Origin of the sequence: Rhizobium phaseoli (genome assembly GCF_010668805.1) — a bacterium.
GTDB classification, from domain to species: domain Bacteria; phylum Pseudomonadota; class Alphaproteobacteria; order Rhizobiales; family Rhizobiaceae; genus Rhizobium; species Rhizobium phaseoli_A.
Map to the genome: position 1 here is coordinate 1 of NZ_WUFT01000015.1, position 57671 is coordinate 57671.

The 57671-nt window shown below is 61.2% G+C and carries 50 protein-coding genes and 3 pseudogenes (1 of these 53 running past the window's edge); 25 read left to right on the forward strand and 28 right to left on the reverse strand.

Annotated features, from left to right (window positions below; translation table 11 throughout):
* The 9 genes and pseudogenes from GR197_RS22115 to dnaG all read right to left on the reverse strand — a co-directional run.
* Positions 1-325 (reverse strand): annotated as a pseudogene (locus GR197_RS22115) (DUF930 domain-containing protein); the annotation flags it as partial.
* Positions 326-361: 36 nt separating this feature from the next.
* Positions 362-1096, reverse strand: coding sequence for a DUF930 domain-containing protein (locus tag GR197_RS22120; RefSeq protein ID WP_164013432.1), 735 nt, complete (start codon positions 1094-1096; stop codon positions 362-364).
* A gap of 178 nt (positions 1097-1274) precedes the next feature.
* Positions 1275-1568, reverse strand: coding sequence for a GYD domain-containing protein (locus tag GR197_RS22125; RefSeq protein WP_064839863.1), 294 nt, complete (start codon positions 1566-1568; stop codon positions 1275-1277).
* Positions 1569-1888: 320 nt separating this feature from the next.
* Positions 1889-3946 (reverse strand): RNA polymerase sigma factor RpoD, encoded by a 2058-nt coding sequence (gene rpoD / locus GR197_RS22130; RefSeq protein ID WP_164013434.1) that lies wholly within the window; start codon positions 3944-3946, stop codon positions 1889-1891.
* Positions 3947-4412: 466 nt separating this feature from the next.
* The gene (locus tag GR197_RS22135) at positions 4413-4760 is read right to left on the reverse strand and encodes a GFA family protein (RefSeq protein ID WP_164013436.1); all 348 of its coding nucleotides are present in this window, start codon (positions 4758-4760) and stop codon (positions 4413-4415) included.
* Positions 4761-4769: 9 nt separating this feature from the next.
* A complete protein-coding gene (tdh, locus tag GR197_RS22140) occupies positions 4770-5807 on the reverse strand; it encodes an L-threonine 3-dehydrogenase (protein WP_164013438.1) in 1038 nt (345 codons plus the stop codon).
* A 177-nt stretch (positions 5808-5984) separates the two neighbouring features.
* Positions 5985-7172 (reverse strand): glycine C-acetyltransferase, encoded by a 1188-nt coding sequence (locus tag GR197_RS22145; RefSeq protein WP_164013440.1) that lies wholly within the window; start codon positions 7170-7172, stop codon positions 5985-5987.
* Between the two features lie 105 nt (positions 7173-7277).
* Positions 7278-9143 (reverse strand): DNA helicase RecQ, encoded by a 1866-nt coding sequence (recQ, locus tag GR197_RS22150; protein WP_164013442.1) that lies wholly within the window; start codon positions 9141-9143, stop codon positions 7278-7280.
* Complete coding sequence (dnaG, locus tag GR197_RS22155; protein ID WP_164013444.1) at positions 9143-11149, reverse strand: DNA primase; 2007 nt, start codon at positions 11147-11149, stop codon at positions 9143-9145. Before dnaG ends, recQ begins: the two co-directional genes overlap by 1 nt.
* A gap of 670 nt (positions 11150-11819) precedes the next feature.
* Here dnaG and GR197_RS22160 point away from each other — a divergent pair.
* Positions 11820-12707, forward strand: a complete 888-nt coding sequence (locus GR197_RS22160; protein WP_164013446.1) for a hypothetical protein — start codon at positions 11820-11822, stop codon at positions 12705-12707.
* Between the two features lie 6 nt (positions 12708-12713).
* Here GR197_RS22160 and GR197_RS22165 read toward each other — a convergent pair whose 3' ends face one another.
* Positions 12714-13166, reverse strand: coding sequence for a GatB/YqeY domain-containing protein (locus tag GR197_RS22165; RefSeq protein ID WP_164013447.1), 453 nt, complete (start codon positions 13164-13166; stop codon positions 12714-12716).
* 273 nt (positions 13167-13439) lie between these two features.
* On the opposite strand from GR197_RS22165, the gene carA reads away from it, so the two are divergent.
* Together carA and GR197_RS22175 are read left to right on the forward strand one after the other, a co-directional pair.
* Positions 13440-14645 (forward strand): glutamine-hydrolyzing carbamoyl-phosphate synthase small subunit, encoded by a 1206-nt coding sequence (gene carA / locus GR197_RS22170; RefSeq protein ID WP_164013717.1) that lies wholly within the window; start codon positions 13440-13442, stop codon positions 14643-14645.
* Between the two features lie 283 nt (positions 14646-14928).
* Positions 14929-15249, forward strand: coding sequence for an antibiotic biosynthesis monooxygenase family protein (locus tag GR197_RS22175; RefSeq protein WP_164013449.1), 321 nt, complete (start codon positions 14929-14931; stop codon positions 15247-15249).
* A gap of 17 nt (positions 15250-15266) precedes the next feature.
* On the opposite strand, the gene GR197_RS22180 is transcribed toward GR197_RS22175, so the two are convergent.
* Positions 15267-16670 carry an MATE family efflux transporter gene (locus GR197_RS22180; protein ID WP_164013451.1) on the reverse strand — a complete coding sequence of 468 codons (1404 nt, stop codon included), beginning with the start codon at positions 16668-16670 and terminating at the stop codon, positions 15267-15269.
* Between the two features lie 142 nt (positions 16671-16812).
* Complete coding sequence (locus GR197_RS22185; RefSeq protein WP_164013453.1) at positions 16813-18057, reverse strand: TCR/Tet family MFS transporter; 1245 nt, start codon at positions 18055-18057, stop codon at positions 16813-16815.
* Positions 18058-18393: 336 nt separating this feature from the next.
* On the opposite strand from GR197_RS22185, the gene GR197_RS22190 reads away from it, so the two are divergent.
* Entirely contained in the window at positions 18394-19380 is a 987-nt protein-coding gene (locus GR197_RS22190) for an aldo/keto reductase (RefSeq protein ID WP_164013455.1), read from the forward strand.
* A 52-nt stretch (positions 19381-19432) separates the two neighbouring features.
* On the opposite strand, the gene ypfJ is transcribed toward GR197_RS22190, so the two are convergent.
* Complete coding sequence (gene ypfJ, locus GR197_RS22195; protein ID WP_164013457.1) at positions 19433-20353, reverse strand: KPN_02809 family neutral zinc metallopeptidase; 921 nt, start codon at positions 20351-20353, stop codon at positions 19433-19435.
* Between the two features lie 284 nt (positions 20354-20637).
* Here ypfJ and carB point away from each other — a divergent pair, with 284 nt between their 5' ends.
* Positions 20638-24126: a carbamoyl-phosphate synthase large subunit gene (gene carB, locus GR197_RS22200; protein ID WP_164013469.1), complete on the forward strand. Its 3489-nt coding sequence runs from the start codon at positions 20638-20640 to the stop codon at positions 24124-24126.
* A 98-nt stretch (positions 24127-24224) separates the two neighbouring features.
* Here carB and GR197_RS22205 read toward each other — a convergent pair whose 3' ends face one another.
* Both GR197_RS22205 and GR197_RS22210 read right to left on the reverse strand, forming a co-directional pair.
* On the reverse strand, positions 24225-25679 hold the full coding sequence (locus GR197_RS22205) for a UdgX family uracil-DNA binding protein (RefSeq protein WP_164013471.1): 1455 nt from the start codon (positions 25677-25679) through the stop codon (positions 24225-24227).
* Positions 25679-26911, reverse strand: a complete 1233-nt coding sequence (locus tag GR197_RS22210) for a putative DNA modification/repair radical SAM protein (protein WP_164013473.1) — start codon at positions 26909-26911, stop codon at positions 25679-25681. The genes GR197_RS22205 and GR197_RS22210 overlap by 1 nt, the downstream gene beginning before the upstream one ends.
* A 253-nt stretch (positions 26912-27164) precedes the next feature.
* Between GR197_RS22210 and greA the strand changes: the two genes are divergently transcribed.
* Both greA and GR197_RS22220 read left to right on the forward strand, forming a co-directional pair.
* A complete protein-coding gene (greA, locus tag GR197_RS22215; RefSeq protein ID WP_164013475.1) occupies positions 27165-27641 on the forward strand; it encodes a transcription elongation factor GreA in 477 nt (158 codons plus the stop codon).
* 27 nt (positions 27642-27668) lie between these two features.
* The gene (locus tag GR197_RS22220) at positions 27669-28724 is read left to right on the forward strand and encodes a glycosyltransferase (protein ID WP_164013477.1); all 1056 of its coding nucleotides are present in this window, start codon (positions 27669-27671) and stop codon (positions 28722-28724) included.
* 222 nt (positions 28725-28946) lie between these two features.
* Here the strand turns inward: GR197_RS22220 and GR197_RS22225 are convergent, their stop codons facing one another.
* On the reverse strand, positions 28947-30281 hold the full coding sequence (locus tag GR197_RS22225; protein ID WP_164013479.1) for a dicarboxylate/amino acid:cation symporter: 1335 nt from the start codon (positions 30279-30281) through the stop codon (positions 28947-28949).
* Between the two features lie 222 nt (positions 30282-30503).
* Between GR197_RS22225 and GR197_RS22230 the strand changes: the two genes are divergently transcribed.
* Positions 30504-32378 carry an ATP-binding protein gene (locus GR197_RS22230; RefSeq protein WP_164013481.1) on the forward strand — a complete coding sequence of 625 codons (1875 nt, stop codon included), beginning with the start codon at positions 30504-30506 and terminating at the stop codon, positions 32376-32378.
* A 4-nt stretch (positions 32379-32382) separates the two neighbouring features.
* Complete coding sequence (locus GR197_RS22235) at positions 32383-33729, forward strand: sigma-54-dependent transcriptional regulator (protein WP_164013483.1); 1347 nt, start codon at positions 32383-32385, stop codon at positions 33727-33729.
* Positions 33730-33735: 6 nt separating this feature from the next.
* On the opposite strand, the gene GR197_RS22240 is transcribed toward GR197_RS22235, so the two are convergent.
* Positions 33736-34203: an Lrp/AsnC family transcriptional regulator gene (locus tag GR197_RS22240; protein WP_164013485.1), complete on the reverse strand. Its 468-nt coding sequence runs from the start codon at positions 34201-34203 to the stop codon at positions 33736-33738.
* Between the two features lie 231 nt (positions 34204-34434).
* On the opposite strand from GR197_RS22240, the gene trxB reads away from it, so the two are divergent.
* The 6 genes from trxB (at position 34435) to GR197_RS22270 (ending at position 40479) form a co-directional block, all read left to right on the forward strand.
* Positions 34435-35409, forward strand: coding sequence for a thioredoxin-disulfide reductase (gene trxB / locus GR197_RS22245; protein ID WP_164013487.1), 975 nt, complete (start codon positions 34435-34437; stop codon positions 35407-35409).
* 22 nt (positions 35410-35431) lie between these two features.
* Positions 35432-36328: a LysR family transcriptional regulator VtlR gene (locus GR197_RS22250; RefSeq protein ID WP_003593139.1), complete on the forward strand. Its 897-nt coding sequence runs from the start codon at positions 35432-35434 to the stop codon at positions 36326-36328.
* 664 nt (positions 36329-36992) lie between these two features.
* Positions 36993-37286, forward strand: a complete 294-nt coding sequence (locus GR197_RS22255) for an ArsR/SmtB family transcription factor (RefSeq protein ID WP_164013490.1) — start codon at positions 36993-36995, stop codon at positions 37284-37286.
* Between the two features lies 1 nt (position 37287).
* Complete coding sequence (locus tag GR197_RS22260; protein WP_164013492.1) at positions 37288-38454, forward strand: MFS transporter; 1167 nt, start codon at positions 37288-37290, stop codon at positions 38452-38454.
* A 25-nt stretch (positions 38455-38479) separates the two neighbouring features.
* Positions 38480-39604 carry an alkene reductase gene (locus GR197_RS22265; protein WP_164013494.1) on the forward strand — a complete coding sequence of 375 codons (1125 nt, stop codon included), beginning with the start codon at positions 38480-38482 and terminating at the stop codon, positions 39602-39604.
* A 74-nt stretch (positions 39605-39678) separates the two neighbouring features.
* A complete protein-coding gene (locus GR197_RS22270; RefSeq protein WP_164013496.1) occupies positions 39679-40479 on the forward strand; it encodes an aminoglycoside phosphotransferase family protein in 801 nt (266 codons plus the stop codon).
* On the opposite strand, the gene GR197_RS22275 is transcribed toward GR197_RS22270, so the two are convergent.
* The gene (locus GR197_RS22275; protein WP_164013498.1) at positions 40476-41498 is read right to left on the reverse strand and encodes an NAD(P)H-binding protein; all 1023 of its coding nucleotides are present in this window, start codon (positions 41496-41498) and stop codon (positions 40476-40478) included. The genes GR197_RS22270 and GR197_RS22275 overlap by 4 nt on opposite strands.
* A 94-nt stretch (positions 41499-41592) precedes the next feature.
* Between GR197_RS22275 and GR197_RS22280 the strand changes: the two genes are divergently transcribed.
* Together GR197_RS22280 and GR197_RS22285 are read left to right on the forward strand one after the other, a co-directional pair.
* Positions 41593-42492 (forward strand): LysR family transcriptional regulator, encoded by a 900-nt coding sequence (locus GR197_RS22280; protein WP_164013500.1) that lies wholly within the window; start codon positions 41593-41595, stop codon positions 42490-42492.
* Between the two features lie 208 nt (positions 42493-42700).
* Entirely contained in the window at positions 42701-43216 is a 516-nt protein-coding gene (locus tag GR197_RS22285; protein ID WP_164013502.1) for a GrpB family protein, read from the forward strand.
* Positions 43217-43219: 3 nt separating this feature from the next.
* Here the strand turns inward: GR197_RS22285 and GR197_RS22290 are convergent, their stop codons facing one another.
* Entirely contained in the window at positions 43220-43501 is a 282-nt protein-coding gene (locus GR197_RS22290) for a DUF2188 domain-containing protein (RefSeq protein WP_164013504.1), read from the reverse strand.
* A 230-nt stretch (positions 43502-43731) separates the two neighbouring features.
* Between GR197_RS22290 and GR197_RS22295 the strand changes: the two genes are divergently transcribed.
* A complete protein-coding gene (locus GR197_RS22295; RefSeq protein ID WP_164013506.1) occupies positions 43732-44829 on the forward strand; it encodes a calcium:proton antiporter in 1098 nt (365 codons plus the stop codon).
* A gap of 74 nt (positions 44830-44903) precedes the next feature.
* Here GR197_RS22295 and GR197_RS22300 read toward each other — a convergent pair whose 3' ends face one another.
* From GR197_RS22300 to GR197_RS22320, 5 genes are all read right to left on the reverse strand, one after another.
* Positions 44904-45773 carry a 3-deoxy-manno-octulosonate cytidylyltransferase gene (locus tag GR197_RS22300; protein WP_164013508.1) on the reverse strand — a complete coding sequence of 290 codons (870 nt, stop codon included), beginning with the start codon at positions 45771-45773 and terminating at the stop codon, positions 44904-44906.
* A 35-nt stretch (positions 45774-45808) separates the two neighbouring features.
* Positions 45809-46714 carry a glycosyltransferase gene (locus tag GR197_RS22305; RefSeq protein ID WP_164013510.1) on the reverse strand — a complete coding sequence of 302 codons (906 nt, stop codon included), beginning with the start codon at positions 46712-46714 and terminating at the stop codon, positions 45809-45811.
* Between the two features lie 182 nt (positions 46715-46896).
* The gene (locus GR197_RS22310; RefSeq protein ID WP_164013719.1) at positions 46897-47283 is read right to left on the reverse strand and encodes a type II toxin-antitoxin system VapC family toxin; all 387 of its coding nucleotides are present in this window, start codon (positions 47281-47283) and stop codon (positions 46897-46899) included.
* A 2-nt stretch (positions 47284-47285) separates the two neighbouring features.
* A complete protein-coding gene (locus GR197_RS22315; protein ID WP_164013512.1) occupies positions 47286-47546 on the reverse strand; it encodes a type II toxin-antitoxin system Phd/YefM family antitoxin in 261 nt (86 codons plus the stop codon).
* A gap of 96 nt (positions 47547-47642) precedes the next feature.
* Entirely contained in the window at positions 47643-48845 is a 1203-nt protein-coding gene (locus tag GR197_RS22320; RefSeq protein WP_164013514.1) for a pyridoxal phosphate-dependent aminotransferase, read from the reverse strand.
* Positions 48846-49208: 363 nt separating this feature from the next.
* Here GR197_RS22320 and GR197_RS32785 point away from each other — a divergent pair.
* The 3 genes and pseudogenes from GR197_RS32785 to GR197_RS22340 all read left to right on the forward strand — a co-directional run.
* Positions 49209-49868 (forward strand): annotated as a pseudogene (locus tag GR197_RS32785) (hypothetical protein); the annotation flags it as partial.
* Positions 49861-50118, forward strand: a pseudogene (locus GR197_RS22335) (class GN sortase); the annotation flags it as partial. The pseudogenes GR197_RS32785 and GR197_RS22335, both read left to right, overlap by 8 nt.
* Before the next feature lie 117 nt (positions 50119-50235).
* Positions 50236-51378 carry a PQQ-dependent sugar dehydrogenase gene (locus GR197_RS22340; RefSeq protein WP_164013516.1) on the forward strand — a complete coding sequence of 381 codons (1143 nt, stop codon included), beginning with the start codon at positions 50236-50238 and terminating at the stop codon, positions 51376-51378.
* Positions 51379-51382: 4 nt separating this feature from the next.
* On the opposite strand, the gene GR197_RS22345 is transcribed toward GR197_RS22340, so the two are convergent.
* Entirely contained in the window at positions 51383-51856 is a 474-nt protein-coding gene (locus GR197_RS22345; protein WP_164013519.1) for a DUF3052 domain-containing protein, read from the reverse strand.
* A 99-nt stretch (positions 51857-51955) separates the two neighbouring features.
* On the opposite strand from GR197_RS22345, the gene GR197_RS22350 reads away from it, so the two are divergent.
* The 3 genes from GR197_RS22350 to GR197_RS22360 all read left to right on the forward strand — a co-directional run bounded on the left by GR197_RS22350 (position 51956) and on the right by GR197_RS22360 (position 54158).
* Complete coding sequence (locus tag GR197_RS22350; protein WP_164013521.1) at positions 51956-52846, forward strand: DMT family transporter; 891 nt, start codon at positions 51956-51958, stop codon at positions 52844-52846.
* Between the two features lie 486 nt (positions 52847-53332).
* Positions 53333-53548, forward strand: a complete 216-nt coding sequence (locus tag GR197_RS22355) for a cold-shock protein (protein ID WP_164013523.1) — start codon at positions 53333-53335, stop codon at positions 53546-53548.
* 148 nt (positions 53549-53696) lie between these two features.
* Positions 53697-54158 (forward strand): BA14K family protein, encoded by a 462-nt coding sequence (locus GR197_RS22360; RefSeq protein WP_164013526.1) that lies wholly within the window; start codon positions 53697-53699, stop codon positions 54156-54158.
* Between the two features lie 128 nt (positions 54159-54286).
* On the opposite strand, the gene GR197_RS22365 is transcribed toward GR197_RS22360, so the two are convergent.
* Positions 54287-55132: an oxidoreductase gene (locus GR197_RS22365; protein ID WP_164013528.1), complete on the reverse strand. Its 846-nt coding sequence runs from the start codon at positions 55130-55132 to the stop codon at positions 54287-54289.
* A gap of 34 nt (positions 55133-55166) precedes the next feature.
* Between GR197_RS22365 and GR197_RS22370 the strand changes: the two genes are divergently transcribed.
* Positions 55167-55625 carry a winged helix-turn-helix transcriptional regulator gene (locus tag GR197_RS22370; RefSeq protein WP_164013721.1) on the forward strand — a complete coding sequence of 153 codons (459 nt, stop codon included), beginning with the start codon at positions 55167-55169 and terminating at the stop codon, positions 55623-55625.
* A gap of 100 nt (positions 55626-55725) precedes the next feature.
* Here GR197_RS22370 and GR197_RS22375 read toward each other — a convergent pair whose 3' ends face one another.
* Both GR197_RS22375 and GR197_RS22380 read right to left on the reverse strand, forming a co-directional pair.
* Positions 55726-57102: an ATP-binding protein gene (locus GR197_RS22375; RefSeq protein ID WP_164013530.1), complete on the reverse strand. Its 1377-nt coding sequence runs from the start codon at positions 57100-57102 to the stop codon at positions 55726-55728.
* Between the two features lie 135 nt (positions 57103-57237).
* Positions 57238-57671 carry the 3' portion of a response regulator gene (locus GR197_RS22380; protein WP_018073989.1) on the reverse strand. The gene runs 268 nt beyond the window's last position, so only the last 434 of its 702 coding nucleotides appear in the window; its start codon lies off the right edge, out of view; the stop codon is at positions 57238-57240.

Sequence of the window (57671 nt, forward strand, 5' to 3'; positions counted from 1 at the left end):
GCGGTGGTGGCGGTTGCTTCTTCGCCTGTTCCGGCGGCTTCGGCTCCGGCGGTTTTTCCTCGGGCTTGGGCTCCGGCTTTTTCTCCTCGGGCGGTGGAACGAGTTCCACCTTCACGCTCTCATCTTCGGCGGGCTTCGGCTCGATCTTCGGCAATCCGAAGATCAGAAGCGCGACAAGGGGAACATGCAGAAGCACAGACGCGACGACACCCCAGCGGATTTCAGGCCGCTGTTTTCTCGTTTCGTGCTGCGTTTCCGCCGGTACAAAGTCTTCTTCTGTCACAGCAGCGATGTGGCCTTTAAAGCGGGCAGCATCAAGCCACAAAAGAAAAAAACCGCGTGATCGCAGCCGCGGTTGGCGTCATTGGTCGGCGGCCCCATCGTCGGCCACCAGATCATGCGCCTGCCATTCACTTTGCGGAATGGCATCACCGACCAGAAAGGCGAAGGATACGATCTTGCCGGAGGCGGCATCGAGCCCGCATTTGAACTGGATGTTGTACCATGCCCTTTTGCTGCGGAAGGCGCCGCCCCTCACCTCGACGCTGTTGCCGTTGACCTTCTCCGGCGTCATCGCATAGGGGGCGAGCGTATCCGGCCGCATATCCGGCCGCGCGCGGCGCACCTGCTCCAGCGCCTCGAGATCGCAAAGCTGCAGATTGCGCTCGCTGCCGGCAAGGCCACGCAGTGCCTCGCGGGCGCCCCGGCTTCGCGGATCGGCCAGCACCTTGTCGGAAAACAGCCGGCTTGCCGCAACGAATTCAGCCGGCTTTGGCGCCTGCGGAGCGATTGGCGTCACGGACGGCATTGCCGTAGCGGGCGCATTGTTGGCAACCGGCGCATCCCGCTCGGCTTCGGGCGCTGCGGCCTCGGGCTTTGTCGGTTCCGGCGAAGGCGCCTTGACGAGCTCGGGCGTTTTCAGCGATTCCACGGGCTGCGGAACGATTTCCACCGAGAGACCGTCATCGGGCAATGGCGGCGGCTCGGCCTTCGGCAACAACAGCAGAAGCAGCAGGAGCGCAGCGGCATGCAGCGCAAACGACGCAGCCGCGCCCCGCTGGATCCCGCCATCCCATTTGCCCGCCGCCAGTTCCATCGGTCAGCAAGCGGCAGTCGGACGATCGATGACGATCATGAAACTGAGGAGCGCTTTCATCATGAAGCTTGCCGAAAAATCGGGCCGGGAGCCCTACCGCGGAAATTGAAGCACGACCCGACACTGCCAGCACAGCCGAAGCCATGCAACAGATAAAATACACAATCATTAATTGCATTCAACCGAGCGAGCCGATGAGATCCCGATAGGCTGCTTCCGGGAAAGCCTTCAGCGTCTCGGTCCGCACATTGCCGCCCATGGCGAGCGACAGCGTAAAATGCGCCATCACGGCGTCGTCGGGCGCCTCGCAGACGGCAACCATGTCATGCCCGCCCATCGTCAGGAAGAACTGGTTGAAGGAGCCGCCGACGCCGGCGAGCAATTTCTTCGCCGCGTCCAGCCGCTTTGTCGAGTCGCGAACGTTGCGGATGCCCTGATCCGTCCAATCGATCAAAAGAATGTAAGTGGTCATGTCGCACCTCCCAGCGCATGATGCCGAAAAGTGTGAGCGGTTTTCGGCCGACATCATGCTCTATTTCTTTGATGCAGATCCGGATTCAGATTTTAAGCCGGCCAGGCTTAAAATCATCCGGATCTAGCGGAGGATTGGCCTACGCAAGGCTACGTCGACCTCGCTCGCGCGTCGCGATCGATCCTTCCCCCGTGGGCTGGAATTATAGCCCTGTCACCACCAAGGGACAAGAAAGCCATCGCGATCATTCGTGTTAATCACAGAAGCAAAAGCCGGACACGAAGCCCGGCTTTTGCAATCATAACGGCGTTATCGAAGCCTTAGCTGTCGAGGAACGAGCGCAGCTTTCTCGAGCGGCTCGGATGCTTGAGTTTGCGCAGCGCCTTCGCTTCGATCTGGCGGATACGTTCGCGGGTGACCGAGAACTGCTGGCCGACCTCTTCAAGCGTGTGGTCGGTGTTCATGCCGATGCCGAAGCGCATGCGCAGAACACGTTCTTCGCGCGGCGTCAGCGAGGCGAGAACGCGGGTCGTCGTCTCGCGCAGGTTCGCCTGGATGGCTGCGTCGATCGGCAGCAGTGCGTTCTTGTCCTCGATGAAATCGCCGAGATGCGAATCCTCTTCGTCGCCCACCGGGGTCTCGAGCGAGATCGGCTCTTTTGCGATCTTCAAGACCTTGCGGACCTTTTCGAGCGGCATGGCGAGCTTTTCGGCCAGTTCTTCCGGCGTCGGCTCGCGGCCGATCTCATGCAGCATCTGGCGCGATGTGCGGACGATCTTGTTGATCGTCTCGATCATGTGCACCGGAATGCGGATCGTCCGGGCCTGGTCGGCGATCGAACGGGTGATCGCCTGCCGGATCCACCATGTCGCATAGGTCGAGAACTTGTAACCACGGCGGTATTCGAACTTGTCGACCGCCTTCATCAGGCCGATATTGCCTTCCTGAATGAGGTCGAGGAACTGCAGGCCGCGGTTGGTATATTTCTTGGCGATGGAGATGACGAGGCGAAGGTTCGCTTCGACCATTTCCTTCTTGGCGATGCGCGCTTCGCGCTCGCCCTTCTGCACCATGTGCACGATGCGGCGGAATTCCGAGATCGAAATACCGGTCTCGGTCGCGAGATTCTGGATCTCCTGGCGAATGTCGCGGATCGTCGTGTTTTCGCCCCTGGCGAATTCCTTCCAGCCGCGGGCGGCCAGATTGCCGATCGACTTCATCCAGTTCGGATCGAGCTCGGCGCCCTGATACTGCTCCAGGAAGGAGTCGCGCTTGACGCCGTAGGATTCAGCCAGACGCAGCAGGCGGCCCTCGTTGGAAACGAGGCGCTTGTTGATGTCGTAAAGCTGCTCGACCAGGGCGTCGATGCGGTTCTGGTTCAACGACAGCGACTTGACGGCCTTGATCAGCTCGTCCTTGAGTTCCTTGTAGCGGCGCTCCTGGGCTGAAGACAGCGTGCCGGACGCCGACAGGCGCTGCTCGACCTGCTGGTCCTGCAGCTTGCGCAGCTTCTTGTAGGTCTCGGCGATCGTATCCAGCGTCTCCATCACCTGCGGGCGAAGCTCGGCTTCCATCGCCGCCAGCGAAAGGTTGGATTCGTCCTCGTCCTCTTCCTCCTCCTCGGGAGGCAGGCCCTCGCCGCCGACATCGGTAATGTCGTCGTCGCCGGAGCGGGAGCGGCGGGTCTTTTCCTTCTCTTCGGCAGCCTTGCGGTCGGCCTCGATCTTCTCGGGGCTCTGGAACTGCGGCGCAGCCTTGGCTTCAGGACCGGAATAGGTCGTTTCGAGATCGATGATCTCGCGCAGCAGCGTCGTGCCTTCGTTGAGCTCGTCGCGCCAGATGATGATCGCCTGGAAGGTCAGCGGGCTTTCGCAGAGGCCTGCGATCATCGTTTCGCGGCCGGCCTCGATACGCTTGGCGATGGCGATTTCGCCCTCGCGGGAAAGCAGCTCCACAGAGCCCATCTCGCGCAAGTACATGCGCACCGGGTCATCGGTACGGTCGGTCGGTTCTTTCTTCTTGGCGGTCGCAAGCGCCGTGCCACTCGAAGGCGCGAGTTCGCCGCCTTCGCTCTCCTCGTCGGAACTGGCGTCGTCATCATCGCCGCCGCTGGAAGCACCGGCTTCCTCGGCTTCTTCGTCCTCGATGACGTTGATGCCCATATCCGAAAGCATCGACATCGTGTCTTCGATCTGTTCGGACGTCACTTCCTCGGACGGCAGGACAGCATTGAGCTCGTCCATCGTCACATAGCCGCGCTTCTTGGCGGCCTTGATCATCTTCTTGACCGCGTCGTCGGAAAGATCGAGAAGAGGGCCGTCGGTTGCGCCGTCGCGTTCGACTTCCGCGTCTTCGTTCTCTTTGACCTTGGTTGCCATTTATATCGTCGCCTTCCTGACGCTATCCAATCTCGCTGCGGTAATGGGCCGTCTCAGGGCCGGACGCGTCGCTCGCGCCGCCCTCGAATCACCATTGCCCACCTAACGGGATGACATTTAAAGCCTGATTAACCACGATCGCCGGCACCGGACAGCAAAAGCTTCTTGCCTTTGGATTTCCGGCCATGGTTGCGCGATCCGCCTTGACCCAGTTCACCGTTTCAACAAGTCGAACGGTGATTCCCACATTTTTTGCTCTCGTCAAGCTTTTCCACAAAAAAAGCTCACGAAAAATCGGAAAAAGCCTTATCCACAGGCTTTGAACCGCGGCTGCGATTGCGAAGCTTATTTAAGATGCGGCACACAAAAGACAAGGGCAGCACGGATTTTGCCTGCTGCGCCATCCGCTTCAGCCAGTTTTTCAGTCCAACCGGCGGTCTATTCACCTCCGTCGGACGAATCCTTTCTACTTTCCCTCACCATCATAGGCCGTCACCTTCAGCGCGCCGAGATCGACCGCGGGAATACAGCGCAGATTGATCGAAGCCATCGCCGCACCGCCCGGCGCCACACCTTCGCCGAACGGCGCGATGCCGCAATTGGCGCAGAAGTGATGCCGGATGACATGCCTGTTGAATGAATAGGTTGAAAGATCGGCTTCGGGTGTCTTCAGCACCAGCTTGTCACGCGGCACGAAGGCGAGAAGCCCGCCCCGCCGCCGGCAGAGGGAACAGTTGCAGTCGAGAGCCTCGGTGAATTCACCTTCGACCTCGAAAGCGACCTTGCCGCAATGGCAGCTTCCTTCATAGAGCATTTGATCTCCTCACATCCAATCCATGACGACTTTGCCGGAGTTGCCCGACCGCATCGCCTCGAAGCCGTCGCGAAATTCGTCGATCTTTATACGGTGGGTGATGATCGGCGCAAGGTCGAGCCCCCCTTGGACGAAGGCGATCATCTTGTACCAGGTCTCGAACATTTCGCGGCCATAGATGCCCTTGAGATTGAGCATCTTGAAGATCACCTTGTTCCAGTCGATCTCGAAGCCCGCCGGCGCAATGCCGAGAATGGCAATCTTGCCGCCATTGTTCATCTTGTCGATCATGTCGCGGAAGGCGGGTGCGGCGCCCGACATTTCAAGCCCGACGTCGAAACCCTCGGTCATGCCGATCGCCTTCATCACGTCGGCGAGATTTTCGCTCGAGGCATCGACGACATGGTCGATGCCGAGCTTGCGCGCCAGCGCCAGCCGGTGTGGATTGATATCGGTGATCACGACCTTGCGGGCGCCGGAACGTTTGGCGACAAGCGCGCCCATGATGCCGATCGGCCCGGCGCCGGTGACGAGCACGTCCTCGCCGACCAGATCGAAGGAAAGCGCTGTGTGCACGGCATTGCCGAACGGATCGAAGATCGCGGCGATCTCGTCGGAAATATCCTCCGGGATCGCCACGACATTGCTTTCGGGAATGCAGACGAACTCGCCGAAGGAACCCGGCCGGTTGACGCCGACGCCGAGCGTGTTGCGGCAGAGATGGCCACGGCCGGCCCGGCAGTTGCGGCACTTGCCGCAGACGATATGGCCCTCGCCGGAGACCCGCTCGCCGACATGATAGCGGGTGACAGCCGAACCGATCTCGGCGATCTCGCCGAAAAATTCATGGCCGACGACCATCGGCACCGGAATGGTCTTCTGCGCCCACTGATCCCAGTTCCAGATATGGACGTCGGTGCCGCAGATCGCCGATTTCTTCACCCGGATCAGCACATCGTTCGGCCCGACCTCCGGCACCGGCACATTCTCCATCCAGAGCCCGACTTCGGCCTTCGACTTGACCAGCGCCTTCATCATGTTCGACATATCTGTATCCCTTGGTCGGTGCCTGTCTCGGCCCCTCATCCGCCTGCCGGCACCTTCTCCCCGCAGGCGGGGCGAAGGGGACAAGCGGCGACCTCTCCGTCCCCACCATCCTCTCGCAGGGCACGTCCCCTCGCCCCGTCTACGGGGAGAGGGTTAGGGTGAGGGGCAGCCTCATTCTCAAATCACACCCAATTCCCGTCCAGCCTCCGCAAAGGCCGCAATCGCCCGCTCCACATCCGCCCTGGAATGCGCAGCGGACATCTGCGTGCGGATGCGGGCCTGACCCTTCGGCACGACGGGGAAGGAGAATCCGATCACATAGATGCCCCTCTTCAGCATCAAGCCCGCCATGTCCTGGGCAAGCTTGGCATCTCCCAGCATGACCGGGATGATCGGATGGCCTTTGCCGGCGAGCGTGAAGCCGAGCTTGGTCATTTCGGTGCGGAAGAGATCGGCATTGTCGGACAGGCGCTTGCGCAAGGCATCCCCGTTTTCGATCAGGTCGAACACCTTGAGCGAGGCAGCGGCGATGACCGGCGCGAGCGTATTCGAGAACAGATAGGGCCGCGAACGCTGCCGCAGCCATTCGACCACTTCCGCCTTCGCCGAGGTATAACCGCCGGAGGCGCCACCGAGCGCCTTGCCGAGCGTGCCGGTGATGATGTCGATCCTGCCCTCGACACCGCAATGTTCCGGCGAGCCGCGGCCGTTCTTGCCGACGAAGCCCACGGCGTGGCTGTCATCGACCATGACCATCGCGCCGTATTTTTCGGCGAGATCGCAGACCCCACTGAGATTGGCGATGATGCCGTCCATCGAGAAGACGCCGTCGGTGGCGATCAGCTTGAAGCGGCTGCCTTCGGCCTTTTTCAATTCCTCTTCTAGCGCTGCCATGTCGTTGTTGGCGTAGCGGAAGCGCTTGGCCTTCGAAAGCCTGACGCCGTCGATGATCGAGGCATGGTTCAGTGCGTCCGAGATGATCGCGTCCTCTTCGGAGAGCAGCGTTTCGAAGAGACCGCCATTGGCGTCGAAGCAGGAGGAATAGAGGATCGTGTCTTCCATGCCGAGGAAGGCGGATATGCGCGCTTCGAGCTGCTTGTGCTCCTCCTGCGTGCCGCAGATGAAGCGCACCGAAGCCATGCCGTAGCCATAGCGATCGAGTGCCTGCTTGCCGGCCTCGGCCAGTTCATCGTTGTCGGCAAGGCCGAGATAGTTGTTGGCGCAGAAATTCAGCACCCGTTCGCCGGTCGAAATCACAATCTCGCCCGCCTGCTTGGAGCTGATGATGCGCTCGGATTTATAGAGGCCGGCATCCCTCAGCGCCGAAATCTCGGCTTGGAGATGAGAGAGGAATTGCGAGGTCATGGGCGGCCCTTCATAGAGATTTCCGTGCCAGCCGGGTTAGCATATCGCCGCCGGCTTGTCTTCTCAGCGCTGGACCGAGATCAGCAGGAAGATCAGCCGGTCCGCTCAGCCATCCTGCGCCAGGATGATCTCCAGAAACGCGTCGCCGTAACGCTCCAGCTTCGCCTGCCCGACGCCGGATATGGCGAGCAGTTCCTTGCGGCTCCGCGGCTTCTCGGTGGCAAAGGCGATCAGCGTCGTATCGGGAAAGACGACATACGGCGGCACGCCGAGCGATTTCGCGATCGCCATGCGCTCGGCCCTCAACGCCTCGAACAGCGTACCGTCGGCGCCCGACAGTCCCGATTTGCGTTCGCTGCGGTCCGCCTTCTTCGTGCGCCGTTCCGAGGCCGGGCGGTCCTTGCGGAAGAACACCGGCCGCTGATGTTTGAAGACGGCGCGCGCCTCCGGCTCCAGTTTCAGCGCCCCGTAAGCCTCGTGATCGACGCGGACCAGCCCCATGGCGAGCATTTGATGAAACACCGATTGCCAGGTGCGCGCCGGGATATCCTTGCCGGCGCCGAAGACCGGCATATCGACATGGCCGAAACGCTCGGTCTTTTCGTTGACGTTGCCGACAAGCACGTCGATGACGTGGCCGGCACCGAAGCGCTCGCCGGTACGGTAGATCGCAGCCAGCGCCTTGATCGCCGCTTCCGTTCCCTCCCAAGTCTCGACCGGCTTCAGGCAGGTGTCACAATTGCCGCATTGCCCGGCATGCGCCTCGCCGAAATGCGCAAGGATCGCCTGCCGGCGGCAGGAAGCGGTCTCGCAGATCGCCAGCAATGCATTGAGCTTGGCGCGCTCGACCCGCTTGATCTCCGCGGCAGCACTGCCCTCGTCGATCATCCGGCCGCGCTGGATGACGTCGGCCATGCCATAAGCCATCCAGACTTCGGACGGCAGGCCGTCGCGACCGGCGCGCCCGGTCTCCTGGTAGTAGGCTTCCACCGAGCCCGGCAGGTCGAGATGGGCGACATAACGCACATTCGGCTTGTCGATGCCCATGCCGAAGGCGACGGTAGCGACCAGGCAGAGGTTTTCCTCTTTCAGGAAGGCATCCTGATTGGCGTCGCGAACTGCCCGGTCCATACCGGCATGGTAGGCAAGCGCGCGCACACCCTGCCCGTTCAGCCACTCGGCCGTATCCTCGACCTTGGCGCGCGACAGGCAATAGACAATGCCGCTGTTTCCCTTGTGGCCGGACAGGAAGCGCAAGAGCTGCTGGCGCGGCTGGTCGCGCTCGACGATCTCGTAAGCGATGTTCGGACGGTCGAAGCTGGTGGTGAAGATCTCGGCAGCATCGAGCCCCAAGCGTTCGATAATGTCGTCGCGCGTATGCGGATCGGCCGTCGCCGTCAGCGCCACCCTGGGCACGCCGGGATATTGTTCGCCGAGCCGGCCGAGCGCACGATATTCCGGCCGGAAATCATGGCCCCATTGCGAAACGCAATGGGCCTCGTCGATGGCAAACAGGGCGATCTTTTCGTTGGCGATCAGGTCGCGGAAACCGTCGGTGAGGATGCGCTCGGGCGTCACGTAGAGAAGATCGAGCCGACCGGCCGAAAGAGCGCGGCGAACCTCGACAAACTCCTCGCGCGACAGCGACGAATTGAGGGCGGCGGCGCGGATGCCGAGCTGCTTCATCGCCTCCACCTGATCGCGCATCAGCGCAATCAGCGGCGAAACGACGATGCCGACGCCGTCACGACAGAGCGCCGGGATCTGGAAGCAAAGCGATTTGCCCGCCCCTGTCGGGAAGAGCACAACGGCATCGCCGCCGGCAACCACATGTTCGACGACCAGCTGCTGCTTGCCGCGGAAGGAGGAATAGCCGTAGACCTGCTTGAGGATTTCGAGCGGCGCGCGGCCGGCGGAAAACAGCGCATCGGAGGCGGAAAAGCCCGGTTCGTTCCGTTCAGTCAGCGGCATCAGTGGTTCGCCGCCCCTTTGACGCGGCCGGAAAGCACGCCGAAGCCGTCGATGATCGCCTCCTGGTTCTCAAGTCGCACCCCTTCGAAATGCACTTCCTGCTGGGCTCGCATCAGTTGAACGATCGCCTCGCCGTCGCCGGCTTCGGTCGCCAGCGCAATCTCGCGTTCGAGCTCCATCTTCTGCCGACGCAGCGCCTTTGCCCGTTTGTGGAAGGCGAGCGCCTGGCGATAACCCTCGCGCGCATCCTCCATCGCCGCCTCCTCGGTCGCCGTCCAGAGCCTGGCATTGCGCACCTGCTGGTCGAGGCTCTTGATGAGCGGGCCGAAGCCTTCGAATTCCAGCCTCTCGGTCAGATATTCGCGCGTCAGATGCGGGCCGGCGACCGCAGCGGCGGCCCCAAGCATGGCCGACCAGAGCCGCTGCAGCTCGCGGCTGTCGTAGTCGATCGCAGCGATCTCATCATAATCGTCGATCATCAGGGCCGGATGATTGACGATGGTCAGCGCCAGCACGCTTTCGCGCAGCGCCGTATTGTCCCGGTGGCCACGCACCGGGCCAGAGCGGGCGAGCCGGTCGGAAATGACGCTGGGGCTTTTCGGCCCTGCCTTGCCTGCGTTGTCGCGGCCCGTCCGGGAATTGCCGTTGCCGTTGAAGCCGCGGCGTTCGCCATTGTTGCGGTTCTGGAACTGCGGTTGGAAGAAGGTGTTCAGCCGGTCGCGAATATCCTGCTGGTAATGGCGGCGCACATTCTCATCGCCGATGACGGCGACCAGCTGCTTCAGCCGCGCCTCGAGTTCTGCGCGCGCCTCGGGCGTGTCGAACTTGCCGGTGTTGATCTCTCGGCTCCACAGCATCTCCGAAAGCGGCTTTGCCTGGCTCATCACCTTGTCGAAGGGCGCGCGCCCATCGTCGCGCACGAGATCGTCGGGATCCTTGCCATCAGGCAGAAGCGCGAAGCGGACGGAACGGCCGGGCTTCAGATGCGGCAGCGCCAGTTCGGCGGCGCGATTGGCGGCGCGAACGCCGGCGCCGTCGCCGTCAAAGCAGAGCACCGGCTGCGGCACCATCTTCCAGAGAAGCTCGAGCTGGTTTTCGGTGAGCGCCGTGCCGAGCGGCGCAACGGCGTTCTCGATGCCGGCCTGATGGAGCGCGATCACGTCCATATAACCTTCGACGGCGATGATGGTGCCGGTCGCATTGTCGTCTTGATTATCGCTGCGGCCCGGACCCTGGATGGCGCGGCGCGCGCGGGCGAAATTGTAAAGGACATTGCCCTTGTGGAAGAGTTCCGTCTCGTTGGAATTCAGATATTTTGCCGGCGCATCTGATGACATGGCGCGACCGCCGAAAGCGATCACCTTTTCCCGCGACGAGAGAATCGGGAACATAATGCGGTCGCGGAAGCGATCATAGGACACCGGCACGTTTTCATGAACGACCAGGCCGCAGGCCTCGATCTGTTCTTTGAGTACGCCCTTGCCGGCGAGAAATTCCTTCAGCGCATTGCGGCTGTCAGGCGCATAGCCGAGCCTGAAGGTTTCGATGGTGCGCCCGGTCAGCCCGCGATCGCGCAGATAGGCGCGCGCCCTCGCCCCATTCGCCGTCTGCAATTGATCCTGGAAAAATTGCGTCGCCATTTCCATGACGTCGATCAGCGAGCTGCGCTCCTTCTCGCGCTTCTCCATCACAGGGTCGGCAAGCGGCATCGGAACGCCGGCCATATCAGCGATCTGCTGCACCGCCTCGGGGAAACTCAAGCCTTCCAGCTCAGTGAGGAAACGAAAATGGTCGCCGGTGACGCCGCAGCCGAAGCAGTGGTAACGGCCCTTCCGGTCCTCGCAGTGGAAGCTCGGCGACTTCTCGCCGTGGAACGGGCAGCAAGCCCAGTAATCGCCGCGCGACACGTTGGTCTTGCGCTTGTCCCAGCTCACGCGGCGCGCGATCACGTTCGAAATCGGAACGCGGTCGCGGATATCATCGAGAAAGGTGTTGGAAAAGCGCATTTATACCTCTTGGCCAACCTCCATATAAGCTGCTTTGCCGCTCCATGCCACGAAACTTGTCATGAAAACCCGCTATTCACAGGCAAGTGCACCCAGGGCCATAGGCGCCGTTTATCCCATCAAAAACGCGTTATCGCCCCCCTGCGACAGGGTGCGACATTATTGTCTTTCAAGCACCGAAATTCCACCGTTGCAAATGTCTCGGCTAGAGCCTCGACCTTTGGCAGAATCGAATTAAAGTGTTTTACAACATACTCTTATCTCATAAATCGATTGTGCAGCTCTATCCTGCCGGCGGCTGACGAGCCTTTGCCGCGCCGCCTCCAAAATCGACGTTTTCGGCAATTATTATTTTTTTGTAATTTGAACAAGCCGCCGCACCGCAATAGGTTCGATCTCAACAAAGCGATCCCCGAGCGAAGCACCATCCCTACCCCCGGCGCCGCTTCGCAAGGGTGCCTTTGCAAATACCCTCCGGCTTGGGCCTCGGCCCTGCGTTTGCCGGCGGAAGCAAAGAGCAAGAAGGCAGGAGCGCCCCCAGCTCCTGCCTTCTTAAATTTTGGCTCCCTTTGCGAAAACTCTCCTTTGAAATTAACCGCTTATTGACAAAACCGTTGACAGGCGGCGCTTGCATGAAAGATGTATGCGCCGAACTCCTGGACCCCTCCAAATGGCTTTTACCGCGGAAAATCTCGCAGCAGACGATCGCTTTCTCGCTGCGATCCTGAATTGCGCCGATCAGATGCTCTCGATCTATCGCGAGAGCCCTCGCATCGCTTCGATCTTTGCCGCGCAGCAGCGCTGGCTGATGGCTCACGCCGGCTTCGCGCTTCATTACGGTTATCCCGGCGACGGCAAGAGCGGCCTCTATTCCGGCCGCTTTATCGATTTCGCGGTCAGAAACGACATCGCCAGCCGCAATACGGCCGCGGCCTTCATGCAGGAAATGCTGGCCTATCGTTTCCTGCGACCGGTTCCCGGCCCTGACAAGCGCACACGCTACCTGGAACCCACAGAAGTTGCCGAGCAGCATTTCGTCCGCTGGCTCGTCGCCCATATGACGATCCTCGACAGCCTCGACGGCGGTGAACGGGCCGGCAAGATCACCGTCGACCCCTCGGCGACGATGGCAGCGATTCAGCCGCTGATCGCCAGGGCAATCATCGGGAGCGAAGCAGTGCGCAATCCCGGCGCCACCTTCAACCTCTTTAACTGGGCAAATACCGGCGGGTTGGTGATGGACTACCTGATCTCGCGCCTTCCGGAATTTCCCCGGACGGCCGAGCGCGTCGCGGTCGGCCCCCTGTCGCTGAGGGAAATCCGCGAACAGTTCATGATCTCCAACACCCACTTGAAGCGGCTTCTGACGCAGGCAGCGGCCATGGAGAGCGTCGGCTGGACAGTACCCTCCCGCAAGGGAGACTTCTGGCTGTCGCGCCGCTTCATTCTCGAATATTGGAATTATCAGGCGGCAAAATTCGCCATCATCGATGCCGCGGCCGAAGCCGTGCTCGGGCCTGCGGTTCGCGACGAACCGCAGGCGAGGCGTGTCAGTTGAGCTGGATCAGCTCAACAATTCCTTGACGGTCGCCGACGCTTTGGCGAAATCCATCTGGCCGGCATACCGCTCCTTCAGCGCCGCCATCACCTTGCCCATGTCCTTGGCGCCCACGGCACCCGTCTCGGCGATAATTGCCGAGACATTGGCGCGCACCTCACCGTCCGAAAGCTGCTTCGGCATGAAATCCTGGATGACGATGATTTCGGCGCGCTCCTTGGCGGCAAGCTCCGGCCGGGAATTCTCCTCGTAGATCTTTGCCGATTCGTCGCGCTGCTTCACCATCTTGGCGAGGATCTGCAGGATCTCGTCGTCGCTCGCCTGCTCCTTGCCGGTGCCGCGATTGGCGATATCGCGGTCCTTGACCGCGGCCTGAATCAGCCGGACGGTGGAAAGCCGCTCCGCATTCTTGGCCTTCATCGCCTCTTTCAGCTGGGTGGCGAGTTGATCGCGCAGCATGGTCTTCACTCCTGTTTTGATGCCGCTTCATAAACCACGCTGATGCGGCGGATCAAATAAATTGCGCGGTCGACGCGATAAAGCGCAGGAAAACGGCGGCAATCTCGGCTACAAAGATTGACGCTAAGCGATTGCGTGGCTATTTACCGCCACCTGCACCAAAATTCGTGATCAGGCCTGAAGCGGGCGGCATTGCCGTGTCCACACGCCTGCGAGATCAAATGGCGACGAGCCGCGGCAACGCGCGCACCGACCGCCGGAAACGGGATGAAGATGACCGCGACAGCACCCTGGACAATCGAAAAGCCGACCGCCCTGCTCGTTCTTGCCGACGGCACGGTCATCGAAGGCAAGGGCATCGGCGCCACCGGCAAGGTGCCGGCCGAAGTGGTCTTCAACACGGCGCTGACCGGCTATGAGGAAATCCTGACGGACCCCTCCTATCTCGGCCAGATCGTTACCTTCACCTTTCCGCATATCGGCAATATCGGCACCAATGAGGAAGACATCGAGGATCTGACGCCTGCCGCCCGCCACGGCGCCGTCGGCGTCATCTTCAAAGCTGACATCACCGACCCCTCGAACTACCGCGCTGCCAGGCACCTCGACCAATGGCTGAAGGCGCGCGGCGTCATCGGCCTCTGCGGCATCGATACACGCGCGTTGACCGCCTGGATCCGCGAGAACGGCGCCCCGAACGCGGTGATCGCCCACGATCCGAACGGCGTCTTCGACATCGAGACGCTGAAAGCCGAAGCCAAAGCCTGGAGCGGCCTCGAAGGTCTCGACCTCGCCAAGATCGCATCGTCGGGCCAGTCCTCGCAATGGACGGAAACGCCGTGGGTCTGGAACGAAGGTTACGGCCAACTCGGTCCAGCAGACGCCAAATACCACGTCGTCTGCCTCGACTACGGCGTCAAGCGCAACATCCTGCGCCTGTTTGCCGGTCTCGACTGCAAGGTGACCGTCGTGCCGGCGGCAACGAGCGCCGAAGACGTGCTCGCCATGCAGCCGGACGGCATCTTTCTGTCCAACGGCCCGGGAGATCCGGCGGCAACCGGCGAATATGCGGTGCCTGTGATCAAGACACTTGTTAAGACCGATATCCCGGTCTTCGGCATCTGCCTCGGACATCAGATGCTCGGTCTTGCCCTCGGCGCCAAGACCGAGAAGATGCATCAGGGCCATCACGGCGCCAACCATCCCGTCAAGGATCATACCACCGGCAAGGTCGAGATCGTCTCGATGAACCATGGCTTCGCGGTCGACTCGAAATCACTGCCCGATGGTGTTGAAGAGACTCACATTTCGCTTTTCGACGGCACCAATTGTGGCTTGCGCGTCCTCGGCAAGCAGGTCTTCTCCGTCCAGCACCATCCGGAAGCTTCTCCCGGCCCGCAGGACAGCCACTATCTCTTCCGCCGCTTCATCAACATGGTGCGCGAGAAGAAGGGCGAACCGGCACTCGCCGAACGTTGATTTCATACCGCCCCCATTTCAGATGAAGGCTCGCCTACAAGCGAGCCTTTAACGTATTGGCAAACCTCACTCCTCGTCATCCTCGGCCTTGTGCCGAGGATCTGCTGCCATATCGACTGGAGGCAGATGCTCGGGACAAGCCCGAGCATGACGAAAGAGGAGTTGGCCCGCTTATCAGAAGTGGTTCGCCCAGCGGGCCTTTTTCTTTGCTCTGCATGTTGACCTCAGCTTAACTTGAGGAATTACAAAGCTCCTTGCAAACTTCTGATGCAGGAGAAAATGGATGAGCGGAGCTTTCTTTCGTGTCGATAAATTCGTCGTGCCGGCTGCGGCGCGCGAGGAATTTCTCGTCAATGTGATGATGACCCACAAACTGCTGGAGGCACAGGACGGCTTCATCGATCACAAGGTGCTGGAACAGGTCGCCGGTCCCGGCGAGTTCAACTTCGTGACCATTGCCCAATGGGAAAGCGCCGATGTCGTCGAGCGTGTGCGGGCAGCCGTCGCAGCCGCCCACAAGGCCGCCAATTTCGACCCGCAGCAAATGTTTGCGCGTCTCGGCATTCGCGCCGACATGGCGAGCTACAAGCCTGTCGCGGCTTGAGGATAAGGACGGCCGGCTCAGACGCCGGCCATCGCTCCTTCCCGGCGAAGCAGAAGATAGAACCGCCAGCAGAGCATGACGGCAGCGGCCGCCAGCCCGACGAGGAAGCCGAACCAGATACCGATGCCGCCGAAGCCGAGCGGGAAGGCAAAGGCCCAGGCAAGGAAGAAGCCGATCGGCCAATAGGCAATCAACGCCATGATCATCGGCACCCGTGCGTCCTTGAGGCCGCGCAGCAATCCGTTGGCGATCACCTGCAGGCCGTCGACCAGTTGGAAAAGCCCGGCAACGACGATCAGCGGTCCGGCATAGGCAAGCACCTGGGGCGCCTCCGGCGCGTTGACGTCGAGGAACCAGCTGCCGAGGAATTGCGGCATGGTGGCGAAGAGCACCGAGCCCACTGCCGAAATGGCGCAGGCAAGGATGAGCACCATGATCGAAGCGCGTACAACCCCCCGGTGATCGCCCTGCCCGTGGGCGACGCCGACACGCACGGTCGCCGCCTGGCTGAGGCCAAGCGGGATCATGAAGGCGATCGAGGCCCATTGCAGGGCTATGCCATGGGCGGCAAGCTCGATGGTGCCGATATAGCCCATCAGCAGCGAGGCCACGGTGAACAGGCTGACTTCGGCAAGGATGGTCACGCTGATCGGCAAACCAAGTCGGATGACCTCCAGCAAAGCATGCCAGTCGGGCTTCCAGAACCGCACGAAGATCTCGTAGCGCCGCGTCTCTTCCCGCCGCTGCACAAAAGCCAGGATGAAGAGGAAACCGGCAGTCTGGACGACGACCGAAACGATCGCCGCGCCCTCGAGCCCCATCGCCGGAAAGCCGAAATGGCCAAGCACGAGGGCGTAGGCGAAGATCGCATTCATCACCAGCGTGACGATGGTGACGTTGAGGATGATGCCCGCCTTGCCGATGGCGCTGACCAGCGCCCGCATGACGTTGAAGAGCAGCGCCGGCAGCAGGCCGAACTGGCCGATCATGATGTAGCCATGAGCGAGCTTTGCCACCTCGGGCTTTTGCTGTGCGAAGAGAAGGATCCGCTCCGAATTGAAGAAGGCCGGCTGCATGACGACCCAGTATGCGATCACCACCCACAGACCCATGCGCAACGCCCGGCGGACCGAGACGACGTCACCGCGTCCATAGGCTTGCGCCACCATCGGAATGACGGCGATGGCAAAGCCCGAACCGAAGATCAGGATCGTGAACAGGAACTGCGCCGAAAGCACCATCGCCGCCAGATGTTCGGCGCCAAGACGACCGACGATCATCACGTCGGTGGTGTTGATGCCGAGCTGGGCAAGCTGCGCACCGATCAGTGGAATGCCGAGCGCCAGCGTTGCACGGAAATGTGCGCCCCAACGATTATCGGTTGCCGGCGCAAGCCTGCGCGCGTCGATCGGCGTGTCCATGACACCAGTCCTGTGATTGAAATATGCGCCACCGCAACTTGCGGCGAAATATCCTCCGGGCTTAGATCAAAGTCGCGCAAAGAACTACCCCAAACCAGGCAGATGATGAAAAATTCATCATCGCATCATCATTTCTGATCGATCAACCCGCCGCTTCCAGCGCCTCGGCCGGCTTACGGACCCGGACCCGTACGAGAAACACGCCGGCGGCCACCAGGATGAACAGGGCGGCGGTCAGATAGGGCGCGCCGGCAAAGGTGACGGGCGCCTCCGGCCGGGTGAAATAGCTGAACAACTGCGTGAAGATCAGCGGCCCGAGGATGGTGGTGATGCTGCTGAGGCTGGTCAGCGCACCTTGCAGCTCGCCTTGCGCCGAGGGAGGCACCTTGCCGGCGGCGATACTGCGCAGTGGCGGATCGGCGACGTTTTCCATGACGGTCGCGACGATGACGACATAGACCACCCAGCCTTCCCAGGCAAAAGCATAGCCGGTGAGCCCGACGGCCGAAAAACAGAGGCCGAGCAGAGCCGTCTTCCACTCGCCGAGCACCGGCACGATCCGCGGCAGAACCAGCCCCATGACCAGCGCCGCGCCGATGCCGTAAATGCCGAGCGACAGGCCGATCTGTCCCTCGCTCCAGCCGTAGCGATAGGTCGAGACGAACGACCAGACCGAGGGATAGACGGCATGCGCCAGGAAGAACAGGAACATCACGAGGCTGACCCAGCCGATGCCGGGATAATGGCGCATCTGCCTCAACGCGCCGAGCGGATTGGCGCGTTTCCACTCGAAGCGGCGGCGATTCCTAGCCTCCAGCGTTTCCGGCAGCAGGAAGCAGGCGGCGATGAAATTGACCAGCGAAAGTGCCGCCGCGCCGAGGAACGGCACACGCGGACCGAATTCGCCGAGCACGCCGCCGATGACCGGACCGATCGTAAAGCCGACGCCGAAGGCGATGCCGATCAGCCCGAAATTCTTTGCCCGGTTCTGCTCCGTACTGATATCGGCGATATAGGCTGAGCAGGTGGCGAAACTGCCGCCGCTGATGCCGGCAAGCACGCGGCCGACGAACAGCATCCAGAAGCTGGTGGCGATGCCGCAGATGAAATTGTCGATCGCAAAAGTCAGCACCGACAGCAGAAGGATCGGCCGGCGGCCGAACCGGTCGGACAGGTTTCCGAGCAGCGGCGCGAACAGGAATTGCATGCCGGCATAGACGAGCATCAGCCAGCCGCCGTCGATCGCCGCATCGCTGACGCCGCCGCCGGTCAACTGCTCCAGGTAGGCGGGCAGCACCGGCATGATGATGGCAATGCCGATAATGTCGAGGAAAAGGATGATGAAGACCAGAAAAAGGCCGCGACGGACGAATTTGGGGTCAAGCATGAGGCATCTCTACAGCGGTTGGTTCTGAAAAGACGATCTCGTCGCCGAGAAAGTGACATAGCGCAGAAAAGAAAACGAAACAATCCGTGAACATTTCAAAGTTTTTGATAATTCTGACCGGGAAATTTGTGAACCGCCTCAACCGTTGGGCGCGGCAACGTGATCATTGGCTCCCTTGCAATCGCATTGACGACGTCCAGATCATTCGGGGAATGAACATTCATTGTGCGCCCCTCCGCACGGCCCGTTCGAGACCATCCGGATTATCGCGCTGGGGCGAAGGCTGTAAGAACGGCATCCGGCAGCGCCGCTCGGGCGCGGATTAGGGAGAAGACAATGCTGACCTATCGTTTGGGAAAGACTGGACCCGATGTCTCGGCCATCGGCCTCGGCTGCATGGGCATGTACGGTCCCTCAGACCGCGGCGAAAGCATCGCGACGATCCATGCAGCGCTCGATGCCGGCATCAACCTGCTGGACACCGGCGATTTTTACGGCATGGGCCATAACGAGATGCTGATCGGCGAGGCACTGAAGGGCCGCAGGCGCGAGGATGCCGTCATCAGTGTCAAGTTCGGGGCCTTGCGCGATCCCGCAGGCGGTTGGAACGGCGTAGACGCCCGGCCGGTCGCGGTGAAGAACTTCCTCGCTTACACGCTGCAGCGCCTCGGCGTCGGATATATCGACATCTTCCGCCCGGCCCGGCTCGATCCGAACGTGCCGATCGAGGACACGGTCGGCGCCATCGCCGATATGGTCAAGGCGGGTTATGTCAGGCACATCGGCCTGTCGGAAGTCGGCGCCGACACCATCCGCCGCGCCGCTGCCGTCGCTCCGATCGTCGACCTGCAGATCGAATATTCATTGATCTCGCGTGGCATCGAGGAGAATATCCTGCCGACGACACGTGAACTCGGCATCTCGATCACCGCCTATGGCGTACTCTCGCGCGGCCTGATCAGCGGCCATTGGCAAAAGGGCCAAGCTGCGACGGCCGGCGATTTCCGCGCTCACAGCCCACGCTTCCAGGAGGGCAACATTGAGCAAAACCTCGCTTTGGTGGAAAAGCTGCGTGAGATTGCAGAGGTAAAAAGCGTCTCGGTCGCCCAAATCGCCATCGCCTGGGTCGCCGCCAAAGGCAAGGATATCGTCCCGATCATCGGCGCCCGCCGCCGCGACCGGCTGACCGAGGCGCTCGGCTCGCGCGCGGTCGACCTATCGGCAGAAGATTTCGCCGCGATCGAACGGGCCGTGCCGAAGGATGCGGCTGCCGGCGGGCGTTATCCGGAGCATATGCTGCAGCATATGGACAGTGAGAGGTGAGCGGGTGGAATCGGGACTAAGATCACTGCCCGACCCTGTTGCCCCCTCACCCTCAAACTGGCCCCGAGAACGTATCGCAAGCCGACAGCTGGCCGCTGTCGAAGCCGCGCTTGAACCATCTGACGCGCTGCGCCGAGGTGCCGTGGTTGAAACTTTCGGGCACAACATAACCCTGCGACCGTTTCTGCAGGGTATCGTCGCCGATCTGCTGGGCGGCGTTCAGCGCCTCCTCCAGGTCGCCTGACTCCAGCAGTCCTTTCTGCTGGGTGTATTTGCCCCAGATGCCGGCGAAGCAATCGGCCTGCAGCTCGACGCGCACTGACATCTTGTTGGCCTCCTCCTCGCTCATGCGCTGGCGGGCCTGGTTGAACTTCGGCAGGATACCGAGCAGGTTCTGCACGTGATGGCCGACCTCGTGGGCGACGACATAGGCCTCGGCGAAATCGCCCGACGCGCCGAAACGGTTGGAGAGTTCCTGGAAGAAATCCGTGTCGAGATAGAGCTTGTGGTCACCGGGGCAGTAGAACGGCCCGGTTGCCGCCGATGCGGAGCCGCAGGCCGATGCGGTCGAGCCGGAAAACAGCACGAGGCGCGGCTCCTCGTACGTCTGGCCTTGCGCCTGGAAGATGCCCGTCCAGGTATCCTCGGTTTCGGCAAGGACGGTACGCATGAAGGCGGTCATCTCATCGTTGGCAGGCGTGCGTGCTCCTCCGGACTGGCTCTGCTCGTAGCCGGGACCGCTCGTTGTGCCGCCGTTATCGAGCACCTGCATCAGATCGATGCCCATTGCCTTGAAGATAAAATAGATGACGACGAGGAAGATGATCGTGCCGATGCTCAAGCCGCCGCCGGCGCGGCGAACGCCGCCGCCAGAGGGAAAGTTGAAGCCACCGCCGCGGCCGAAACCGCCGCTGCTCGGGTCGCCGCGGCGATCTTCGATATTGTCGGACTGACGCCGGCCTCTCCATTCCATCTTCGTTCTCCCCGGCAATGCCCGTGATTGCACCTAAGGAATCTATATATCCGTCGACGGCTGGAATTCCAGCAAGTTCATCAGGGGCTGGTGGTCGTGCCTGACGAAAATAGTCTTCCGCGCGGCGTTGGATTCCTGTCGATTCCGCGATTTATGGGGTTCCGTTTGCAAATACATTTGCCTATAAGCCGCTTCTAGCCTGAAAAGACCATCAATGCGCGACCCGACCCGGTGATCTCCCACCCTGGCCGGCTTTTTGCGCAGCCAGACAATGGATATCGCCCATGCCGAAGCGCCAAGACATCAAATCGATCCTCATCATCGGCGCGGGACCGATCGTCATTGGCCAGGCTTGCGAATTCGACTATTCCGGCACCCAGGCCTGCAAAGCGCTGAAGGAGGAAGGCTACCGCGTCATCCTCGTCAACTCCAACCCGGCGACGATCATGACCGATCCGGGCCTTGCCGACGCCACCTATGTCGAGCCGATCACCCCAGAGGTGGTCGCCAAGATCATTGCCAAGGAGCGCCCCGATGCACTGCTGCCGACCATGGGCGGCCAGACGGCGCTGAATACCGCGCTTTCGCTAAAGCGCATGGGCGTGCTCGACCGCTACAATGTCGAGATGATCGGCGCCAAGCCCGCCGCCATCGACATGGCCGAGGACCGCGCGCTGTTTCGCGAGGCGATGGCCCGTATCGGGCTTGAAACGCCGCGCTCGATGCTGGCGAACGCCACCGACATCAAGGACCTCGACCGCAAGACGCACGAGGCCGAGCGCAACAAGCTGCGCGACAGTCTCTCCGGATCCGATCTCGACAAGGCACTGGACGAACTGGAGAACCAGTGGAATCTCGGCGAGAGCGATCGCAAGCAGCGTTACATCAGCCACGCCATGGCGATCGCCGCCCAGGCGATCGACCATGTCGGCCTGCCCGCCATCATCCGCCCCTCCTTCACCATGGGCGGCACCGGCGGCGGCATCGCCTACAACCGCTCGGAATTCTTCGAGATCGTCGGCGGTGGCCTCGACGCCTCGCCGACCACCGAAGTGCTGGTCGAGGAATCGGTGCTCGGCTGGAAGGAGTATGAAATGGAAGTCGTCCGCGACAAGGCGGACAATTGCATCATCATCTGCTCCATCGAAAACATCGACCCGATGGGCGTCCACACCGGCGATTCGATCACCGTCGCGCCGGCGCTGACGCTGACCGACAAAGAATTCCAGATCATGCGCAACGCCTCGATCGCGGTGCTACGCGAGATCGGCGTCGAGACCGGCGGCTCGAACGTCCAGTTCGCCGTCAATCCGAAAGACGGCCGCCTCGTCGTCATCGAGATGAACCCGCGCGTCTCGCGTTCGTCGGCGCTGGCCTCCAAGGCCACGGGCTTCCCGATCGCCAAGGTCGCCGCCAAGCTCGCCATCGGTTATACGCTCGACGAGTTGGACAACGACATCACCGGCGGCGCAACGCCCGCCTCCTTCGAACCGTCGATCGACTACGTCGTCACCAAGATCCCGCGTTTCGCCTTCGAGAAATTCCCCGGTGCCTCGCCGGTGCTGACGACCGCGATGAAGTCGGTCGGCGAAGTCATGGCGATCGGCCGCACCTTCGCCGAATCGCTGCAGAAGGCGCTGCGCGGCCTCGAAACCGGCCTGACCGGCCTCGACGAGATCGAAATCCCCGACTCCGAGGAAGGCGAATCCAGCCACAACGCCATCCGCGCGGCCATCGGCACGCCGACCCCGGATCGACTGCGCATGGTCGCCCAGGCGCTGCGCATGGGGCTCAGCATCGAGGAGGTGCATGAGGGCTGCAAGATCGATCCGTGGTTCATCGCTGAACTCAAGAACATCGTCGACATGGAAGCCCGCATTCGCGAGCACGGCTTGCCGGAAGATGCCGCCAACCTGCGCATGCTGAAGGCGATGGGCTTTTCCGACGCGCGTCTGGCGACGCTGTCCGGCAAGCGCCCCAAGCAGGTCGCCGAATTCCGCAACAGCTTGAACGTCCGCCCGGTCTTCAAGCGCATCGACACCTGTGCCGCCGAATTTGCCTCGCCGACCGCCTACATGTATTCGACCTATGAGACGCCCTTCGTCGGCGCCGCCCGCTCCGAGGCTGACGTGTCCGACGGCAAGAAGGTCGTCATCCTCGGCGGCGGCCCGAACCGCATCGGCCAGGGCATCGAGTTCGACTATTGCTGCTGCCATGCCGCCTTCGCGCTGAAGGATGCGGGTTATGAAGCGATCATGATCAACTGCAACCCGGAAACCGTCTCGACCGACTACGACACCTCCGACCGCCTCTATTTCGAACCGCTGACGGCCGAGGACGTGATCGAGATCCTGCGGGCCGAGCAGGAAAAGGGCGAAGTTGTTGGTGTCATCGTCCAGTTCGGCGGCCAGACGCCGCTGAAGCTGGCCGAGGCGCTTGAGAAGAACGGCATCCCGATCCTCGGCACCGCGCCCGACATGATCGACCTTGCCGAGGACCGCGACCGCTTCCAGAAGCTTTTGATGAAGCTCGACCTCAACCAGCCGAACAACGGCATCGCTTATTCGGTCGAGCAGGCCCGCCTGGTCGCCGCCGAAATCGGCTTCCCGCTGGTCGTGCGCCCTTCCTACGTGCTCGGTGGCCGCGCCATGCAGATCCTGCATTCGGAAAGTCAGCTGCAGACCTACCTGCTCGACACGGTTCCGGAACTGGTGCCCGAGGATATCAAGCAGCGTTATCCCAACGACAAGACCGGCCAGATCAACACCCTTCTCGGCAAGAACCCGCTGCTCTTCGACAGCTATCTCTCTCATGCCATCGAAGTCGACGTCGACTGCCTCTCCGACGGCACCGACGTCTATGTCGCCGGCATCATGGAGCATATCGAGGAAGCCGGCATCCATTCCGGCGACAGCGCCTGCTCGCTGCCACCGCGCACGCTCTCCCCCGAAATGCTTGATGAGTTGGAACGCCAGGCGAAGGCGATGGCCAAGGCGCTCAATGTCGTCGGCCTGATGAACGTCCAATTCGCTATCAAGGACGGCATCGTCTACGTTCTCGAAGTCAATCCGCGCGCCTCGCGCACCGTGCCCTTCGTCGCCAAGACCATCGGCGCGCCGATCGCCAAGATCGCCGCCCGCGTCATGGCCGGCGAAAAACTCGATGCAACCTTTGCCGCCTACGGCGAAAAGCCCGATCCGCGCAAGCTCACCCACATCGCCGTCAAGGAAGCCGTCTTCCCCTTCGCCCGTTTCCCTGGCGTCGACACGCTGCTCGGCCCGGAAATGCGCTCGACCGGCGAAGTCATCGGCCTCGACACCGATTTTGCGCTGGCCTTCGCCAAATCGCAGCTCGGCGCCAGCGTCGAGCTGCCGCGTGACGGCACGGTTTTCGTCTCCGTGCGCGACGAGGACAAGCCGCGCGTGCTGCCGGCGATCCGCATTCTCGTCGAACAGGGCTTCAAGGTGCTGGCAACCGGCGGCACCGCCCGCTTCCTCGGCGAAAACGGCATCACCGCCACCAAGATCAACAAGGTGCTGGAAGGCCGCCCGCATATCGAGGACGCGATCCGCAACCGTCAGGTCCAGCTCGTCATCAACACCACCGACGGCAACAAGGCGATCTCGGACTCGAAGTCGCTGCGCCGCGCGACGCTGATGCAGAAGGTGCCCTATTACACCACCATGGCAGGCGCCGAAGCCGCCGCCCAGGCGATCAAGGCACTGAAGGCCGGCAATCTCGAAGTGCGGCCGCTGCAGAGCTACTTCGGCTGAGATAGAGCAATTCCAGGTTTTGCGTCCGGAATTGCGTAAAAACAAAGAGACAGCGCCGTCGCTCGATGAGCGGTGGCGCCATCTCAAGCGGAATCAATTTATCCGGCGGACGCCATAAGCCGCTGAATCTGCAGCATATCGTTGTGAAAGCGCACCATCTCCTCCGCTTTCAATCGCTCGTCGGGGATGCGCAGCAGATAGGAGGGGTGCACCGTCACGAAGAGCGTGCGTCCTCCTTCGATTGCCATCGCCTGTCCCCTGACGTCCTGCAGGCGCTCTTTCACATCCGTCAGCGCCGCAAGCGCGGTCGCCCCCATGGCAACGATCAGCTTCGGCTTGACGAGCGCTAGTTCCAGATCCAGCCACCAGCGGCAGTGCTTTACCTCGCCCATATTCGGCTTCTGGTGGATACGGCGCTTGCCGCGCGGCTCATATTTGAAATGCTTGACGGCATTGGTGACGTAGAGCGTCGAGCGGTCGATGCCGACTTCCGCGATCACCTGGTCGAGGAGCCGGCCGGCCGGACCGACGAAGGGACGTCCCGCTATATCCTCCTGGTCTCCAGGCTGCTCGCCGACGAACATCACCTCTGCGTCGCGCGGCCCCTCCCCGAAGACGGTCTGCGTCGCCTTGGCATGAAGTGGGCAGCGGGTGCAGACGGCAGCTTCGGCGCGCAACGCTTCCAGCGTGCCGGCCGGCGCCTCGGGTTCGGCGGGGATATTGCGCGCCGCGTCCTGCAGGCGGTCGTGAAAGGGCAACGATTGCGTCGCCTCGCGCGCGGCCATGGCGCGCACCTTGCTCTCTGCCGAGGCGATCAGCCCGGGGATGAGGTCCGCCTCCGGCAGGTTCTTCCAATATTTCTTCGGCATCTCCGCCTGCATCGCCTTCAGCTTCAACCGCGCCGGATTGAAGATGCTGGCATAGTAGGTGCGCCAGAGTTCGTCGGTGGCATCGGTGAGATTGGGCTTCTCGCAGGGCGCATCGCTCATCGTCAGCCGCTCGCCGTCCCAGCCGGCCGACCCCTTGGGCGTGGCGATCAGCCAATCCATGTCGGTGAAACGGCGCTGGAAGAAGGGCGCCGTGCGCCTGACGATATGGTGGTCGGGCTCAAACCAGGCGAGGAATTTTCGACGGTCTGCCGTTGCGGCACCAACCTCCTTGAAGCGAACGAAAGCGGTCATCTTATGCGCGTCGCGCCGAACGTTTTTCGCCATCAGTTGGGCTTGCACAACGTCCTCGTCGGAAGCGACTTCCAGCAATTGCCGGTCCAGTTGCAGTCGCCAGAGCAGCCGGTAGAGCAGCGAGAACCGTGCCGGATCGGAATGGCAGAGAACCGTTTCCGCCAGCTCGATAAAGGCCGGCGGTACCGTCATCGGTTTGCGTGTTATCGCCGGTGTCGGCGGCATGGCGTCGCGTTGAAATGCGAGATCCGGCTCTGCGGTTTTTTCCCGCCAGTCGATCTCCTCAGGCAATATGCCGGCAGCCGCGAAGGCACGCGCGGCATCGCGCCATTCGGCAAGCTCGCCCCGTCCTGCAAGCACGACCCGGCGCATCACAGCAACGACAATTGTTCGGGTTTCGGCTCGAACATGGCGCGAAGGTCCGGCCGGTCGATCAGCCGGCGCGGCGACCAGCCTTCCGCCGAGATGAAGGATTGGACCTTCTTGATCGAAACGCCGAGCCGCGACAGATCGTCGAGCCGCAGCCGGCGAAAGCGGCGTGCCGAAACGATCGCTTTGACGGTCTTGGTCCCGAGACCCGGCACACGCAGCAACCGCTCGCGCTCGGCCCGGTTGATATCGACGGGAAAATCGGCGCGGTTGGCGAGCGCCCAGGCAAGTTTGGGGTCGAGGTTCAGATCGAGCATGCCGCCCGCCTGGTTGGCGGTGATCTCATCGATGCCGAAACCATAGAATCGATAGAGCCAGTCGGCCTGATAGAGCCGGTGTTCGCGCATCAGCGGCGGTTTGATCAGCGGCAGGTTTTTCGACGAATCCGGGATCGGGCTGAAGGCGGAGTAATAGACACGCTTCAGGCCGTAGCTGCTGTAAAGCCGGCCGCTGGTCGCCAGGATCGTCGCATCATTCGCTCCATCGGCGCCAACGATCATCTGCGTGCTCTGGCCGGCCGGCACAAAGCGCTGACGCTTCTTTGTCTGCAGCGTCGGTTCGCCGGCGGCTTCGATTTTCAGCCTGAGATCGCCCATCGATCGGCGGATATTGGCGGGTTTCTTTTCCGGCGCAAAGCGGCTGATGCCATTATCCGTCGGCAACTCGATATTGAGCGACAGCCGGTCGGCAAAAAGCCCCGCCTCCTCGATCAGACGCGGCGATGCTTCGGGGATTGATTTCAAATGGATATAGCCGCGAAAATTATGCGTCACACGCAGTTCGCGGACGATGCGGACCATCTCTTCCATCGTATAGTCGGACGAACGAATAATGCCCGAGGAAAGAAACAGGCCTTCGATATAGTTGCGGCGGTAGAATTCCAGCGTCAGCCAGATGACCTCCTCGGGCGTGAAGCGCGCCCGTTCGACGTTGCTCGACGAGCGATTTAGGCAATAGGCGCAGTCGTAGACGCAGAAGTTGGTGAGCAATATTTTGAGAAGCGAAATGCATCGCCCATCCGGGGCATAGGCATGACAGATTCCGGCACCCTCGGTCGAGCCAAGCCCGCCGCTCGCCGCCGAATCGCGTTTCACCGTGCCGCTGGAGGCGCAGGAAGCATCATATTTCGCGGCGTCGGAAAGGATGGCCAAGCGTTCTGTTAGCGACTTCTTCATTAGTATGTTCACTATATGTTCTAAAGACTGAAGTCAATCGCGGTGGTCCGATCTTTTGCCGGTTTTTGCGGCGGGCGACCCGCCGTCGCGGCGGCTCGCATTTCGTTTATCCGAATTTTCTGGAAATCGGCCTTGGCGATCTGCTATAAGCACTTAACTAGGATTGTGGCACGGTTCCGAAGCTCCCCTTCGGGACCTGTTTTCTTTTGTGTCGCGCCTAACTGCGTGGATACAAGGAGTGAAGGACAGAAAAATGGTTGAAAAGGTACCAATGACACCGGGTGGTTTCGTCAAGCTGCAGGAAGAACTGCGCTGGCGTCAGCAGGAGGAGCGTCCTCGAATCATCGAGGCGATCGCCGAAGCCCGTGCCCATGGCGACCTTTCCGAAAACGCCGAATATCACGCCGCCAAGGAAGCCCAGAGCCACAATGAAGGCCGCATCAGCGAGCTGGAAGACTTGACGGCGCGCGCCGAGGTCATCGACCTGACGAAGATGTCGGGCGACAAGATCAAGTTCGGCGCCAAGGTGAAACTCGTCGACGAAGACACCGAAGAAGAAAAGACCTACCAGATCGTTGGCGACCAGGAAGCCGACGTCAAGGCCGGCCGCATCTCAATCTCCTCGCCGATCGCCCGTGCGCTGATCGGCAAGGAAGTCGGCGATTCCATCGAGGTCAATGCGCCGGGCGGCGCCAAGGCTTACGAAATCCTCCAGGTTTCCTGGGGCTGATTGCCCGCCAGATACGAGACCCCTCCCGTGCCGGACATTCGTGACGTCGAGATCATCGCGCCCAATTTCAAGCGCCGGCTCTCCGGCGTCACCTCGACCATCGTCCAGCTCATCCCCTGCCAGATCCGGCTCGGTATCAAGATCGCAACTCTCGGTCCCGGCCTGCCGGAGGGCCTGCCGAAACTGAAGTGGCGGCAGCTCCTCGGCCTCTGGGGCCAGCCGGCGCGCCGGCGCCAGCGCGTCTGGCACGCCCGCCGCAACAATGAGATGGCCGTCGGCATCCTGCTTCGCTATCTCCTGCGCATGCCGCTGAAGCTGCTCTTCACCTCGGCCGCCCAACGCCGCCACACCGCCTATACGAAATGGCTGATCCGCCGCATGGACGCTGTTATCGCGACCAGCGACCGTTCCGGCTCGTTCCTTGAGGTGCCGCACACGGTCATCCAGCACGGCGTCGACCTTGCCCTGTTCCATCCGCCGGAAACGGCAGACGATGGCATCGCCGCCACCCGCCTGCCCGGCCGCCATCTGGTCGGCTGTTTCGGCCGCGTTCGCCATCAGAAGGGCACCGATCTTTTCGTCCGGGCAATGATCGAACTCCTGCCGCAACACCCGGAATGGACGGCTGTCGTCTCCGGCCGGGTGACGGCCGAGCACACCGCCTTCGCAGACAAGCTCAAGGCGGATGTCGCCGCCGCCGGCCTCAGCGACCGCATCCTCTTCCTCGGCGAAGTGCCCGATATCAAGGTCTGGTATCGCCGCCTGACGCTGTACGTTGCCCCTTCCCGCAACGAGGGCTTCGGCCTGACGCCGCTCGAAGCCATGGCCTCGCGCACGGCCGTGGTGGCATCGGACGCCGGCGCCTATGCCGAACTCATCGCCGAAGGTGAGACCGGCTCGGTGGTGGCTGCCGGCAACAGTGAAGCACTGACGCGGGCGATCGCCCCCTATATCGCCGATCCCAGTCTGGCAATCGCGCATGGCGAGAATGCACTGCGCCATGTCAGAGCGAATTTTGCGCTGGAGAAGGAAGCAAACGCGATCGGCGCTGTTTACACCAGCCTTCTCGGCGACAATCGCTGAAGAGTAAAGCGAAATGGCTCGCTGGGTAACTGGCCGCCAACCCCTCTTCGTCATGCTCGGGCTTGTCCCGAGCATCTGCCTCCGTTCGATAGGGCAGCAGATCCTCGGCACAAGGCCGAGGATGACGCCGAACGAGTAGAGAACGAGATCAACCAACAAGCAAACGGCCCGTCGGATGACGGGCCGTTGCACATATCCAAGAATGACGAACAGGCCGGCCTGTTATTCCGCCGGCTGAAGCCCGGCAACCGAAGTCGCCTCTTCGGTCTGACCGCCCAAGGCTCTGGCAAGCTGTGCGGTATCCAGCTCGTTTTCCCAACGCGCCACGACGATCGTCGCCACGGCATTGCCGACGAGGTTGGTCAGCGCCCGGCATTCCGACATGAAGCGGTCGATGCCGAGGATGAGCGCCATGCCGGCGACCGGCACGGAGGGCACGACGGAAAGCGTGGCGGCAAGCGTGATGAAGCCGGCGCCGGTGATACCAGCCGCACCCTTCGAGCTCAGCATCGCGACCAGCAGCAGCAGGATCTGGTCACCCCAGGAGAGATTGATGCCGGTTGCCTGAGCAATGAACAGGGCCGCCAGCGTCATATAGATGTTGGTGCCATCGAGATTGAAGGAATAGCCTGTGGGGATGACGAGACCGACGACCGAGCGCTTGCAGCCGGCCTTTTCCATCTTGTTCATCAGCCCCGGAAGTGCGGCCTCCGAAGACGAGGTGCCGAGAACCAGCAGCAGCTCTTCCTTGATGTAGCGCAGCAGCGCCAGGATCGAGAAGCCGTTATAGCGAGCGACGGCGCCGAGAACGACGAGAACGAAGAGCAGCGAGGTGAGGTAGAAAGTGCCGATCAGCATGGCGAGATTGGCGATCGATCCGATGCCGTATTTGCCGATGGTGAAGGCCATGGCGCCGAAAGCACCGATCGGGGCAGCCTTCATCAGGATGGCGACGAGCTTGAAGACCGGCGCCGTCAGGGCGTTGAGGAAATTGACGACCTGCTCGCCCTTTTCGCCGACCATAGCCAGCGCGATGCCGAAGAGCACCGAGAAGAACAGCACCTGCAGAATGTCGCCATCGGCAAAGGCGCCGACGATCGTCGTCGGAATGATATTGGTCAGGAAGCCGACGATGCTCTGCTCATGCGCCTTCGAAGCGTAGGTGGCGACGGCGGTGGGATCCAGCGACGCCGGATCGATATTCATGCCGGCGCCGGGCTGGACGACGTTGGCGACGATCATGCCGATAACGAGCGCCAAGGTCGAGAAGGTCAGGAAGTACAGCATCGCCTTGCCGGCGACGCGGCCGACCTTCTTCAGGTCGCTCATGCCGGCAATGCCGGTCGCCACCGTCAGGAAGATGACCGGGGCGATGATCATCTTGACGAGCTTGATGAAGGCATCGCCGAGCGGCTTCAGCTGCGCGCCGAGTTCGGGATAGAAATGGCCGAGAAGGATACCCGCGGCGATAGCAGCGAGAACCTGAACGTAGAGATGGGAATAAAAGGGCTTTTTGCCCCTGCTGTCTGCGACTGCATCGAATGGTGCTGCGATCATGATATCCTCCTATGGCTCGTCCGGAACGAACTCCGGCCTCCCGAGCCTTCGCTTCAATCCAACAGCTCAGCCGTTGTTGCCATCTCCTTCGCAATCACCGTGCCAGTTTTGGGCATATGAACTAAGCTTCTGATTTTATAATATAAAAATTTCGGGGGCCTCGGCGCGCTCATGGATGAATGCGGAAATCCGCACAAATCCATTTGCATCTAGTGCAGAAAGATGCACAAATCCGCCATGTCCTTGTCCGTCTCGCAAAGGCTGTGGCCTGCCCTGTCCCTTCAGCACCGTATCCGTCGGATGTGGTGGGCCTATACGGTGATTGCGCTTGTCGCCGCCGCCCTCGGCCTATGGGCAAGCGGCGAGATCGGCCGACACCATGCCGAGGCTGCCCTCGAAGAACAGGCCCGCATGGATGCGAGGCTGAATGCGGCTTTGCTGCGCACCGTTCTTGAAAAATACCGGGCGCTACCCTTCGTGCTGTCGCAGGATACGGCACTCGCCGCAGCCCTTGCGGGAAACGATGCCGGCACCTTCGAGCGGCTCAGCCAGAAGCTGGAGACGCTGGCGGCGGGTACGAAGGCTGCGGTCATCTATGTCATCGACAAGGACGGCATTGCGGTTGCGGCCAGCAACTGGCGCGAACCGACGAGCTTCGTCGGCAATGATTACCGCTTCCGGGAGTATTTTCGAGGCGCGGCAGAAAGAGGACAGGCCGAGCACTTCGCGCTCGGCACCGTCAGCAAGAAACCGGGTCTCTATATCTCCCAGCGGATTTCGAGCAGCAATGGCCTGCTGGGTGTCGTTGTGGTCAAGGTCGAATTCGACGACGTCGAGGCGGATTGGAATGCCTCGAACACCCCGTCCTACGTCGTTGACGAACGCGGCATTGTTCTGATCACCAGTATTCCATCATGGCGGTTCATGACGATCGGCCGGATCGCCGAAGACCGGTTGACCGCGATCCGCGAAAGCCTTCAATTCGGCGCTGCACCGCTTCAGCCCCTGCCGCTGGATTTCGTCCGCAACCTCGGCGACGGCCTTGATGTCGTTGAGATCGTCATGCCCGGCGATGCCGGAAAAACCAGGTTTCTCGATGTCGGGATGCCGGTTCCGGCAACCGGCTGGCAGTTGCAGCATCTCGTGGCGCTAGGGCCATCCATCGATGCGGGCATTCGAGAAGCCCGCATGCTGGCCTTGCTGATACTCTTGCCGCTGCTGGCAGGCGGTGCCTTCCTGCTGCGCCGCCGTCAGACGGTCACCCTCAGGATCTTGAGCGAACAGCAGGCGCGAGAGGAGTTGGAACGGCGCGTCGCCGAGCGGACCCTGGATCTCAGCCAGGCGCGCGATCGGCTGCAGGCTGAAATCATCGGCCACAAGAGCACCGAGCAGAAGCTGCAAGCGGTGCAGCAGGATCTGGTGCAGGCCAACCGGCTGGCGATCCTCGGTCAGGTGGCCGCCGGCGTCGCCCATGAGATCAACCAGCCGGTCGCGACCATCCGTGCCTATGCCGATAATGCCCGCACCTTTCTCGACCGCGGCCAGACGGCGCCGGCCGGCGAAAATCTCGAAAGCATCGCGGCACTGACGGAGCGTATCGGCTCGATCACCGAGGAGCTGAAGAGTTTTGCCCGCAAGGGTCGCGGCAGCGCCGAGCCCACAGGATTGAAGGATGTGATCGAGGGCGCGGTGATGCTGTTGCGCAGCCGGTTTGCCGGCCGCATGGATACGCTCGATATCGACCTGCCGCCGGCCGAACTGCGGGTCATGGGCAATAGGATCCGCCTCGAACAGGTGCTGATCAATCTGCTTCAGAACGCGCTGGAAGCAGTGGCGCCGAAGGCCGACGCGGCGCGCGTGGAGGTCAGGACGTCAAGCGAAGGGGACATGGTGATGCTGACGGTCGCCGATAACGGCCCCGGTATTCCGCCCGATATCCGCAAGGGCCTGTTCACGCCGTTCAACACCTCGAAGGAAAGCGGTCTCGGCCTGGGGCTGGTCATCTCCAAGGATATTGTCGGCGATTACGGCGGCCGGATGGAGGTCGTCAGCGACAGCAGTGGAACCCGGTTCATCGTTCATCTGAAGAAGGCTTGAGCTCATGGCCACACTGATGCCCGTTGCTCTGATCGACGACGACAAGGATCTGCGCCGCGCCACCGCCCAGACGCTCGAACTCGCCGGATTCTCGGTTTTCTCCTATGAGGGAGCGAAGGCCGCGCTTGCCGACCTTTCAGCCGACTTTGCCGGCCCCATCGTCACCGATATCCGCATGCCGGAGATCGACGGGCTGCAACTCTTCGCCACGCTGCAGACTATGGATGTCGACCTGCCGGTGATCCTGATGACCGGGCACGGCGATATTCCGATGGCGGTTCAGGCAATCCAGGACGGTGCCTATGACTTCATCGCCAAGCCCTTCGCAGCCGATCGGCTCGTCCAAAGCGTGCGTCGCGCCAGCGAGAAGCGGCGGCTTATCCTGGAAAACCGCATGCTGCGCAAAGCGGCCGAAGACGCGCAGGAGAATTCGCCGCTGATCGGCCAGACGCCGGTCATGGAAAATCTGCGGAAGATCCTTCGCCATATCGCCGATACCGATGTCGACGTGCTCGTTGCCGGCGAAACCGGTAGCGGCAAGGAAGTAGTCGCCCAGATCCTGCATCAGTGGAGCCACCGCCGGAAGGGCAATTTCGTGGCGCTGAACTGCGGCGCCCTGCCCGAAACCGTCATCGAAAGCGAGTTGTTCGGCCACGAGGCCGGCGCCTTTACCGGCGCCCAAAAGCGCCGCACCGGCCGCATCGAACATGCAGGCGGCGGCACGCTTTTCCTCGACGAGATCGAGAGCATGCCTGTTGCCACGCAGGTCAAGATGCTAAGGGTGCTGGAAATGCGCGAGATCACGCCGCTTGGCACCAACGAGGTGCGCCCGGTCGATCTGCGCGTCGTCGCGGCTGCCAAGATCGACCTCGGGGATCCCGATGTGCGAGGGGATTTTCGCGAGGATCTCTATTACCGGCTGAATGTCGTGACGATCTCTATTCCGCCGCTGCGAGAACGTCGCGACGACATTCCGTTGCTGTTTTCCCACTTCGCCGCCCGTGCCGCGGAACGCTTTCGCCGCGATGTCCCGCCGCTTTCAGAGACAGTGCGGCGCCATCTTGCCGCGCATGCATGGCCGGGCAATGTCCGCGAACTCTCGCATTATGCCGAACGTGTCGTGCTGGGCGTCGAAGGCGGCGGAGCTGCACTGGTCCCTGCCCAGCCGACTGGCGGCACGCTGCCCGAACGGCTGGAACGCTACGAGGCGGAAATAATCCGCGACGCGCTCACGGCCAATGACGGTGACGTGCGCAGCACCATCCAGGCACTCGGCATTCCGAGAAAGACGTTTTACGACAAGCTCCAGCGCCACGGCATCAACCGCGGCGGCTATTCCGCGCGCAAATAAGAGGCTTTAGACTTCGACCAATCCCAGCTTCTTCACCTGCCGGATCGTCAGCATGGTGCGCACCGTATCGACATGTTCGTTCGCCGTCAGCACCTCGATGACGAAATCCTGGAAGCGCGTGAGGTTCTCGGCCACGCAATGCAGCAGGAAATCGCTGTCGCCCGAGACCATCCAGGCCTGGCGTACCAGCGGCCATTCGGTGGTGGCGGCGGCGAAGGCCTTGAGATTGCCTTCCGACTGGTGCTTGAGCCCAACCATGCAAAAAGCGACGAGGTCGAAGCCGAGCCGCGGGCTGTTCAGCATCGCGTGGTAACCCTCGATGATGCCCGCTTCCTCGAGCTTGCGCACCCGGCGCAGGCATGGCGGTGCCGAGATGCCGACGCGATCGGCAAGCTCCACATTGGTCATGCGGCCGTCGGCCTGCAACTCCCGGAGGATCTTTATGTCGATGACGTCGAGTTCGGCGCGACCCACATCATTGCCTTTCTTTAATTCTCCGCGGGGAGCTTCTATATAAAGCGGCGGAATACGCAAGAATGTTTCACGCCAGTGACGGATTCTTGCACATCCGGGCGATTTGCCTTGTTGGTAACGCAAGGCTGCCCTTGAATAAAAGCATTGGACGTTCATAAATGGCGCAGGGACCGCGAAACGGCCGCAATCGCCACTTAGCCGCCGCCCTCCCGCCAGTCGAAAGGAAATGACATGCCCGCCCGCCATACCAAGGTGCTCATCATCGGTTCCGGACCCGCAGGCTATACCGCCGCGGTCTATGCCGCGCGCGCCATGCTGAAGCCGGTTTTGATCGCCGGTCTCGAACAGGGCGGCCAGCTGATGATCACCACCGATGTGGAGAATTATCCGGGCTTTGCCGATCCGATCCAGGGTCCCTGGCTGATGGAACAGATGCTGCAGCAGGCAAAACATGTCGGCGCCGAGATCATCAACGACGTCGTGACCGAAGTCGACATGAACCAGCGCCCCTTCGTCGCCCGCACCGACAGCGGCCAGGTCTGGACTGCCGATACGCTGATCATTGCCACCGGCGCCAAGGCCAAGTGGCTCGGCATCGAGAGCGAGCAGCATTTCCAGGGCTTCGGCGTTTCGGCCTGCGCCACCTGCGACGGTTTCTTCTATCGCAACAAGGATGTGATCGTGGTCGGCGGCGGCAACAGCGCCGTCGAGGAAGCGCTTTATCTCTCCAACATCGCCAAATCGGTGACATTGGTCCACCGCCGCGACTTCTTCCGGGCCGAAAAGATCCTGCAGGAACGCCTGTTCTCCAAGGAGAACGTCAAGGTATTGTGGAACACCGAAGTGGCCGAAATCACCGGCACGCCGGCCAAGCCGCCGATGCCGCAATCCGTTTCGGGCGCGCGGCTGCGTGACGTCAGGACCGGCGCGATCACCGAGATGGTCGTCGACGGCGTCTTCGTTGCCATTGGCCATGCGCCGGCAACCGAGCTCTTCAAGGACAAATTGAAGCTGAAGGACAATGGTTATCTCTGGACCGCGCCGGATTCGACTGCGACGAGCCTGGAGGGGGTCTATGCCGCCGGCGACGTGACCGACGATACATTCCGCCAGGCGATCACTGCCGCCGGGCTGGGGTGCATGGCAGCGCTTGAAGCCGAGCGATACCTGACGGGCCACATGCCTGTCGCTGTGGCCGCGGAGTAAGATCGGCATGAGGGGTGGGGGAATGCCATTGGATTGGGACAAGCTGCGTATTTTTCACGCAGCTGCCGAGGCGGGTTCGTTCACGCACGCGGCGGACAAACTGCATCTGTCCCAATCCGCCATCAGCCGCCAGGTCAGCGCGCTGGAGCAGGATGTCGGCACAAAGCTGTTTCATCGCCATGCACGCGGCCTGATCCTGACGGAACAGGGTGAGCTGCTGTACCGCACTGCCCATGACGTGCTGCTGAAGCTCGAAACGGTGAAGATGCAGCTTACCGAGACCAATGAGACGCCGTCCGGCAAGCTGCGCGTCACCACGACGGTCGGCCTCGGCCAGGGCTGGCTGACCGACAAGATCCAGGAATTCCTGCAGCTCTATCCCGATGTGCAGATCCAGCTGATCCTCGACAACGAGGAAGTGGATGTGAACATGCGCCATGCCGACTGCGCGATCCGCCTGCGCCAGCCGCAGCAATCCGACCTCATCCAGCGCAAACTCTTCACCGTGCACATGCACGTCTATGCGGCCCCCTCCTACATCAATCGCCATGGCGAGCCGCAGAAGATCGAGGATCTCGACAATCACCGCATCATCACTTTCGGTGAGCCGGCACCGAGTTACCTGCTCGACGTCAACTGGCTGGAGGTCGCCGGCCGCTCGTCAGACAACAAGCGTATCCCGCATCTGCAGATCAACAGCCAGACCTCGATCAAGCGCGCCGCCCTGCTCGGCATCGGCGTCGCCTGCCTGCCGGACTACATCGTCGGCCGCGACCCGGGCCTGATTCAGCTGGCGATCAATGCCGACGTTCCCTCCTTCGACACCTATTTTTGCTATCCCGATGAGATCAAGAACGCCGCCAAGCTGAAAGCTTTTCGCGATTTCATCGTCAGCAAGGCCAGAAACTGGAACTTCTAGAGCATGATGCCGAAAAGTGTGCGCGGTTTTCGGTCGACCTCATGCTCAGCTCTTTTGATTTAGATTCGGATGTTTTTAGGCCGGACCGGCCTTAAATCACCCGGATCTAGACCAGATTTATAGAATGATTTCCATACTATGCGGTATGCGCATAACTGGCATGCACAAATAAGGGTTGCCGTTTGCACATTAAACCACCATATCGCTCATAGCCGATGCACATGGTGGCTTTTCCTCCCAGTTCCACCGCATTAGCTGTTCCCCTCTGGAGGTTTTTGACCTTCACACTTATAAAGGGCCCTGGTTTTCCAGTGGCCCTCTTTTTTTGCCTTGCTTCCTCGGGAAATGCCGCACCGCAAAAAAATTGTGCGGCGCATAGCAGATATGCACAAAAAAAGCATTGAAACCTGCCTAAGGAAGCACCATATCCCTTTCAGCTGATGCATCTTGTGGTTTCTCTCCCAGTACCACCGCATTAGCTGTTCCCCTCTGGAGGTTTTTGACCTTCACAATTATAAGGGCCCTGGTTTTCCGGTGGCCCTCTTTTTTTGCCCAAAATTTACCCAATCCATAAAACTCGCGGCCTCACGCCTCCGTGATTTGCATATCGACGTCTAACGATCGATATATCGATAGAACACGATTTATAGTTCGGTGAATGACGATGGACAAAGACGAGATCATCAAGGCGCTCGCCCATCCGACGCGGATGGAAATTCTGAACTGGCTGAAAAATCCAGAGCAACATTTCCCCTCGCAGGAGCATCCCCTCGAAATGGGCGTCTGCGCCAGCCAGTTCGAGCGCTGCGGCCTGTCGCAGTCGACGGTCTCGGCCCATTTGGGAACGTTGCATCGCGCCGGCCTCGTCAGCACCAAACGCGTCGGTCAGTGGATCTTCTACAAACGCAACGAAGAAACGATCGCCGCCTTCCTCAAGCAACTGACGCAGGACCTTTAAAATGCCCCTCGCCCTCCTCGTTCTCGCCTTGAGCTCGTTTGCGATAGGCACCACCGAATTCGTCATCATGGGTCTTCTGCCCGAGGTCGCCACCGATCTCTCGGTCAGCATTCCGCAGGCCGGGTGGCTGGTAACCGGTTATGCACTGGCGGTCGCAATCGGCGCCCCGGTAATGGCTGTTTCGACGGCCAAGCTGAAGCGCCGCACCGCCCTGATCGCGCTGATGGCCTTTTTCATCGCCGGCAACCTGCTTTGCGCGCTGGCAAGCGACTACTGGGTGCTGATGATCGCCCGTGTCGTGACCGCGCTTTGCCACGGCGCCTTCTTCGGCATCGGTTCGGTCGTTGCCGCCGGCCTCGTCGCCGAAGACCGCAAGGCCCGCGCAGTTGCACTGATGTTTACCGGCCTGACGCTTGCCAACGTTCTCGGCGTACCGCTCGGCACCGCCATCGGGCAGGCCTATGGCTGGCGCGCCACCTTTGGGGTCGTCACCGTCATCGGCGTCGTCACCATATCAGGCCTGATCGCCATCCTGCCCAGGGATAAGCAGCAGGAAAACGGCAGTATCCTGCGCGAGATCGCAGCACTCAAGAATGGCCGCCTGTGGCTGGCTCTCTCCACCACCGTCTTCTTCGCTGCCTCGATGTTCGCCCTCTTCACCTATATCGCCCCGTTGCTGCGCGACGTCACCGGCGTTTCGCCGGAAGGCGTCACCTGGACGCTGTTCCTGATCGGCCTCGGACTGACCATCGGCAATCTCGTCGGCGGCAAACTTGCCGACTGGCGTCTTGGAGCGACGCTTGCCGGCGTCTTCTCCGCAATCGCCCTCACCTCGATCGTCTTCAGTTATACCAGCCGCTTCTTCATCCCGGCTGAAATCACGCTCTTCCTCTGGGCACTAGCAAGCTTTGCCGCCGTGCCGGCGCTCCAGGTCGGCGTCGTCGGCTTTGGCAAGGACGCCCCGAACCTGGTTTCAACCATCAATATCGGCGCCTTCAACACCGGCAATGCACTCGGCGCCTGGGTTGGCGGCCTCGTCATCAATGCCGGCTTCGATCTCACCCGCGTGCCGCTCGCCGCAGCCCTGATGGCCCTGATCGGCCTCGGCGCGACTGGACTCACCTATCTCTCCGCCCGGGGCCGAGCCGCCCTCGCCCCCGCTGAGTGAACTTCCCGCAAAAGAAAGGACCATCATGGCTAAGCTTTTCGAACCCACCAAGGTCGGCGATATCGCAGTCAAGAACCGCATCGTCATGGCGCCGCTCACCCGCAACCGCTCGCCGGGCGCAATTCCGAACGACCTCAACGTCGAATATTACCGCCAGCGCGCCACGGCTGGCCTGATCATTACCGAAGCGACCGCGATCACCCATCAGGGCCAGGGTTATGCCAATGTGCCCGGCCTTTATACCAAAGAGGCTCTCGACGGCTGGAAGCGCGTGACCGACGCCGTCCACGCTGGCGGCGGCAAGATCGTCGTCCAGATGTGGCATGTCGGCCGCATTTCGCACACGACGCTGCAACCGAATGGCGGCAAGCCGGTTTCCTCGACCGACCGCGTCGCCAAGGCCAAGACCTATCTGGTCAGTGCCGACGGCAGCGGCAGTTTTGCCGACACCTCCGAGCCGCGCGCGCTTGAAACCGCCGAAATCCCCGGCATCATCGAGGATTACCGCAAGGCCGCCCGCGCGGCGATCGACGCCGGTTTCGACGGCGTCGAGATCCATGGCGCCAACGGCTACCTGCTCGACCAGTTCATCCGTGACGGCGTCAACGACCGTACGGACCAATATGGCGGCTCGATCGACAACCGCATCCGTTTGACCCTAGAGGTTGTCGATGCCGTGGTGAGAGAAATCGGCGCCGGCCGCACCGCGATCCGCATCTCTCCGGTGACGCCGTCGGGTGAAAGCTACGATTCCGATCCGCAGGCGACCTTCGCCCATGTCGTCGAAGGCCTGGCAAAATACGATCTCGCCTATATCCATGTCATCGAAGGCCAGACCGGCGGCGATCGCGACTACCGCCAGGGCGACAATCCGTCCTTCGATTATAAGGCGTTGCGCCAAGTCTATGAAAAGGCCGGCGGCAAGGCCGACTGGATGGTCAATAACGGCTATGACCGGGAACTGGCGATCGACACCGTCGAAAGCGGCCGCGCCGATCTCGTCGCCTTCGGCAAGCCCTTCATCGCCAATCCCGATCTCGTCGAACGGTTGGCGAAGAACCTGCCGCTGAACACGCCCGACCAGTCGACCTTCTATGGCGGCACCGCCAACGGCTATCTCGATTATCCCGTCCTCGAAAAGGTCGCCTGAGCCTTTCCTCATGAACGCGAATCCCGCCGAAAGGCGGGATTTCCATTTCCGACACGCCTCCGTAAGGTGCCATCATGTTCGCTCCCCATCTTGATCGCTGGTCGCTGATATCAGACGGCGAACCCATCATCACTCATTCGAGCCACCTGTTGCCGGTCATCTGGCAGGAGAAGCCCGCCATGCTGAAAGTGGCGGCCGATATCGACGAACGATACGGCGCGCTGTTGATGCAATGGTGGGCGGGTGATGGCGCTGCTCATGTCTATGCCCAGGAAGGCGACGCCGTGCTTTTGGAAAGGGCGATGGGAAAACGCTCGCTGCTTGCCATGGCGATGAACGGCGAGGACGACGAGGCGAGCCGCATCCTCTGCCGAACGGCGGCACGGCTGCATGCGCCGCGCGAAAAACCGCTTCCTGATCCCGTGCCCCTTGCCCGTTGGTTCCGCGATCTGGAACCGGCAGCCAAAAAACATGGCGGCACGCTTGCCAATTGCTCAGCGATTGCCGACGCCCTGCTTGCCGACCAGCGCGACCTCACCGTCCTGCATGGCGATATTCATCACGAGAACATTCTCGACTTCGAGGCGCGTGGCTGGCTGGCGATTGATCCGAAACGGCTCCATGGCGAGCGCGGCTTCGATTTCGCCAATATCTTCGCCAATGAGGAACTGCCTGTTATCACCGATCCCGCCCGTTTCCGCCGCCAGCTCGCCGTCGTTTCGGCCGAGGCCCGGCTGGAGTCAAAACGGCTGCTGCAATGGATTGCCGCCTATTCCGGCCTTTCCGCCGCTTGGTTCCTCAGCGACGCAGACACGCAGCAGGCGGAGACGGCTCTGACAGTCGCCCGGCTCGCCCTCGCTGAATTAGAGGCTTAACCCGCATTTTCATGCGACGACGCGATCAAGCCGGTCATCATGTCACGATGCGATTCAGGCAGGCAGCCGAGCGCCACGAGCGAAGCCCTGACTGCCTCGTCGATCGGCGTTTGCGGCTCTTTGCCGAGTTCGGCAGTGAGCTTGCTGTTCCGCATCCGCAACGGCACCTTCCAGAGATAGCGCATCTCCCGGATCTCCCGCATCACAGCAACGAACGGTGCTGCCAGCGGCACGATCCACCATGGGAAGCCACCGATTTTCGCCTTGCCGCCGGCGACGCGTTTGATGGCTTCGACCATCTGCATGCCATCCGCATCCCAGAAGCCTTCCATATGATAGACGGCAAAGAGCGGCAGCCGATCAGCCCGCTCGGCAAGCTGAGCGATTGTTTCCGCCATGTCGGGGAGATAAGCCCACTGATGACCGACGCCGCGCCGTCCCGGATTTTTGATCGTGCCGATAGGCTTGCCCGGTGTCACCAGGCCGGATGAGAACCAGCTGTTTCCAGTCGCGCCAGGACCGAAGAAATCCCCGGCCCTGACGATGATCGCTCCAACACCAGCTTCAGATACCGCTTCCAGCCGCTTCTCCATCTCGACGCGGATCGCCCCCTTCTTCGTCAGCGGATGCTGCGGGCTTTCCTCCGTCGGCGCCGGCAGGGCGTCCGGACCGAAATTGTAGACGTTTCCAGGCAGTACGATGCGGGCGCCGACGGTGCGGGCAGCGGCGATCGTATTGTCCAACATCGGCAGCACCAGCGTTTCCCAGTTGCGGTACCCGGGCGGATTGACGGCGTGGACGATCACGTTGACGCCTTCAGCCGCCCTCAGGACGTCACCGGCATTCATTGCATCGCCCTGCACCCATTCGAAAGCCGGCTCACGCCTCGACACCTTGGCGGCGTCACGGTTGAGCGCCCGGATGCGCCAGCCGCGCGCAAGCAGCTTGCGGGCAACCGCGCCGCCGATACCGCCGGTGGCGCCGAGAACGAGGGCCGTCTTCTTCATTTCGCTGGTCATGACAATCATCTCCTTCGCTTGAATGGAAGGACTATGCCACCGGCCCTAAATAAACAAAATTGACGAAATAAATGCAGCTGCTATACAAAAATATATGAGCACCGAACCCAGCTGGGATTTCTACCGCGCTTTCCTGACCGTGCTTCAGCAAGGGTCGCTTTCGGCCGCCGCCCGCGAGTTGGGGCTGACGCAGCCGACCATAGGCCGCCATGTCGACGCATTGGAAACGGCAATCGGCGCCGAACTCTTCACCCGATCCCCAAACGGGCTGTTGCCGACCGACGCCGCATTGGCGCTGAAGCCCTATGCCGAGACGCTGGCGGCAACCACTGCCGCGCTTTTGCGCACCGCATCCGGCGAGCGCGATCGCGTGGCTGGAACCGTCAGGGTCAGCGCCAGCGAGGTCATCGCCGTCGAGGTGCTGCCTGGGCTTCTCGGTCCACTGCAGGAGACATATCCCGAACTCCAGATCGAGCTGTCGGCCTCCGACACGATAGAGGACCTGGTGAACCGCGAGGCCGATATCGCCGTGCGCATGGCCGAGCCGCAGCAGGGCGCGCTCGTCGTGCGCCGCATTGGCGATATCCCGCTCGGCTTCCATGCCCATCGCCGCTATCTCGAACGACACGGCATTCCGCACACCTTGGCTGACCTCGCAAACCATCGGCTCATCGGCTTCGACCGGCAGACGGCCTATGTCCGTATGGTGATGAAGCGCTACGCGGTTCCCGGCATCCATTTCTCCTACAGGACCGACAGCAATCTCGCCCAGCTTGCTGCGATCCGCGCCGCCGTCGGCATCGGCCTTTGCCAAATCGGGCTTGCACGTGAAAACCCCGATCTGGTGCACGTGCTGCCCGATGCTTTCGGCCTACCGCTCGGCACGTGGGTGGCGATGCATGAGAGCCTGAAGACCTCGCCGCGCTGCCGCACCACCTTTGACGCACTGGTCAAGGGGCTTCAGGACTATCACCGATATTCGACCCGCACATAACCTCCAAATCCGGAATCGATTTTCGCGAAGAATCATGCGCAAATTCAACGTGATTGAGCATCTAAAGCATGTCGCGCAAAAGTGTGCCGCGGTTTTGCGCTAACGACATGCGTAAAAACAAAGACCTAAAGCGCGAGGAGCGAATCTGAAGATCGCGACGCGCTTTAGAACCTGGCGTATCCGACGCGGGGTGCTGTAGCGGAAGAAGATGATGACCCACGATCCGGTTGAACTCGTGCCCTACGATCCGCAATGGCCAGAGACGTTTCGGCGCATCCGCGACAGGTTGCTCGTCTTGCTGCCGCAGGCGCGCTCCATCGATCACATCGGTAGCACGTCCATATCAGGCATGAGTGCCAAACCGCTGATCGATATCGACATCGTTCTTCCCGGCCTCGGGCACATCGAGGGTGCCACCGATGTGCTTCTGGCAGAAGGCTACGAACCGCGCGGCAATCGCTACGACGCCGAGGTCTGGGCATTTTTATCACGAGGTTCCGTGCCGCGGGAGCGCGTCTACCTCTGCCCGCTCGGCAATGGCACGCATCGAAACAGGCTGGCTTTCCGGGATTATCTCATCGCGCATCCGCAGGCAGCGGCCGATTATGCCGCGCTCAAACGCAGGCTGGCAGCCGAATTCAGGATGGACGGCGATCGCTATACGGCACATAAGCGCGAATTCGTCGACACGATCGTCGCGCGGGCTTTAACGGGCGACGATTAGGCTTCAGATGCCTTGCGAGGCCTCGGCCGAGCGGTCCTTCCACTGGCCGTCCACCACCTCGGTTTCCGGCCGGTCGCCGCCTTCGGCATATTCCTCATGCCACTTGCCGTTCTCGTCCTGCCAGCTGATCTCGGCGGAATCGCCGCCGACCTGCTGTTCGGCCGCGACGATACGCGCAGCTTCGACTGCCTCGGCATGGGTCGGGAATGCCTCGGAATAGACGCCTCCGAGCCGGTAGGCCCAACCGCCGTCATGCGGCACGACTTCGTAGACCACCTTGATCATGCATTCGTCTCCTCATCTTCTTGTTGCGCATTCGCACGCTTCCGGACAGGATCCGGATCATCGCGGCCGCTTGACGAGAATTCGAGGACGCCGCGATCTGCTTTTCGGCCCCGATGACATCAGTATTCCATTAAACGCCGAAGACTGCAAATGGGACTGGATCGATGCTTGCTTGATATGCGGAATCAGTGACTTAGATAAAACGCATGGATCGGGACAGGAGCTGAAGCTTGGGGATTGCATCACGCTTGAAAGAAGAGAAGTTTCTGGTCGCGGCACTTGTCGTTGCAGCGATCGCCTATTTCTTGGAACACGCGGTGATCGAGATGGGACGCGGCATCGCCCTGATCGCGGCCGCCGCCCTGGTCGGCACCATCGTTCTCGCCTCGATCCGCGTTGCCCATCACGCCGAGCTGCTCGCCGTGAAGGTTGGTGATCCCTATGGCACGATGATCCTGACGCTGTCGGCCGTCGCCGTCGAGGTTATCATTCTCGCGATCATGATGAGCGGCGAGAGTTCGCCGACACTGGTGCGCGACACGATCTATTCCGCCCTGATGCTCGATATCAACGGCATTCTGGGTCTCGCCGCCCTGCTCGGCGGCCTCAAGCATGGCGAACAGCCCTACAACGACAATTCGGGCAAGACCTACGGCGTGATGATCCTGACTGCCATCGGCATCTCGATGATCGTGCCGGAATTCGTGCCCGGCGACAAATGGCACTATTATTCCGCCTTCACCATCGTCGCGATGATTGCGCTCTACGGCCTCTTCCTGCGCATGCAGGTCGGCCAGCACAGCTATTTCTTCAGCTACAGTTATCCGCGCTCCGAACGGAAGAAAGAAGGTCCGGACGAGCATGGCCCCGACGAATCGACCGCAATCTCGATTGCCACCATTCTGGTCGGCGTCGTCATCATCGGCCTGCTGGCGGAGTTCATGGCCACCCTCATGACGGAGGGTCTGCGCGACAGCGGCGCGCCGATCGCGGTGACCGCGGTCGTCGTCGCGGCGATCTCAGCTGCCCCCGAAATTCTCACCGCCTTGAGGGCAGCCCTCAGGAACCGCATGCAGGCGACGGTCAATATTGCGATGGGCGCCTCCCTCTCCACGGTGATCCTGACGGTGCCGGTCATGGAGGCGATCGCACTCTATACCGGCCAGCCCTTCATCATGGCGATGACCCCGGTGCAGACGGTGATGGTGACGATCACCTTGATTGCCGCCGCGATCAATCTTAACGACGGCGAGACCAACGCCATCGAAGGCATGACCCATTTCATCCTCTTCGCCACCTTCGTCATGCTGACGGGGCTGGGGCTTTGAAGGCAGCGCGCTTAAACCCAATATTCGAACAGCCTTAATGGCAGCCAACGCCTGTCAGCACGGATCTGCGACCGTTATTCCTTCGACTTTTCGAGGAAACGCTGCTTACGGGTTTTCGGCTTGAAGCGCCGGAAGAAACCTTCGACGGCCCGAATGGATTTGGTGACGGACATCAGCCTGTCGATCTGGCTGTTGGCATTGTGAAGTCGCTCCGACAGGACCTCGGCCGCCGTCATCGCAATCTCGATCGGCGGCACCTGTGGAAATCGTTTGGCGAGCGCCGCATAGGGGCTGGCATCGACGCCACCCATCATCGAGATCGTGCCCATCCTGGCAAAGAGACGCAGGAATATCTGCTCGAACGTCCAATCGTGCACGTCGAAAACCTTCCACTTCTCGCTTCTCTTTGCCGAAAAGCCGGCAAGCAGGATCTTGCCCGGCAGTTGCAACTCGGCGAGCCAGAGCGCCAGCGCAAAGCCGCTCGTCGCGATCTTGCCTGTCGGATAGAGATCCCCGATCATCTGCGTCAGGTCGAGGTGACGGGCTCTGGCACCGTTGAAGCGGCTCTCCTCGCTGAAGTTTTCCTCGGGGGAAACGCGGATATTGACGACGCCCAGAAAACTGTCGCCGGCAAAGAAGCGCAGGACATCCGCCGCCTCGCGCCGGTGGACGATGTTGGCGCCCATCACGCCGCTGCGGGCAACCAGCACCGCATGGCCGGCGAAGGGTTCATCGAGCACCTTGTAGACATTGTTGAAGAAGACGTAGAGCGCTGTCTCCGGCAACTCGCTTCGCAGCCGCTCGAAATCGACCGCCTCGCTGTTTGCCACCAGCACGATGTGGGAATAGTGCGACAGCAGCGCCTTCCACGCTTCCGGCGTCAGGAAATGCAATCCGCCATCTGCGGCAGCCACGGTGTTGATATCGTTGGGGATCGATTCCATATCGGCTCACATGCACTTTCCAAGGACGCGCCTTACTAGCTGTTGCTGAAATAGGCGCGCATCCGTGCCAGTCGCGTCAGCCCGCCGATCTGCTTTCCCACATGCGAAAGAAAGCCCGCCACCCGGCCCGTCATCGACGGCTGTCTGCAGAAGGAAGCCCACGGCGTGTCGCGGAGATCCTCGATATAACGCCTGGCCATCTGCCGGTGCACCCAGGGAACGGTCGCCTGCCACGGTTTTTTCCGGCCGGTGAAATGAACGATCGCCGGCTGGCCGACGAAAGGCAGGAGGCCCGTCTGCGTGTTCCAGCGCGGATCGAGCGCCAGCCAGTCGCCGTCGAAGCTGACGTTCAGCGCATCCTGGTCGTTATTCTCGAAAAGATGCGACCGCTCCTGGAATATCTCCCGAGTCCTGGCAAAGAGCCCCTTCGCCCGGCAGGCCGACCAATCGAACAGCAGCACGCCGGCATTGAAATAGCGGCCGCCCTCGCGCATGCCGATCTTTCGCTGCCGGGCGCCGGCCTTCTCAGGAAAGGCCATGACATAATCGTCGACCGCGGCAAGCGCCTTGCCTTGAAAATCTCTGGTGAAGAGTTCGCCGACGGGTGCCACCGCCAGCACGTCGGCGTCGAGGTAAAGCAGGCGCTCGATATCATGGGGAATATGCAGATCCATGTAGAGCCGCGCCAGTGTCGCAGCCGACCAGCGGCCTCGCGCCTGCTTTGCCGTTTCCGGCGTATTATAGGGCAGCACGGTGATCGCCATATCGTGCAACCGCGCGAAATTTCCAACCTCGGCGATTTCGCTCGGCTTCAGGTCGATGCCGAGAAGCAAGAACTCCGCTGGCGAAGCCCCAAGATTGCGCTTGACGGAAAGCAGCGTGCAGCAAGCGGCCGGCAGCATGTTGACATCCGAACAGACGATCACCGCACTCTGCTGCAAAATCCCGGCCCCCCGAAGCGGCAACTTAAACTTGATGCCGGATATCTAGTGGGTTTGGCGGCTGCCCGCAACCGTAGATCACCGGCCGAACCATCGCTCCTCGTCACGTTTTGAATCGGAATTCAACGACTTGCGAGGCAAAGCGGAATCAACGCACTAAGGCCTTGAATCGGGACATGAGCCTAAAGTCGCAGCGCCAGCGGATGATCGACGAGCAGACGGTCGACTGTCGCAAGTTGCAGGCCCTCGACCTTGCATTGCGCCAGCAGCAATCGGTCGAAGGGATCGCACGTCTCCGGCTCCGGGTCGGCGGCGGTGATGACGTGCGGGACGTCGACGGGCAGGATCGTCAGCCCCGCCTCCCGGAGATAGATGGGAATGGTCTCCAGGGGCAATCCCGGCTGCAATTTGCCAAGCCTTGTCTTGATGGCAATTTCCCAGAGGCTGGCGACGCTGACGAAGCCGCTGACCGTACCATTCGAAAGCACCTGCTCGACACGCGGAAAACGTTCCGTCAGCTTCTTCTGTGCGATCGCGATTACCATGTGCGTGTCGAGCAGCACACGCATGGTCACGGCAGCGGCTTGAGAAGAAAATCTTCCGGCAAAGGGTCGTCGAAGTCATCGGCGATGTACATCTCCGTCCTCGTGACCCCCTTGGAACGAAGATAGGCCTCGCCGGCTTCCAGATCCAAACCGCCGCGCTTCTGATGCGGCACCAGATCGAACGCCGGCCGGCCGTTTCGCGTCACGACAATAGTCTCGCCTTGCTCGACCTCGCGGGCAAGCTCGGTCAGGCGGTTCTTCGCATCGCGGATCGAAACGGTCTTCATAAGCCAAATGTAGCCACATGCAGCCACATCGTCAACGTCGCTAAAAAAAGGCCCGCCGTCGCCGGCAGGCCTTCGATCGATCTTATCGCAGTCCGCTTACCTGCAAGCGGCGCAGAAGCGCTGGATGCGGCGGCAGGCTTCCTCGAGCTGCTCTTCCGACGTTGCATAGGAGATGCGGAAGTTCGGGCCGAGGCCGAAGGCCGAGCCTTGAACGACGGCAACGCCTTCGGATTCCAGGAGCTCGGAAACGAAATCTACGTCCGTCTCGATGACCTTGCCGGAGGGTGCGGTTTTGCCGATCAAGCCCTTGCAGGAAGGATAAACGTAGAAAGCGCCTTCCGGCACCGGGCAGACGATGCCCTTGGCCTGGTTCAGCATGGAAACGACGAGATCACGACGGCCTTCGAAGATCTTCTTATTTTCGGGGATGAAGTCCTGCGTACCGTTCAGCGCCTCGACGGCGGCCCACTGGGCAATCGACGTCGCCCCCGAGGTCTGCTGACCCTGGATCATGTCCATTGCCTTGATGAGCTGAATCGGGCCTGCAGCATAGCCGATACGCCAGCCGGTCATCGCATAGGCTTTGGAGACGCCGTTCATCGTCAGCGTGCGGTCGTAAAGCTTCGGCTCGACCTCGACAGGCGTCACGAACTTGAAGTCGCCATAAGTCAGGTGCTCGTACATGTCGTCGGTCAATATCCAGACGTGCGGATGCTTCATCAGCACGTCGGTCAGCGCCTTCAGCTCGTCCTGCGTATAGGCCGCACCCGTCGGGTTGGACGGCGAGTTGAAGATGAACCACTTGGTCTTCGGCGTGATCGCCTTTTCGAGATCGGCCGCCTGGAGCTTGAAGTCATGCTCCTGGGTGGCCGAAACGAAAATTGGCGTGCCGCCGCATAGCGCCACCATCTCCGGATAGGAAACCCAGTAGGGCGCCGGGATGACGACTTCATCGCCGGGGTTCAGCGTCGCCATGAAGGCGTTGAACAGGATTTGCTTGCCGCCGGTGCCGACGATCGTCTGCTCCCAGGAATATTCCAGGCCGTTTTCACGCTTGAACTTGGCAGCGATCGCCTTGCGCAATTCGGGAATACCGGACACCGGCGTGTACTTCGTCTCGCCGCGATTGATCGCGTCGATAGCCGCCTTCTTGATATTCTCGGGTGTATCGAAATCCGGCTCGCCCGCGCCGAGGCCAATCACATCACGTCCTTTTGCTTTCAGCTCGCGTGCTTTCTGGGAAACGGCGATGGTGGCTGAAGGCTTCACACGGGAAAGAGCATCGGCAAGGAAGGCCATGATATCGGTCCTAATGGTTGAAACGGGCAGAAAGCCGGGACCGGTGTTCTGCGCCTAGCTCTATGTCCAATGTATGACGGCATTTCAAGCGCAAAGGCGTGATGGGGGCAATGATTCTTATTGATCGTTTCGCCGCATCGGCGAGCTGGGTCGCCGCCCTTTTCGGCAAGGCTTGCGGCGCGCAGTCGAAGCACTCCGCGCGACTCCAAAGTCAACCTCTTGAGACCATCGGGATTTATCCGTTTCCGCGAAGTCATCCCCATGCCGGGAGTTCAAGTTTATCGCCGGCATCGGCGATCCCTTCGCAGTCTACTACAGCAGGGCACGCGGCTGGGTGTTCCCGGCTGGCGGCGGCGATGTCGAATGGTCGAAATTCGTCGCGGATGACGCCACCGCGATCGCGCACCTCGAGGAACTGGCGCGCAGGGCGAAGAGACCATCAGTTTTCGTCATCGCCACCAATAAGCCGCAACAAATGCCGCACACCGCCGCAATTCGGTCGTGAGCGCGCCGAGATCGAAGCCGCATCATTGCGCCATCCAAATTGGTTATTGAGGGTCGCCAATGTTTCTGGAAGACGAGTTTGCCATCGGGCGCATGCGCATGCGCCGGATCTCCGTTTCATTTCTGGTCGCCATCATCGCCTTTGTTGCCTGCGTTGCCGCAACACTTGGTCTTGCCTCCGCCGAAACGCAGCAGACATCCAGCCAGCTCGCAGCGCTTGTCCAACCGGACGACGTCAACAGCCGTTCGCTGCTCTTTCCGTCGAAGGAGCCAGGCTCCTCGCCACAGCTGAAGACCGACATCGCAATCGATCTCTCCGGGCCGATCGCCGAGGCCGCCACCATGATCGCGCACAAGTCCTCGACCGCGAACCTGCCGCAGACAGCGATACACGCCGACGAGCAGATCACGCAGGGGTTCACTATGCTGCTCCTGGCGCTGATGGCGGCAAGCGGGCTGGCAGTCTGGCGTCGTCGCCTCAAGGGCATCGTCATGATCGGAGCCAAGCGCGATGGTCGCTAGATCAGCTACAGTTGACAATGAGGGAGCGGCCGAATTCGAGCCGCTTCCGACCTATCTGGAACTCGCGCTGGCCGCCGCCACGGCCCACGACATGCCGAAGAGGCGGCAAAGGAAAGGTTTTTTCCTCTGGCGCCTTTCTTCGACCGAACGGGCGATCGCCTTTGCCATTGCCGGTCTTGTCGTTTACGGCATCGCGCTGATTGGCGATGGTTTCCTGCTGAAGGCGAGGGCCGAACTGATCGACATCAAGGCGACCGGCTCCGTTCAACCGGTAAACACAAAGCCGTTATTGCAGGTCGAATAAGGGTTGAAGCTCCCCCTGCCCGCTCCACGTTCGGACTGGAGAGACGACCGGGGAAGCAAGATGAAGAGACTGTCCGTCTTCCATTTCGTAGCAGTGCTGTTCCTGTTCGGCGCTGTGTCCGCCGATGCGGCCGATACCGTCAATACGCAAGGCCCCGCAGTTCGTGTCGAAAAGCTCGCCGACGGCCTCGATCATCCCTGGGCGGTCGAGGTATTGCCCGATAGCGCCTATCTCGTCACCGAGCGGCCCGGCCGCATGCGCATCATCCGCGACGGCAAGATCTCCGATCCGATCGGCGGCGTACCCAAAGTCAGTGCCCGCGGCCAGGGCGGCCTGATGGACGTGGCGCTCGCTCCGGACTTTGCGACATCCAGAAAGATCTATTTCACCGCCTCCATCGCCAATGCTCAGGGCTCCGGCACAGAAGCCTTCAGCGCCATGCTTTCCGCTGACGAGAAGAAACTGAGCGCCGTGACACCTGTTTTCACCATGCGGCGCTTCACCTCCGGCAATATCCAGTACGGCTCACGCATTGCCATTGCCCATGATGGTTCGCTGTTCATCAGCATCGGCGACCGTGGCGACCGCGACCGCTCACAGGACTGGCAGGATGACGCCGGCGCGATCATCCACATCAATGCCGATGGCAGCATCCCGGCCGACAATCCGTTCAAGGACGGCGGCCAGGCGCTGCCGGAAATCTGGTCGAAAGGCCACCGCAACCCCCAGGGTATCGCCTTCGATAACAAGGATGGCAAGCTCTATACCGTCGAACACGGCGCGCGCGGCGGCGACGAAATCAACCAGCCCGAGGCAGGCAAGAACTACGGCTGGCCGATCATCACCTATGGCCGCGACTATTCAGGTGTGGAAATCGGCGAAGGCACCGCGAGGAAAGGGCTGGAACAACCGCTGCATTACTGGGATCCTTCGATTGCCCCTGGTGCGCTCACCATCTATCGCGGCGCCATGTTCCCGGAATGGGACGGCAATTTCCTCGTCGCGGCGCTGAAGTTCCAGTTGCTCTCGCGCATGCAGCGCGACGAAAGCGGCGCCTTCGTCGCCGAGGAGCGCCTGTTCGAGGGTGAATACGGCCGGATCCGCGATGTCGTCGTCGCACCCGACGGCGCGCTGCTGATGGTGACCGACGAGGACAACGGGTCGCTGCTCAGGGTTTCGCGCGCTGAGGCCACCAACGGCTGAAGGATCACAACGCGCCACGCAACGCCTTGCGGAGGACGAATTTCAGTCCGGACCAGGTCTCATCGACGGCGCAGACCTTGACGTCGACAAGGCCGGTCGGAAGAAGGACCTCTCGTAGCACATCCTCGGTGACATCCGTCGGCACCCGCGAACTCTTCTTTGGCCAGGAAATCCAGAGGATGCCATCGGGTCTCAGAACACGAAAAAGCGCGGACGCGAGAGACTCCAACGTAGCTCGCTCGGTCGTAAACAGATGCACATAGTCAAACGCCCGCCGAGGCGTTTCGGGAAGCACAAGGGCGACCGAGGCAAAGCCGTCGAAGCCACAGATCTCGCCAATCGTTTCGGGAACGCCGAGAAGAGCAGCCGCCTGCCCGCGCGCGAGGCCGAGCTTCTTGGTGAGCGGCGTGCCAGAATAGCCTGCCGTCCCGGGCATCGCCGCCATGTCGCCGGCCAGCCGGCCTTCTTCGCGTTGCATGCTGTCACCTACGCCAACCGGCAATATAGTCTTCACCCTTGCCGAACGGAACCGCAACTGCTAACCGCTGGACCACATCCCTTCCCCATCGAGGACGACATGACGCGCGCTCAGGCGAACCTTCTCCTATTGTTTGCAGCCGCCATCTGGGGCGGCGGCTTCGTCGCGCAATCGACGGCGATGAAGGCGATCGGCCCCTTCTGGTTCATTGCCCTGCGTTTCACCGTCGCCACGCTGGCCGTGCTGCCCTTCGTCGTTTTCGAAGCGCGCAACGCCAAGGTGAAGACAAGCGCACGCCATGCGAAACTCTATATTCTGACCGGCCTTGCCCTTTTCGGCGGCGCAGCCACGCAGCAAATCGGGCTGCAGACGACGAGTGTGACGAATTCGAGCTTCATCACCGGCCTCTATGTCGTCTTCGTCCCGCTGATCGCCGTGTTCTTCCTGCGTCGTGCCCCGCACTGGATCATCTGGCCGGGCGCGCTGATGGCTGTCACCGGTATCTATCTCCTGTCCGGCGGTCACCTCTCGGCCCTTTCATCAGGCGATCTCCTGACGGTCGTCTGCGCCGTCTTCTGGGCAATCCAGATCACCCTTGCCGGCACGACTGTTTCTGCAACCGGACGGCCGCTCGCGCTCTCGGCCACGCAATTCGCCGTCACCGCAGTCTGCGCGCTTGCCATTGCCGCAATCGTCGAACCGATCAGCCTCTCTGCGATACGGGCCGCAGCACCTGAGATCGTCTATGTCGGCATCTTCTCCTCGGGCCTGGCCTTCGTGCTGCAGGTGATCGCCCAACGTTACACCACACCCTCGCAGGCAGCGATCTTCCTCTCCTCTGAAGCGCTCTTCGGCGCCTCGCTCGCAGCCCTGCTGCTGGGCGAGACGATGCCGGTGACCGGCTATGCAGGTTGCGCTCTGATGTTTATCGCTATGCTTGTGGTCGAACTCGTGCCGGGATTTGCCCGGCGACGCCTGCCAGCCGCCTGAACACGCGTCCAAATACGGGTGAGTCACGCCTCGACGAAAAATTTGTCGGATACGCCAAGACGCGTTCACGTTGCATTATTGGGAAAATCTGCTCCGAACTTATATTGCAGACGATATAAAACGTTAATCATTCGCCTATCTTCGAAGAAAATTTTGCGTTTTTGCGCAAATTGGATATTCGCCGGGGGGTGCCCCGCACCGCACGCTAAAAACTTTTGCTTGCCAAAATCCTTTAAACGCAGCACTCTCAGCGTGTTCGGGCATTTTGCGAGCATGGGAAGTCCTTAAGTATTTGCGCGCCGGGAACGCTAATATCCCGGTCAGCCGGTTCCGAAAATGGCGGGCGAAGTCCTGCCTGGAGCAGGCCGAGGTAGAGGGGACCTTTTTCTCACATTTCAAGAATTGCCTGCCTACACCTCCCGCAAGGAGGCAATGCTATGATGCTGCCCGTGTGGATGGCGGGCGGAGAGAAAAGGGACCTTACGCATGGCAGAGACTGGCACTGTAAAATTCTTCAATACCGACAAAGGCTTCGGCTTCATCAAGCCGGACCGGGGCGGCGCCGATATCTTCGTTCACATTTCTGCCGTTCAAGCCTCTGGGCTGGCCGGCCTGACGGAAAACCAGAAGGTAAGCTTCGACACGGAGCCGGATCGCCGCGGGAAGGGGCCTAAGGCCGTCAATCTGCAGGTTTCGGGCTGAACCTCTGAACAAAGCTGTCGAATTCGAGTTGAAGCCCGGCAGCAATGCCGGGTTTTGTCGTTCAGCCTTCGTTCAGCCACCAATCTATACGACTGCCATCATCGAGAAAGGAACCGGCGTTCGGTTCCCGGGATTAGGACCTACGCTGATGAACAGGCTCGCAAAAACTCTTCTGCTGACGGCAACGGCTGCTGCGCTTACCCTCTCCGCCATTGGCGATGCATCGGCCGGCGACCGTCATTGGCACCATCACAACGGCAACGATGCGCTCGTCGGCGGCGCCGTTGGTCTCGCCACCGGCCTGATCGTCGGCTCGGCCATCGCCAATGCCAATAACGGTCCTGCATACGAAGAGCGCCGCTACATCGACCCGGCCTACGAGCCGGATTATTACGAGCCCGCTCCGGTCTATCGCGCCCCGCGTCGCGTCTATGTCGAGCAGCCGCAATATGTCGAGCAGCCGCGATACTATGCGCCGGTCCGCACGGCGGTGGAGCCCTGGTCGCCGCAGTGGGAGCGTTACTGCTCTTACCGCTACCGCTCTTTCGATCCGCGTAGCGGCACCTATATCGGCAATGACGGCCGCAGCCATTTCTGCACCGCCGGCTGACCTCTCTAAAGCACGTCGCTTCAAACTTGATTCACCCGACGCGCTTTAGCTCCTTGTTTTTATTATCGCCGATGCTACGCGCCGCTTCGAGCGGCGCTTTCTTTTGTCGATTCGTCAGCCGATTCTGCTCAAAGGATATCGGCATCGGGTTCGAAATCGGTCGAGACGCTGACCGCTCGCCATTCCCGATCAGCGTCGATACGCGCTGCATCCGCTTTCTCGACATTGCGGACAGCATCGCTGCCAAGCAGCAGCCGGAGGGGCGGTGCATCGAGGCCGGCGATATGGATGACCACCGCAGCCGCTTTGGCAGGATCTCCGGGCTGGCGACCATTATACTCGCGTTGGAAGCGCACGGTAGCGCCGACCGTCTCCGCATAGTCCTGCCGCCCTTCGGCCAGCACCGTCGAGGCCCCGGCGAAATCGGTTCTGAAGCCGCCGGGCTCGATCACCGTCACCCTGATGCCGAATGGCGCGACCTCTTTCGCCAACACCTCGGAAAAGCCCTCGACACCGAATTTCGCCGCCGAATAGGCGCCGCGCCCGGCAGGACCGATACGGCCGCCGACGGATGAGAACTGGATGATATGCCCTGCCTCCTGTTTGCGCATCAGGGCGATGACCGCCTTGGTCATGATGATCGTGCCGAACAGATTGGCCTCGATCTGCGCTCGGAAATCGGCAAGACTGGTATCTTCGATCGAAGAGACATTGCCGTAACCGGCATTGTTGACAAGCACGTCGATGCGCCCGAACCGCTTCACACCGGCCTCGACCGCTGCCGCTGCCGCCGTCTCGTCGGTCACGTTGAGCGCGACCGTCAGCACCTGGCCGCCATACCGCTCTGACAGATCGGCAAGTTGGACCGGATCGCGCGCCGTCGCCACCAGATTGTCGCCGGAGGCTAAAACCGCCTCCGCCATCGCTCGACCGAGACCGCGCGAACTTCCTGTAATCAACCAGACCCTGGACATCGGAAACCTTTCCTTCTTGGTTCCCGGCTCATGTATGGTCTATTGTATCCGATCGAAAGAAGGTACCCCGGCGATCTATACATACCTTGAGGTAACTGACTTGCCCAGCGACATGTTCGATTTCTGCAGCAGCATGACGGACGAACAGGATGGGCGCGCCCGCGAACTGATCGAGCGGGCGGCGTCGAAATGGCCGCTACGCATTTTGCACGTGCTATCCGATGCGGGCGCACCCCTGCGCTTCTCGCGCCTCATGGAAAGGGTCGAGGGCATCAGCCAGAAGGTGCTGACGCAGACGCTGCGCACCCTCGAAAGAGATGGCCTCATCATCCGCACGCTCTATCCGCAAGTTCCGCCGCGCGTTGAATATGAGTTGACGCCGCTCGGACGCGACCTTCTCATACAGGTCGCCGCCCTCTGGCGTTGGATCGTTGAGCATCTGGGCGATTTCGACGCGCGCAAAGCCGTGAAGCTAAATGCTGCCGATGATTAAAGCATGTCGCGCAAAAGTGTGCCGCGGTTTTGCGGCAACGACGTGCGCAAAAACAAAGACCTAAAGCGCAAAGAGCGAATCTGAAAGACCGCGAGGCGCTTTAGGCGGGAATGCGGATCGTTGCCCTCAGTCCGCCGAGCGGGCTGTCGGCGAGGGTGACATTACCGCCGTGGCTGCGGGCGATGTCGCGGGCGATTGCAAGGCCAAGGCCGGTGCCCGACGCATCGAGGTTACGCGCCGCGTCCAGTCGGAAGAACGGCTTGAACACGTCCTCGCGGTTCTTTTCCGGAATACCCGGTCCATCATCGTCGAAGATGACGGTCAGCCATTTGGCATTGTGCTTGGCTTCGATATCGAGCCTGCCGGCATAACGGCGCGCATTCGAGGCTAGGTTGGTGACGAGACGCATGAAAGCGTTCGGCCTGACGGATATGTCGTCATCGCCTTCGATGGAATAGCTGAATGTCTTGCCGTGCAGAGCGAAATCGGATTCCAGCTTTGCGAAGATCTCGCTGAGTTTCAGCTCGCCGACATCCTCTTCGACCTCACCGCGTGCGAAGGCCGTATAGGCCTCCAGCATGGCCTGCATATCGTTGACGTCGTCGTTCAGCCCATGCAGGTCGGGATTGTCGCCAGCGAGCGCCAGCTGCAGTTTGAAGCGGGTGAGGATGGTGCGCAGATCATGGCTGACGCCGGAGAGCATAGCGGTCCGCTGCTCGATCTGCCGTTCGATTCGCTCGCGCATCAGGATGAAGGCAAGGCCGGCGCGCCTGACCTCGTCGGCACCGCGCGGATAGAAATCATCGGGCTTCTGCCCCTTGCCGAAGCTTTCGGCCGCCCGCGCCAAGGTCAGGATCGGCCGGATCTGCCCGCGCAGGAAGAGGATCGAGATGCCGATCAGCACCAGCGAGGTGCCGACCATCCAGACGATGAAGATATGCGTGTTCGAGGCATAGGTCTGGCTGCGCTTGGTCAGCACCCTGAGGATCTTGTTGTCTAGCTTGATGCGGATCTCGACGAGGTTCGAGTTGCCGACCGTGTCGATCCAGAAAGGCCGATGGATCTCGTCGGTGATCTCGTCGCTGAGGATTCCGTCGAGGATCGAGAAGAACGGCTTGACGCGCGGCGGCGGCAGGTCGCCGTCCGGCTCGATCGAGATCTGCAGGCTGAGTTGATCGCGGGCGATGCGGATGATCTCGTTATAGTCCGAATTCTGCGGGTAGGTCTCGATGATCTCGATGATCGCGGCGATGTCGCGGGTGACGGCAAGCGACAGTCGCTCCGTCACCATCTGCCAGTGGCGCTCCATGAAAACGGCGGCGACGACGGATTGCAGCAGCACCATCGGAATGATGATGATCAGCAGCGAGCGGGCGTAAAGCCCGGTCGGCAGCCGCCGGCGCAGCCAGCGGACGATCGAGCGCCAGCCCGGCTCAGAAGTGCGGTCTTCGCGCCGCAAGCTGTCGATCGTCACCATCAGCGCCGGTCCTGGCCTCTATCCTCAGATCTAAAGCACGTCGCGATCTTTCAGATTCGCTCCTTGCGCTTTAGCTCTTTATTTTCTCGCATGTCGTTGCCGCAAAACCGCTGCACACTTTTGCGCGACATGCTTTTAGTCGATACTCAGCCTGTATCCGATGCCGCGCACGGTCTGCAGCCAGACGGGATTGGCCGGATCATCCTCGATCTTACGCCGCAGCCGGTTGATCTGCACGTCGATCGTGCGCTCGCCGACCTCTGTGTCGTTGCCGATCAGTTCATGGCGGGGGATCGTATCACCGGCGCGCCGTGCAAAGAGCAGCATGATCTCCTGTTCGCGGTCGGTGAGCCGGATCACCTCGCTGGCCTTCTTCAGCTCCTTGCGGGTGAGCGAGAAAGTATAAGGGCCGAACATCACTTGTTCGATTTTCGGTCCTTCACCACCGGCATTGCGACGGAGGATATTGTTGATGCGCAGCACCAGTTCGCGAGGGTCGAAGGGCTTGGAAAGATAGTCGTCGGCCCCCGCCTCGAGGCCTTCGATCCGATTGCCCGATTCCGCCAGCG

Bases quoted from the DNA above. Each gene is read 5' to 3' on its own strand.
- GR197_RS22285 (WP_164013502.1), top strand. From the start codon at position 42,701: ATGATGACCCACGATCCGGTTGAACTCGTGCCCTACGATCCGCAATGG.
- GR197_RS22160 (WP_164013446.1), top strand. From the start codon at position 11,820: ATGGCTTTTACCGCGGAAAATCTCGCAGCAGACGATCGCTTTCTCGCT.
- GR197_RS22190 (WP_164013455.1), top strand. From the start codon at position 18,394: ATGCTGACCTATCGTTTGGGAAAGACTGGACCCGATGTCTCGGCCATC.
- GR197_RS22300 (WP_164013508.1), bottom strand. From the start codon at position 45,773: ATGGAATCGATCCCCAACGATATCAACACCGTGGCTGCCGCAGATGGC.
- trxB (WP_164013487.1), top strand. From the start codon at position 34,435: ATGCCCGCCCGCCATACCAAGGTGCTCATCATCGGTTCCGGACCCGCA.
- GR197_RS22370 (WP_164013721.1), top strand. From the start codon at position 55,167: ATGGTCTATTGTATCCGATCGAAAGAAGGTACCCCGGCGATCTATACA.
- rpoD (WP_164013434.1), bottom strand. From the start codon at position 3,946: ATGGCAACCAAGGTCAAAGAGAACGAAGACGCGGAAGTCGAACGCGAC.
- GR197_RS22210 (WP_164013473.1), bottom strand. From the start codon at position 26,911: ATGAAGAAGTCGCTAACAGAACGCTTGGCCATCCTTTCCGACGCCGCG.
- GR197_RS22275 (WP_164013498.1), bottom strand. From the start codon at position 41,498: ATGACCAGCGAAATGAAGAAGACGGCCCTCGTTCTCGGCGCCACCGGC.
- GR197_RS22185 (WP_164013453.1), bottom strand. From the start codon at position 18,057: ATGCTTGACCCCAAATTCGTCCGTCGCGGCCTTTTTCTGGTCTTCATC.
- GR197_RS22375 (WP_164013530.1), bottom strand. From the start codon at position 57,102: ATGGTGACGATCGACAGCTTGCGGCGCGAAGACCGCACTTCTGAGCCG.
- carB (WP_164013469.1), top strand. From the start codon at position 20,638: ATGCCGAAGCGCCAAGACATCAAATCGATCCTCATCATCGGCGCGGGA.
- GR197_RS22125 (WP_064839863.1), bottom strand. From the start codon at position 1,568: ATGACCACTTACATTCTTTTGATCGATTGGACGGATCAGGGCATCCGC.
- GR197_RS22235 (WP_164013483.1), top strand. From the start codon at position 32,383: ATGGCCACACTGATGCCCGTTGCTCTGATCGACGACGACAAGGATCTG.
- GR197_RS22280 (WP_164013500.1), top strand. From the start codon at position 41,593: ATGAGCACCGAACCCAGCTGGGATTTCTACCGCGCTTTCCTGACCGTG.
- dnaG (WP_164013444.1), bottom strand. From the start codon at position 11,149: ATGCGCTTTTCCAACACCTTTCTCGATGATATCCGCGACCGCGTTCCG.
- tdh (WP_164013438.1), bottom strand. From the start codon at position 5,807: ATGTCGAACATGATGAAGGCGCTGGTCAAGTCGAAGGCCGAAGTCGGG.
- recQ (WP_164013442.1), bottom strand. From the start codon at position 9,143: ATGCCGCTGACTGAACGGAACGAACCGGGCTTTTCCGCCTCCGATGCG.
- GR197_RS22365 (WP_164013528.1), bottom strand. From the start codon at position 55,132: ATGTCCAGGGTCTGGTTGATTACAGGAAGTTCGCGCGGTCTCGGTCGA.
- GR197_RS22290 (WP_164013504.1), bottom strand. From the start codon at position 43,501: ATGATCAAGGTGGTCTACGAAGTCGTGCCGCATGACGGCGGTTGGGCC.
- GR197_RS22145 (WP_164013440.1), bottom strand. From the start codon at position 7,172: ATGACCTCGCAATTCCTCTCTCATCTCCAAGCCGAGATTTCGGCGCTG.
- greA (WP_164013475.1), top strand. From the start codon at position 27,165: ATGGTTGAAAAGGTACCAATGACACCGGGTGGTTTCGTCAAGCTGCAG.
- GR197_RS22180 (WP_164013451.1), bottom strand. From the start codon at position 16,670: ATGGACACGCCGATCGACGCGCGCAGGCTTGCGCCGGCAACCGATAAT.
- GR197_RS22165 (WP_164013447.1), bottom strand. From the start codon at position 13,166: ATGCTGCGCGATCAACTCGCCACCCAGCTGAAAGAGGCGATGAAGGCC.
- GR197_RS22120 (WP_164013432.1), bottom strand. From the start codon at position 1,096: ATGGAACTGGCGGCGGGCAAATGGGATGGCGGGATCCAGCGGGGCGCG.
- GR197_RS22175 (WP_164013449.1), top strand. From the start codon at position 14,929: ATGAGCGGAGCTTTCTTTCGTGTCGATAAATTCGTCGTGCCGGCTGCG.
- GR197_RS22320 (WP_164013514.1), bottom strand. From the start codon at position 48,845: ATGGCCTTCCTTGCCGATGCTCTTTCCCGTGTGAAGCCTTCAGCCACC.
- GR197_RS22355 (WP_164013523.1), top strand. From the start codon at position 53,333: ATGGCAGAGACTGGCACTGTAAAATTCTTCAATACCGACAAAGGCTTC.
- GR197_RS22270 (WP_164013496.1), top strand. From the start codon at position 39,679: ATGTTCGCTCCCCATCTTGATCGCTGGTCGCTGATATCAGACGGCGAA.
- GR197_RS22260 (WP_164013492.1), top strand. From the start codon at position 37,288: ATGCCCCTCGCCCTCCTCGTTCTCGCCTTGAGCTCGTTTGCGATAGGC.
- GR197_RS22265 (WP_164013494.1), top strand. From the start codon at position 38,480: ATGGCTAAGCTTTTCGAACCCACCAAGGTCGGCGATATCGCAGTCAAG.
- GR197_RS22340 (WP_164013516.1), top strand. From the start codon at position 50,236: ATGAAGAGACTGTCCGTCTTCCATTTCGTAGCAGTGCTGTTCCTGTTC.
- GR197_RS22360 (WP_164013526.1), top strand. From the start codon at position 53,697: ATGAACAGGCTCGCAAAAACTCTTCTGCTGACGGCAACGGCTGCTGCG.
- GR197_RS22315 (WP_164013512.1), bottom strand. From the start codon at position 47,546: ATGAAGACCGTTTCGATCCGCGATGCGAAGAACCGCCTGACCGAGCTT.
- GR197_RS22345 (WP_164013519.1), bottom strand. From the start codon at position 51,856: ATGCAACGCGAAGAAGGCCGGCTGGCCGGCGACATGGCGGCGATGCCC.
- GR197_RS22350 (WP_164013521.1), top strand. From the start codon at position 51,956: ATGACGCGCGCTCAGGCGAACCTTCTCCTATTGTTTGCAGCCGCCATC.
- GR197_RS22230 (WP_164013481.1), top strand. From the start codon at position 30,504: ATGCACAAATCCGCCATGTCCTTGTCCGTCTCGCAAAGGCTGTGGCCT.
- GR197_RS22225 (WP_164013479.1), bottom strand. From the start codon at position 30,281: ATGATCGCAGCACCATTCGATGCAGTCGCAGACAGCAGGGGCAAAAAG.
- GR197_RS22250 (WP_003593139.1), top strand. From the start codon at position 35,432: ATGCCATTGGATTGGGACAAGCTGCGTATTTTTCACGCAGCTGCCGAG.
- GR197_RS22135 (WP_164013436.1), bottom strand. From the start codon at position 4,760: ATGCTCTATGAAGGAAGCTGCCATTGCGGCAAGGTCGCTTTCGAGGTC.
- ypfJ (WP_164013457.1), bottom strand. From the start codon at position 20,353: ATGGAATGGAGAGGCCGGCGTCAGTCCGACAATATCGAAGATCGCCGC.
- GR197_RS22255 (WP_164013490.1), top strand. From the start codon at position 36,993: ATGGACAAAGACGAGATCATCAAGGCGCTCGCCCATCCGACGCGGATG.
- GR197_RS22205 (WP_164013471.1), bottom strand. From the start codon at position 25,679: ATGCGCCGGGTCGTGCTTGCAGGACGGGGCGAGCTTGCCGAATGGCGC.
- GR197_RS22310 (WP_164013719.1), bottom strand. From the start codon at position 47,283: ATGCGTGTGCTGCTCGACACGCACATGGTAATCGCGATCGCACAGAAG.
- carA (WP_164013717.1), top strand. From the start codon at position 13,440: ATGACCGCGACAGCACCCTGGACAATCGAAAAGCCGACCGCCCTGCTC.